Below are 57,294 nucleotides of genomic sequence, written 5' to 3'. Positions count from 1 at the left end.
GGGCTGATTGACCCCGCCGCCTTGGATGAGATCATCGACACCTATGAAAACCGCATCGGCCCGCGCAACGGGGCCGAGGTTGTCGCCCGCGCTTGGAGCGATCCTGATTTTCGCGCGGCGCTGCTTGAGGATGCGACCGCCGTAGTGGCCGAGATGGGGTTCTTCGGGCGGCAGGGCGAACATATGGTCGCGGTGGAGAATACGGAGGAGGTGCATAACATCGTCGTTTGCACCCTATGTTCCTGCTATCCTTGGCCGCTTTTGGGCATCCCGCCGGGCTGGTATAAATCCGATGCCTACCGCGCCCGCGTGGTGCGCGAGCCGCGCAAAGTGCTGGCTGAATTCGGCGTCGACCTGCCCGAAGAGACCGCCGTGCGCGTTTGGGATTCGACGGCTGAGGTGCGCTATCTGGTGATCCCGCAACGCCCGGCGGGAAGCGACGGCATGGAGGTCGCAGCACTGGCCGATCTTGTCACCCGTGACAGTATGATCGGCACCGGATTGGCCAAAGCGCCATGACCCGCGTGCATGACATGGGCGGGCGTTTCGGCCACGGCGCGGTGACGTCCGAGGGCGAAGACGTGGTCTTTCACGCCGATTGGCACCGCCGCGCGCTGGCGCTGACCTTGGCCACGGGAACACTGGGCAAATGGAACATCGACGTGTCGCGCCATGCCCGCGAATGTCTGGCCCCGACCGATTACATGCGGTTCAGCTATTACGAGAAATGGATCGCCGGGGTGGCCGATATGCTGGTCGCGCGCGGGGTGGTCAGCCGTGAGGAACTGTCGGGCAAAGCCGCGCCCACGCCCAACCCGCTGGCGGAAAAGGCGCTGAAAGCGCCCCAGGTGGCCGGGGTGCTGGCCCGCGGTGGCCCGGCGGACCGCCCCTCGGATATCGCGCCGCTCTTTGCACCCGGCGACAGGGTCGTCACCCGCAAGCAGCCGGAAAACACCATTGTTCCGGGCGGGCACACCCGGCTGCCCGCCTATGCCGCGGGCGCTTCAGGGCGGGTGCTGCGGCTGCATGGCACCCATGTTCTGCCTGACAGCAACGCCCATGATCTGGGCGAGGCGCCAGAGCCGCTTTACGCGGTGGCCTTCCCGGCCTCTGAGCTTTGGGCGCATCCCGAACATCCCCGAGATGAGGTCGTTCTCGACCTGTGGCAAAGCTATCTGGCGGCCCCATGAGCGCCCCGGAACCCGTGTTCGAGGCGCCATGGCACGCGCAGCTCTTCGCGCTGACGGTGCATCTGAACGAGAGCGGTCTTTTCGACTGGCCTTTCTGGGCCGACCGCTTTGGCGCGACTTTGGCGCGCCACGGGCTGGCGCGGGCGCTGAACGGCGGGGAGGACTATTTCAACGCTTGGCTCGAAACCCTCGAAACCCTGTTGATCGACGCGGGCCATGCCCGCCCCGGTGATCTGCGCACCCTGCGCGATGGATGGGAGGCCGCCTATCTCAGCACCCCGCATGGCGACCCGGTGCATCTGAAGGCGGGGCAAAGCGTCTAAATCCGCTCCCGCGTTTTTTCGAGTTTCACACGCCTGCCACTGTCGCTATACGGGCGCGGGACATCGCAAAGGAATATATCATGGCCAATGTCGTCGTTGTCGGCGCCCAATGGGGTGACGAGGGAAAAGGCAAGATCGTTGACTGGCTCAGCGAACGCGCCGATGTGATCGCACGCTTCCAAGGCGGGCATAACGCGGGCCACACTCTGGTCATCGACGGCAAGGTCTACAAGCTGCATGCGCTGCCGTCGGGCGTGGTGCGCGGTGGCAAGCTCTCGGTCATCGGCAATGGCGTGGTGCTGGACCCATGGCACCTGCTGAAAGAGATCGAGACGATCGAGGGGCAGGGCGTCGAAATCAGCCCCGAGAGCCTGATGATCGCGGAAAACACCCCGCTGATCCTGCCTTTCCACGGTGAGCTTGACCGCGCCCGTGAAGAGGCGGCGAGCAAGGGCACCAAAATCGGCACCACCGGACGCGGCATCGGGCCGTGCTATGAAGACAAGGTTGGCCGCCGCGCCATCCGCGTGGCCGATCTGGCCGACGCCGCGACACTGGAGGCCCGCGTCGACCGCGCGTTGCAGCACCACGACCCGCTGCGCAAGGGCTTGGGCGTCGAGGCCATCGACCGCGACGCGCTGATCGGGCAACTGCAAGAAATCGCACCGAAAATCCTGCGTTTCGCCGCCCCCGTCTGGAAGGTTCTGGCCGAGAAGCGCAAGGCGGGCAAGCGCATCCTCTTCGAAGGGGCGCAGGGCGCGCTTCTCGACATCGACTTTGGCACCTATCCCTTTGTCACGTCGTCGAACGTGATCGCGGGGCAGGCGGCGACCGGCGTGGGCCTTGGCCCCACCGCCATCGACTATGTGCTGGGCATCGTGAAGGCTTACACCACCCGCGTCGGCGAAGGCCCTTTCCCGACCGAGCTTGAAGATGCGGATGGTCAACGTCTGGGCGAGCGCGGCCATGAGTTTGGCACCACCACCGGGCGCAAGCGCCGCTGTGGTTGGTTCGACGCGGCGCTGCTGCGCCAGACCTGCGCCACCTCCGGCATCACCGGCATCTGCCTGACCAAGCTCGACGTGCTTGATGGGTTCGAGACGCTGAAGGTCTGCGTCGGTTACGAGTTAGACGGCGAGCGGCTCGACTATCTGCCCACCGCCGCCGAGCAGCAGGCCCGTTGCACGCCGATCTACGAAGAATTGCCGGGCTGGTCCGAATCGACCGAAGGCGCGCGCAGCTGGGCCGATCTTCCGGCCAATGCGATCAAATACGTGCGCCGGGTCGAAGAGTTGATCCAATGCCCCGTGGCCCTCGTCTCCACCTCGCCGGAGCGGGAGGACACCATTCTGGTGACCGACCCTTTCGCGGACTGATCTGATGGCGCTGAGCTACAAAGCACGCCGCCGTTGGGCGCTGGTGATCCTGCTGATCGGGTTGCCGAGCTATATCGCCGTGGCGGTCTGGACGGTGGCCCAATTCGACCGCCCGCCGGTGCTGCTTGAGCTTGGCATCTACGTCGCCCTTGGCATCGTCTGGGCGCTGCCGTTCAGATTTGTCTTTCGGGGCATCGGACAGGCCGACCCTGATGCGGAAGATGATCGTTAAAACCCAATAAAAAAGCGCCCTGCGGGGCGCTTTTTCGTATCCAGCGGTGGGCCGTGGTTTAACCCACGGCGCGGTGATCGGGGCGGTAGCCGATTTCATCCGAGACGGTGAAACGCCCGCCTTTGATCTTTTCGATCTTGCCTGCGCGCAGCAACTGGCCGAAAGAGCGCAGCCCGTCTTCGCGGGTGAAATCCGGCAACCCGATCGAGCGGACCTTGCCCATCAACTGCGGGCGAGAGAATTGGTCACGCCCCTCGACGAACGACATGTAAGATGCCGCCGCCTCAAGCAGTTCGGGCAGTTTGGTGGCGCCCATGTCGGCGGCGAAATCGGCAAAGCTTTCGGCATCGGGGTTGGTCTTGACCGGCTCGACCACGGCGGCAACCCGGCGCGGACGCACGGGGCCGGCGCTGCGCAGCTTGTCGACATCAATGCGCTGCTCGGCCACCAGTTTCAGCGGTGCGGAGCGGGCATCGGCCTTGGGCCGTTCGGTCCGGGCCGGGCGGGTGACGGGGCGGCGCGGGCGGACCACATCGGCCAGATCTTCGCGGTAGGCGTCATCCGAGGTCGCGGTGGTGGCGCGGCCCCCCATCGCTTCGTCGGCTTTCTTGGCGGCCACGGCGGCGCGCAGGTGGGCAAAGGCATCGCGGCGCGTGGTGCTTTCGGCCTCATCCATCTTGCTGTCGGTTTCCGCCATCAGGCGCGACATGTCGCGGTCGGCGTCATCGTCGATGGTGGGCAGGCTGTGACGGGCCACTTGGGCAGGCGCGGGCTGCTCTTCGACCGGTTCCCCTGCGGCTTCGACCTCTTCGGGCTCTTCCTGAGCGGGCGCCGCTTCCGGCTCGGCCATCTCAACGGCAGGCGTCTCTTCGGCCTCTTCCGGGGCGGCGCCACCGAGTTCGGCTTCCAAAGCGGCCAATTCGCGGGCCAGTTCGTCTTCATCCTCGGGCGACAGGGAAGAGCTGCGCTTTTCCTCGGTCTTCGCGGCAGGTGCCTCTTGCGGTGCCGGGTCCGAGACCTCTTCAAGATCGCCCCGCGCTACGGCCGCTTCGAGATGCGCGCGCTTGACCTTGATCACGCGCCCTTTGCGCGGCAGGTCGGCGGCGTCGATCTCCGGTGCGGCTTCGGCTTCGGCCTCGGGCGCCTCATCGGCTTCGGCGTCGAACAGGCTCTCATCCGTCTCGGCGCTTTCCGCCTCATCCTCCTCTTCGGCCTCAAGCCGGTTGAGAATATCGGCAAGATCGTCGTCCTCGTCTTCCGCGGCCTCCTGTGCCATTTCGGTCGCTTCATCGGCCTCCAACGCGTCTTCGATGTCACGGCGGGCGGCGGCGATGGCGGCTTGGCTCTCTTCCGGCGCGGCTTGCGTTTCAGCGGTGGCGCGGGCCACGGGCGCAGCTTCTTCTTCGTCATAGCCAGCCGCTTCGTCTTCGTCCTGCTGGGCGACGACGGCACGGATGCGCTGCAGTTTTGCGGCGATGCTGTCGGCGGGCGCGGCACTTGTGGCGGGCATATCTTCGACGCTGGCCTCCTGCGCTTCGTCCTCGAAATGGGACTGCGGCTGCGGGCTGGCGGCAAAGAAGGCTTCGGCTTCGCTGGTCTCTTCTGTTTCGGCAACCGGCGCTGGCTCTGCGGCAGGCGTGGGCTCTTCAACGGCTTCTGCGATCTGCGCTTCCGGCGTGGCGGGCGCTTCCACCGCGGCGGTGTCGGCGATCTCGGCCTTGACGGGGGCAGGCGCCTCTTCCTCAACCCGCGCAGGCTGTGCCGCGGCGGGGGCTCGCGGCGCTGCGGCCTCGGCCTGAACCGGCGCGGCTGCGGGGGGCGCTTGGGCCGGGGCTTCGGCGCCTTGGTTCTCCAGAGCGCTCAGCACGATCTTGCCTTCCTGCTCACGGGCTTGCACCCGGCGGGAGACTTCGCGCTGTGCGATCCGGGCGAGCATCTCGGCATCGGGTTGCGGCGGTTCGGCACCGAAGTAACGGTCATCCGAGGCCAGATCGCGGAAATACTCGGCAATGGCCTTCATCGTGCCGAAGGAATCGTCGAAGCCTTCCAGCGTGCACGAAAAAGTGCCATAGGAGACCGTCAAGATTTTGTTGCTGTTCATCATCGGATGCTCGTCCTCTGCGGTGTTGCAGGTATCGTTTACCACGACGTCCAAGACCAAAGCGGCTCGAATCTGTGCCATTCAACGTATGATTTCAAGGCAAGATTAAGGCAGATTTCAAAAAGGGGCATTAATTGACCAGTTCAGACTACATAGTTCGGGATAGGGGCGCCGTCACGTTGTTCGGCGGCGGGGAGGTCTTTGCAGGGGACATTGAAGCGGCGCTGGCGCTGGCCCCGACCTGCGTGGCGGCGGACAGCGGTGCTGCGGCGGCCGTGGCGGCTGGGGTGGAACTGGCGGCGGTCATTGGCGATCTGGATTCAGCCCCGGCAGAGGTCTTGGCTCAAATCCCGGCCGCGCGGTGCCACCGCATCGCCGAGCAAGAGAGCACCGATTTCGACAAGGCGCTGACGCGGATCGACGCGCCGTTTGTGCTCGGGGTTGGCTTTACCGGGGCGCGTTTGGATCATCAGCTTGCGGCTTTCAACACGCTCGCCACCCATCCGCATCGCTCTTGCATCCTGTTGGGCGCGCATGAGATCGTGCTGCTCGCCCCGCCGCGGATCACGCTGCCGACGGCGGCGGGGGATGTCGTCTCCCTCATGCCTCTGGCTCCGGTGACAGGGCACAGCCAAGGGTTGGAATGGCCAATCGAGGGGCTGAATTTCGCGCCCGGTGGCCGGATCGGCACGTCGAACCGCGCCTTGGGGCCGGTCACGCTTGAGATCGACGGCCCCGATATGCTGCTGATCTTGCCGCGCCGTCTTATGGCGCCACTGGCGGCGCGACTGCTGCGGCCAGAGCACGCGCCGTGGCCCGCTCGCGCATGACGATGTAGAGCCCCGCACCGACGGTGATCAGAATGCCCAGCCCCGCCAGTGGGTTGGGCAGGTCGGAAAAGATCAGCAGCCCAAGCAGCGTGGCAAAGGGAATTTCGAGATATTGCATCGGCGCCAATGTGGCCGAGGGGGCAAAGCGCAGCGACCATGTCATCAAAAGATGCGCCACCGTGCCCAGCACCCCTATGCCGAGCAACAGGGTCCAGTCAAGCGCATCGGGCTGGATAAGCCGAAGCGGCGCGATCTGCGTCATGGTGCCAAGCGCGAGGAGCGGCAGGATCATCACCACCGCCATGACCCCGCTGACGGCCTGCAGGCTGATCGGATCGATCTCTTTCGCGATTTGGCGCGTCACCAGCATGAAGAAGGAAAAGACGACCGCCACGACGACCGGCAGCAACGCGGGCCAGCCGACATTGGCAAAGCTCGGCTGTACGATCAAAAGCGTGCCGAGAAATCCCACGATGCTCGCGCCCAAACGTCTGGGGCCGACCTCTTCGTTCAGGATGAACTTGCCGAGCAGCAGCATGAAAAAAGGCATGACGAATGCGATGGCGACCGCATCTGCGAGGGGCAGGTATTTCAACGCGGTGAACATCGCCGCAATGCCCGCAATATGCAAAAGGGTGCGCAAAAAGGTCAGCCGCAACACCCGGCCCCGCATGTGCCAGATGCGCCCGGAGTACCAGACGAGGGGGATCAGAATCAGCGCCTGAATGGCAAAGCGCAGCAGCACCACTTGCCCCAGGGGAACCGAAGCGCCCAGCAATTTGGCCACCGCATCGCCCACGGGCGCTACGATGCAGAAGCCCATCATAAGGGTTATTCCGACAAGGGGCCGATCCTGTTGCATTGCGTTACGCTAAGGAAGCTTTGTCACAAATGCAATTCTTGGTTGAAGTTCGACCGCTGTTGTCTCGTGTTTTTTCTTAGAGGCAGAGGCAGAGGCAGAGGCAGAGGCAGAGGCAGAGGCAGAGGCAGAGGCAGAGGCAGAGCCCGTCGCAAACGTAGTGAGGGTTTCCCGCCGCCCAGCAGCAGCCGATTTTGTCAGTCCAAAGCTCAGGCGGCGGGGCGGCTCAGATTCACCCGGTTCCGGCCATGGGTTTTCGCCGTAAAGAGCGCCCGATCCGCCCGTGCCATCAAGGCTTCTGCCGACAGCGGGTGGCCGTCCTCTTCCATAGGGCCGACGGAAAGGCCGATGCTGATGGTCACATGGATCGGCTGGGGTGTGCCGGGAACGACAAAGCCGCGATTGCCGATATCGGCACAGATGGCCGCCGCCGTTTTCTCGGCATCCTTAAGGCCGGTGCCGGGCATGACGATCAAGAACTCCTCCCCCCCAATCCGCGCGACAAGATCCATGCCGCGCAGGTTGTTGCGCAGCCGTTCCGCCGTTTGTACCAGCACGGAATCCCCCGCAGCATGGCCATAGCGGTCGTTGATCCCTTTGAAGTGGTCCAGATCGGCGACCATTACCGAAAAGGGGCGGGCGGTTTCGACGGCATGTTCCGCGATATGGTCCAGATGGGGCAGGGCATAGCGGCGGTTATGCAGCCCTGTCAGCGGGTCGAAAACGGCGGCTTTCAGCCCCGTGCGCACCGTATCGCGCAGTTGGTCCGTCATCCGCTTGCGGCGCAAGATCGCATGCAGGCGCAGCGCCATTTCAGCCGGGTTGAAACCTTCGGTCATCAAATCATCCGCGCCCAGATCAAGGGCGGTGGCGGCAAGCGCCGCATCGGGGGCCAGTTGCACCACCAGCAGCCCGGTGTGGCGGGTCTGGGCGTTGGCCCGCAGGGTCGAAATCAAGCGCAAGGCCGCCGTGGCGGGCACGGGGTCATTGGGCAGGACCAAAACGTAAGCGTCAGGCGGCCCATTGGCGGCGGCGCGAATGGCCTCCTCCGGAGTGGCGAGGGTAAGGCGCGCGCGCAACTGGGGGCGGAGGCGGTTCGCCCAATTCACGCTCACCGCGCTGTCGGAATGGATGATCACACAGTGGCTGCGGGCGGTGAATTCCGCCACAGGCTCCGCCAGCCCGAGCGCGCGGGTCGTATCCTCGCGCATTTCCCATTCGTCCGCCGCATTGCGGGCGCGGATGAGGCTGCGGGCCCGGCCCAACAGCAGCGTGCAATCGAGCGGTTTCAGCAGCACATCGCTCGCCCCCGCTTCGAGCGCGGTAAAGCGGTCCACGGCCTGATCGCTATTACCGATGGCCAAGACCGGCAGCTGCGCGGTATCGGGAGAGGCTTTGAGCGCGCGGCACAGGTCCGCCGCGCCGCCACCCGGCAGCGTCAGGGCGCAAATCACCAGATCCGGCGGGTTTTCCCGCAGGCAGGCCAAAGCCTCTTCCATGTCTTCGGCCTGAACGACGTGATAGTATGCCGCACAAAGCTTGACCTTGAGGGCGATGCGATTGGTCGCGATCGCATCTGCAATAAGGATGGTCCCTTGCACGACAGCTCCTTCACCGTACAAATCAGTTTGATGCGAGAGTCTTTGCCCCCTAATGGTTAACAAAGGGTTTCCAACCTCCAGCAAAAGACGGTTTTCCAATGTCCTATACCCAAGACACCGCTGAGACTTTGGCGCTTCAGGCGCTGGGTTGGCTGGCGGCGAATGATGATCTGTTGCCGGTGTTTCTGGGCAGCACCGGCGCCTCCGAGGCGGACCTCAAAACACAGGCCAGCGACCCTATTTTTCTGGGCGCCGTGCTGGATTTCCTGATGATGGACGATGCTTGGGTGATCGGGTTTTGCGATCATCTCGCGATCCCCTATGAGCAAATAATGCAAGCCCGCGCGGCGCTGCCCGGGGGGGAGCAGGTGCATTGGACTTAAGAAATGTTAAAGCGCTGCTGTTCGACAAGGATGGCACGCTTTTCGACTTCGCCGCGACTTGGGAGCCTTGGGCCGAAGCCTTCTTGCTGCGGGTTTGCGAGGGCGATCGCGGGCTGGCCGCACGGGTGGGCGCAGACATTGGCTTCGACCTTGCCACGCGCCGTTTCGCCCCGGACAGTATCGCCATCGCGGGCACGCCGCAGCAGGTGGTCGATGCCTTGGCCCCGCATTTTCCAGAGCGGTTGCCTTCGGAACTGTTGGACATCATCAATGCCGAAGCCAGCGCCGCGCCACAGCGCGAGGCGGTGCCGCTGAGGCCGTTTCTGCAAGGGCTTCGCGACCGGGGCCTGCGCCTTGGCGTGGCGACGAACGATGCCGAACACCCTGCGCGCGCCCATCTGCTGGCGGCGGGGGTGGTCGATATGTTCGACTTTATCGCAGGTTTTGATAGCGGGCATGGGGGCAAGCCGTCGCCGGGGCAGTTGCACGCCTTTGCCACGCATGTGGGGCTGCCCGCCGCCTCTGTCGCGATGATCGGGGACAGCGTTCACGATCTGGAGGCCGCGCGGCGGGCGGGGATGCTGCGGGTCGCGGTGCTGACCGGCCCTGCCACGGCGGAAGACCTCGCCCCATATGCCGATCTGGTTTTGCCAGATATCGGCCATTTGGCGCAGCGCTTAGCCTAAAAGCGCTTTATTCTTTGACCATGCGCGCGCCTTCGAGCAGCCCCTCTTCGAAGGTATCGCCATGCAGGACAGAGATATCGCCCGTGGTCTCCAACACCACGGCGCGCACATCCGAAAAGCGCAGGGCGTTGGCCTCACGCAACTTGGCGATCAGATCGGCGCGCGCGACGCGGGTCTCGCGGAGGGCGGCATCGAAAATCTCACCCTCCCGCATCAGGATCACGGGTTCGTTCTGCACGGCTTGCTCGAAGCTGTCCGAAGCCTGCCGTATCTTCGCGATGACGAATTGCGCGCCGAGGAGTGCAGAGATGGCCAAGGTCGGCTGCGCGAACTCCGGCCATGTGGTGGCCTGACAGGCCCCCGCAAGCAGTGAGCCGGTGGCGACCGTGGCGACAAAATCGAAAGCGGTCATTTTTGAGAAGGTGCGCAGGCCGATGACCCGGACCACGATGATCACCCAAGTCAGCGCGATGGCCGAAAGCATGAGTGCCCGGGCAAGGATATCCAGAGGGAGGTGATCAAAGAACATCAGCCATGCCCCCCGTTGAGGGCCCTGCCACGTTGGATAAAGAACCGCCCCAGCAGCACCACCATCGCCATGGCGATCAGACCTAGATAGCGTTCATAAATGCCATCGATTCCGGTCGGCAGAAAGAAGAAGGGCGGGGCGGAGACGAGCCACAAAATCGAAATGACCTTGAGCGATCTGGCAAGGAAAGTTGATATATCGGCGAACCCACGCGACAGCAGCCAAGGCACGGCGAGCATCATCAGGCCGAGCGCGTAGACCAAGTAGATATGGATCACCACGCCGTCCGAATCGCGGTCTCCGTATTCGTTGCGCGCGCCGATGAGAAAGACAATGAGCCCCAGCATCGCGAGCTCGATGGTGGCGATGCTCCACCACCGGTCGCCAAAATGGACATGGGCGCAAAGCAAGGCGCAGGCGATGAGCGCGGCGGAGAAAGCATAGATGCCGATGTCGACGATGAACTCATAACGGCCCGCGCCCAGATCGCTGATCGTGTCGGCGATCCAGTCGTGATCCGGCACCACGAAATCCGCGATCAGGATCGATACGGCGAAGATCACACAGCCAAGGATGGCCACCCAGCCCAGACAAACCATAAACCCCGGCGCGCTGTGCTGCCGGGGTGCTGTGACGTCATTGTGCATGGTGCGTAACCCTTCTTGGCCGCCTTGGTCGAACCCAATGCATCAATCCGAAAGCCGCGAGCGTTCTTCGGCGTTGGGGCTGCCTGCGGGGGCTTCGTCCAATGTGGCCTCGGGCCGATGCAGGTCTTCCTGAGGTTTCTGGGGCGGTGTCTTATTCTCGTCCTTGGGGTGTTTGGGATCATCGCTCATGGTACATCTCCTCGGGCTGGGGAGAGGCGGGGCATCGCCTCACCTTCCTCTGTCAAACGCGCGGCATATGGCGGCGGTTCCGCCTGCAGCAGGGGGCGCGCCCAAGACAATTTCCCGACAACTGTATTCATCAGGCCAATCTTAACCACTGCCCCCGCAATCTGGGGTTGGGAAAATGGGAATGAGGCAATCATGCACGGGCTTATCAACCGCAGCATCCAAAACTACTTTTGTGCCAATTACGGGCAGAGGCTCTGGGCCGATGTGGCCGCGCGGGCCGGGCTGGATTTCACCGAATTCGAGGCGATGCTGACCTATCCTGATCACGTCACCCCGGCAGTGCTCGAAGCGGTCTGTGCCGTGCTGGACCGGCCCCGGGCCGAGGTGATGGAGGATGTCGGCACCTTCCTCGTGGCGCAGCCGGGCTATGATGCCGTGCGGCGCCTGCTGCGGTTCGGCGGGGTCAGCTTCAGCGATTTCCTGCAATCGCTTGATGATCTGCCGGATCGGACCCGCCTTGCCCTGTCGGAACTGCACCTGCCGCCGGTCGAACTGCGCGAAGACCCCGATGGCCAGTATTCCCTGATTTGTGAGGCACCGCTCGTGGGCTACGGCTATCTGATGATGGGGGTTCTGCGCGCCATGGCCGATGACTATGGCGCGCTGGTGCTGTTGGAACATTGCGGGCGATCAGAGGGCGTCGAGGCGGTGAAGATCGTTTTGGTCGAGGCCGAATTCGCAGAAGGACGCCGGTTCGAGCTTGGGGCGCGGGCATGAGCGGCGCAGGCCACGATCCGGCGGTTCTCGATAAGCTCTGCCCGATGCATCTGCTGCTCTCGGCCAACGGCAGGATCCGCCACGCCGGGCCCACGATCCAGAAACTGCGCCCACAGGCGCCGCTGGCAGGGCGGCGGTTTCTCGATACGGTCACCGTCAAACGGCCCCGTGGCATAGCGGGGATGGAAGACCTGCGCCGGGCTGCTGGGGTCAAGCTGCACCTCGCCTTTCGCGATGCCCCGCGGACCGAGTTGAAGGGCCTGCTGGTGCCGCTGGGGGATCGGCGTTTGATCGTAAACCTCTCTTTCGGGATTTCGATCTTCGACGGGGTGCAGGACTATGCGCTGACCAATGCCGATTTCGCCGCCACCGATCTGGCGATCGAAATGCTCTACCTGATGGAGGCGAAATCTGCCGCGGTGGAAGCCTCGCGCCGCTTGAACCTGCGCTTACAAGAAGCACGGATCGCGGCGGAGGAACAGGCCTTTACCGATACGCTCACAGGGCTGAAAAACCGGCGCGCATTGAACGCGGTGCTGGCGCGGTTGATCTCTGCTGGTGAGGGGTTTGCCGTGATGCAGGTCGATCTCGACCACTTCAAAGCGGTGAACGACCGCTTGGGTCATGCGGCGGGCGATCATGTGCTGCAAGTCGTCGCCCGGATCATGCAGCAAGAGACGCGCCGCTCTGACATGGTGGTGCGTTTGGGCGGGGATGAGTTCACCGTGGTTCTGCCCGATGTGCGCAGCGAGGGCATCCTGCGCGGGATCGGACAGCGGATCATCGACCGGCTGGAAGAGCCCATCTCTTTCAAGGGGGAGGTCTGCAAGGTCTCGGCCAGCATCGGCACGGTTTGGATAAAGCGGGGGGACCGGCGATCTCGCGACGTGGTCTTGGCCAATGCCGATGCGGCGCTCTATGCCTCGAAACACGCAGGCCGGGCGCGGCATACCTTCTTTGACCCCGCCCTGCGCCCGGGGGGCGGGAGGGGTGCCTTGCCGGTCGAAAAGGGCGGCGGCTAATCGCTCGGGGGCGCTGCGGGGCGGGACGGAAGGGCACGGTGGCAGTGGACCGCGCAGATCGGCTGGCGTATCACAAGGGCATGAAATCGCCTCTACATCTGCTCCGCCGCCTGCGCCAACGCCTGCACAACGCCCGCCGCCGCGCGCGCTTTGCCGCCTCCTTGCAGCATCTGCATGGGCCGAGCAAACTCAACACCGCTCCGGACGAGGTGGTGCTGATCGCCTTGGTGCGCGACGGCAGCTATTACCTCGATGCTTTCTTTCGCCATTACCGCGCGATGGGCGTGCAGCATTTCGTCTTTATCGACAACGGCTCGCGCGATGACACCATTGCCCGGATCAAGGCGCAGAAGGGCACCGTGATCGACCGTTGCACCCTGCCGTTGTCCGACTACGAAGACCTGATCCGCCAATACCCCGCGCAGACCTATGGCAAGGACCGCTGGTGTCTCTATGTCGATATGGACGAGATTTTCGATTTCGAAGGGCGCAGCCAAATCGGCATCAAGGGGCTGACCGCCTATCTCGACCGGCAGGGCTATACCGCCTTGGCCGCGCAGATGCTTGAGATGTTTCCCAAAACCAGCCTCGCGGCGGCGGCGGGGATGCCTTACAAACAGGCGCTGCAATCCTTCCTCTACTACGACATCAGCGCGGTGCGCAAAATTGATTACCACAGTCCGGAGATTCCGTTTTCTGCCCTGCTGGCCGACAATGCGCTATCCAACGAGGCGGTGAAATTCGCCTTCGGCGGCGTGCGCGGCAAGGTGTTTGGTGAGAACTGCTGCCTGACGAAACATCCGCTGATCTTCAACGGGCCAGAGGTCACCCCCGCGCCGCATCCGCATTTCTCTTCGGGGGTGCGGGTGGCGGATATGACGGCGGTGATCAAACACTATAAATTCGCCAATGACGCCGCCGCGCGGGATGCCGAGACGCTGGGCGCGGGCAACCTGTCCCATGGCGAAGACGCGCGGCGCATGGCGGTGATCGGGCAGAACCCTGATGTGTCGCTCTTCTCACTGGATGCCCGGCGCTGGAACCGGGTCGAACTTCTCTATCGCGCGGGCTTTCTGGTGCCGTCGGAGGCCTATAGCGCCCATGTCGCCGCTTGGCGTGAAGAGCATGCCGCATGAGCATTGGCGCCGTCGTCATCGGCCGGAATGAAGGCGCGCGGCTAGAGCGGTCCTTGCAAGGACTGGCGGGGCAGGTGGCGCAGATCGTCTATGTCGACAGCGGCTCGACCGATGGCTCCGTCGCCATGGCGCGGGGGCTGGGGGCCGAGGTGGTCGAGCTTGACATGCAGCAGCCCTTCACCGCCGCGCGGGCGCGCAATGCGGGCATGGCGGCATTGGGTGAGGGGATCACGCTGGTGCAGTTTCTCGACGGGGATTGCATCCTGCGCGACGGTTGGCTGGCGGTGGCAGAGGCCCATCTGAGCGCTCATCCGCAGGTCGCCGTGGTCTGCGGCAGACGGCGCGAGGAAAACCCCGAGGCCTCTGTCTACAACAGGCTGATCGACCGCGAGTGGGATACGCCCGTGGGCGAGGCGCGGGCCTGTGGCGGTGACGCGTTGATGCGGTTGGACGCGCTGCGCGCCGTGGGCGGCTACCGGGCCGAGATGATCGCCGGGGAAGAGCCGGAGCTTTGCCAAAGGCTGCGCCGCGCGGGCTGGCAAATATGGCGGCTCGACGCCGAGATGACATGGCATGACGCGCAGATCACGAAGGTGGGCCAGTGGTGGCGGCGCAGCCTGCGCGCGGGCCATGCCTTTGCCGAAGGGGCCGCGCTGCATGGCCACGGGCCAGACCGGCATTGGGTGGCCGAGACGCGCCGCGCGCTGCTTTGGGGGGCGCTTCTGCCCGCCGTGATCCTGCTCGTGGCGCTGGTGCTCCCTCGGGCCGGGCTTGGGCTGGCGTTGCTCTATCCAGTGCAACTGTTGCGGTTGATGCGGCGGGGCGGGGCGGCTTGGGGTTTTTTCACCCTTCTGGGCAAATTCCCCGAAGCCTTGGGCGTGCTCAAATACCACATGCGCCGCGACGGGCGGATCATCGAATACCGGTGAGCCTAGCGCGCCCGCCATGCCGCGAGTGTCAGCCGTGGCAGGATCGCGAAACAACGGGCATAGCGTGGCACCATCCGCTGCGGGTTCTGCAAGGCCCGCCACAGCCATTCCAAAGCCAGCATCCGCATCCACTGCGGCGCGCGGCGCTGCCGCCCGGCGAGGAAGTCCAGCCCCGCTCCGATCGAGGCGAAACCCACCCCCGGCGCAATGTCGCGCCCGCGCGCGGCAAGGATCTCTTGCTTGGGCGCGCCAAGGGCCAGAAAACACAGGCGCGCGCCGCTGTGGGCGATCTCCCGCAGGGCGGTATCCGCCTCGGCACTTTCAGGGTTAAAGCCCATGGGCGGGGCGGCGATATGGCAAATCTCCAGCCCCGGCAGGCGGGTCCGCAGGGCCACTGCGGCCCCTTGCAGCGCGTCTTCGTCGCTGCCGAAAAAGGCCACAGGCAGCGACTGCGCGGCAGCCAATTCGCAAAGCGGCAGGATCAGATCGGAGCCGGGCATCAGTTCGACCGGCCGGTTGGCGAGTTGCGAGAGCCAGACCACGGGGCGGCCATCGGCCACGATGAAATCCTGCGCACGATAGGCGCCGGCGAAGCCCGCATCGCGGGGCAATTTGGTCAGATGGTCAAGGTTGAGCGTGGCAAGGGCGAATCCCTGACCCGTGGCAAAGCGCGCGCACAGCGCCTGAAACAATGCGGCCCGCGTCGCCACATTGACCTCCACAGCGGCGGGGCCCGTGCCATACTTCATGCCGCGCCCTCCGCCGTCACGCCGGGGATGGCAGGCGAGGGAACATAAGCTTCGTGCGCTATACCATTGATATCCTGTGCCATCTACCAATCACGCCCGCGCCAGAGTGAACCTGCGGCAAAACTAGCGGGATGACAGGGCTGGGGCCAGATGGTATTTTCGTCCGGCCCCATCCTGCCGCGCCCCGAGGCGGCTTTCGCGAAGGACGTCATGCCAAATCCCATCGCCTATCTGATGTTGCTGATCTGGCCCTTCGTCTGCCTGGCCCTGTTTCGCAACCTGCCGCTTCAGCGGGCGCTGATCTGGTCGATCCTTGGCGGCTATCTGTTCCTGCCCCCGCTGGCGGAGTTCAACCTGCCGCTGGTGCCGGGTCTCGACAAAGTGTCGATCCCGAACCTGAGCGTCTTGCTGATCATCTGGCTGGGCACGCAGGAGAAATTACAGCTTTGGCCCGCCTCCCGTCTGGCCGGGCTTTTGGTGCTGGGGCTGGTCTTTTCGGCGGTGCCCACGGTGCTGACCAATGGCGATCCGATCCTGTTTCAGTCGATCCGCGGCTTTGAGCCGATCCTTTTCCCCGTCGACACGCTGCCGGGGCTTTCGATCCGGGACATCGGGTCGGTGCTGATCGGGCAGGTGCTGATGCTGGTGCCCTTCCTGCTGGCGCGGCAGTTCCTTGCGGATGAAAAGGGGCTTCGGGAATTGCTCTTGGCCTTCATGCTGGGCGGGCTGATCTACTCTGTGCCATCGCTGTTCGAGATCCGTTTTTCACCGCAGCTCAACACATGGATTTACGGGTTCTTCCAACACTCCTTCGAGCAGATGATGCGCGATGGCGGCTTTCGCCCCATCGTGTTTTTGCCCCATGCGCTGTGGCTGGCGCTGTTCATCTGTATCGCGCTGCTGTCGGCGGTGGCGCTGGCGCGGCAGACCCCGGTGATCGACCGTTGGAAGATGCTCTTGCTGGCGGGCTATCTCGCCGTGGTTCTGCTGCTGTGCAAGAGCCTTGCCTCGCAGGCCTATGCGCTGCTTTTGGTGCCGATGGTTCTGCTGGCCCCGGCGCGGTGGCAAATTCGTCTGGCGGTGGTCTTTGCCGTCGTGGCGGTGATCTATCCGATGCTGCGCAACGCCGGTCTGGTGCCGCTCGACGCGATCCTCGCGCAGGCCGAGGCGATCAGCGCGGACCGGGCGCAATCGCTTGGCTACCGCTTCATGAACGAAGAGCAACTGCTGGCGCGGGCCGCCGAGAAACCGTGGTTCGGCTGGGGCGGATGGGGGCGCAACCTGATCCGCGATGCGACGAACGGCAATATCCTGTCGATCCCCGATGGGCGCTGGATTATCGTTTTCGGCACGTTCGGCTGGCTGGGTTACCTATGCGAGATGGGACTTCTGGCGCTGCCGATCATCCTTGTGGGGCTGCATCTCTACCGGATGGGCGATGCGAGCCTATCCCCATGGCTTCCACCACTCCTTTTGATCCTTGGGATTACCATGATGGACATGTTGCTCAATGCCACGCTGACGCCGCTTACTTGGCTCACGGCTGGGGCGATCCTTGGCCATGCCGAAGGGTTGGCGGCGGCGCGCAAGGGGCGGAACAGGATGGACGCCCCCGCGTTGAACGCAAAGCGGACGGTTTTCTAAACCGCGTCCCATTCACGGCGCTGTGAAGCGATTTAGCGGGAAAGTATCCTCGGGGCACTTTCTCGGCTCATTTTCGCCAGATTTGCCTGTTGTATGCTTCACCCGAAGCTTAAATTGAACCTCGAAGGCGCCGCACAATGGCCAAGCGGGCGGTGGGACATGTGTCGCAATGAATAGCACGGAAAACACTCTTTCGCACGGTGACATCGCCATCGTCGGCATGTCGGTGACGGTGCCCGGCGCCGAAGGGATCGACGCCTATTGGGCGAACCTGCGCGAGGGGGTGAGCGCGCTCAAGCGCCGCGACGCGGCAGAGCTGCGCGCCGCCGGAGAGAGCGCCGAGCGGATGGCCCGGCCAAACTATGTGCCCGTCACCGCCGATATGCCCGGCTTTGACATGTTCGATGCGGAGTTCTTTGGCTTTTCGCCAAAAGACGCCGCCATCCTTGACCCGCAGCACCGCAAGTTTCTGGAGGTGGCATGGGAGGCGATGGAGCAGGCGGGGCATATGCCCGATAGCCTCTCCGGCCCGGTGGGCGTCTATGCTGGCTGCGGCATGGGGAGCTATTTCTATTTCAACATCTGCTCGAACCCGGACCTCGTCGACGATGTGGGGATGTTCCTGCTGCGCCATACCGGGAACGACAAGGATTTCCTGTCGACTCGGGTGAGCCATGTGCTTGACCTCAAAGGCCCGTCGATCAACCTGCAAACCGCCTGTTCGACCTCGCTGGTGGCGATCCACTACGCGGCCCAAGCGCTGCGCGCGGGGGAGATCGACATGGCGCTGGCGGGCGGGGTGACGATCGAACTGCCGCAGGGGCGCGGCTATGAGTTCAAGGAAAACGAGATCCTCTCGCCCGATGGCGAATGCCATGCCTTCGACCACCGCGCGCAGGGCACCGTCTTTGGCTCCGGCGCAGGCGCCGTTGCGCTGCGGCGGTTAGAGGATGCTGTCGCGGACGGCGACCACATCTGGGCGGTGATCAAAGGTTCTGCGGTGAACAACGACGGTGCGGCAAAGGCGGGCTATCTGGCACCTTCGGTGGACGGGCAGACCGCCGCCATCGCCCGCGCGCTGGATGATGCGGGCGTGGCGGCGCAGAGCATCGGCATGGTCGAATGCCACGGCACCGGCACCTATCTGGGCGACCCGATCGAGGTGGCGGCGCTGATCCAGGCCTACCGCGCCGAGACGCAGGCACAGGACTTCTGCCGCATCGGGTCGGTCAAGACAAACATCGGCCATCTCGACACCGCGGCGGGGGTCGCGGGGCTGGCCAAGGCGGCGCTGTCGCTGCACCACCAGCAGATCCCGCCCTCGCTGGGCTATGAGGCACCGAACCCCGCGATCCCTTTTGAGGGCTCGCCCTTCCGCGTCAATGACCGGCTCTACGACTGGCCCGGCCAAAGCACCCCCCGCCGCGCTGCCGTCAATGCGCTTGGCGTGGGCGGCACCAATGCGCATATGATCTTGGAGGAGGCCCCCGCCCGCGCGGCCTCGGAAGACAGCGATTTCCCTTTCCATGTGCTCTGCCTCTCGGGGCGCAGCAAAGCGGCCTTGGACGCCAATAGCGCCGCGCTTGCGGCACATCTGCGCGCCCATCCCGAACAGCCCTTGGCCGACGTGGCATTCACCCTGAAAGAGGGCCGTCGCGGCTTCGACAAACGCCGTGTCTTGGTGGGCGAAAGCCATGCGGAGGCCGCGGCCCTGCTGGAGGCGGGCGACAGCCGCCGTGTCTTTACCCATGACCACCTCGGCCCCGACCCCGAGGTTGTCTTCATGTTCCCCGGCGGCGGCGCGCAATATGCCGATATGGCCCGCGATCTTTACGAGACCGAGCCGGTCTTTGCCGAATGGATGGACCGGGGGCTGGCCCATCTGGCCCCGCAGCTCGACTACGACATTCGCGCGGTCTGGCTGCCGGAGCCTGAGGACCGCGCGGCAGCCGAAGCCAAGCTGAAGCGCCCTTCGGTCCAATTGCCGCTGATCATGATCGTCGAATATGCGCTGGCGCAGCTTTGGCTGTCTTGGTGCGTGAAACCCGCCGCGATGGTCGGGCATTCCATGGGCGAGAATGTCGCCGCCTGTCTTGCCGGGGTGATGCGTTTTGAAGAGTGTATCGACCTCGTTCTGCTGCGCGGGCGGTTGTTTGACGAGGTGCCATCGGGCGGGATGATCAGCATCGCCGCGCCGCTGGACCGGATCACGCCGCTTTTGGGCGAGGGGCTTGATATCGCCAGTGTGAACGGGCCGGAACTGATCGCCGTCTCCGGCTCCGAAGACGCGCTAGAGGCGCTGCAAAAGCGGCTCGGCGCCGCGGGTCTCGACCATCAGCGCATCGCCATCGACATCGCCGCGCACAGCCGGATGTTGGATCCGATCCTCGACCGTTACCGCGCCTTTCTTGGCAAGCTCGATCTGCGCGCGCCGCAGATGCCTTTCTTGTCGAACCGCAGTGGCGAGGTGATCACGGCGCAGATGGCGGCGGACCCCGACTATTGGGTCGACCAGCTGCGCCACACGGTGAATTTCGCCGATTGCATCAACACTCTGAGCCGCGATGCGCCGCGGGTTTTCCTTGAGGTCGGGCCGGGCAAGGCGCTTTCCGCCTTGGCGCAGATGCACGCGGATGTGGCCCCGGGGCAGGTGATGTCTTCGCTGCGCCACCCCGAGCAAGAGATCGCTGATGATGCCTATTTCCTCGGGGTGATCGGGCGGCTCTGGGCCTGCGGGGTCGAGGCCGATTGGGCGCAGATTTGGGGCGAGGCACGGCGCAACCGCGTGGTGCTGCCGACCTATCAATTCCAACGCGCGCGCTATTTCATCGAGCCGGGTGAGGCGGCGGCGCGCCCTGCCGAACAACCGCTCCAGCGGCTGGAGGATATCGGCGACTGGGGCGCGCTGCCGCATTGGCAACCGCGCTATGCCGAACGGGATTTGGACCTCTCCGGCCCGCTGAACTGGCTTGTCTTTGCCGATATGGCGGGGCTGGGGGCCGAGGCCGCGGCACGGTTGCGGGCCGAAGGGCACCGGGTGGTCGAGGTTACGGCGGGGGATGCCTTTGACCGCGTCAGCGCCGATCATTTCACGCTGGCCGCCGAACAGGGGCGGTCGGGCTATGATCAGTTGATCGCTGCGCTTGAGGCCGATGGGCGGAGGCCAGACCGGATCGCGCATTTCTGGCTCGCCGATGATCAGGCCGCCCCGCGCCCCGGCTCCAGCCGGTTTGACCGCAATGTCGAACAGGGGTTTTGGAGCCTGACATGGCTCGCCCAATCCTTGGCCGAGGCCGAGAACCCCGCGCCTCTGCACCTCAGCGTCTTCACCACCGGCGCGGCGCAGCTGGCAGAGGAGGGGCTGGCCTATCCAGAAAAAGCGCTGATTGCCGGCCCCGTCGGGGTCATGGCGCGCGAAGTGCCGGGGCTGACGGCGGCTCAGATCGACCTGCCAGAGGCTGCGCCTGCGGCCCCTTCGGGATGGTTCGCGAAACCGGCGGCGCCCGCGCCGGTGATCGACCCTGCGGACCTCATCGAAGAGCTTTTGGCGGCCCCTGCCAACCTCCAAGTCGCCCACCGTGCTGGCCGCCGCTATGAGCTGGGCTACCGCGCCGCCGCGCTGCCCGAGACCGACCTGCCGGGCTGGAAACCGCAGGGAAGCTACCTGATCACCGGCGGTTTCGGCGGCATCGGCCTGACCCTTGCGGCGGATATTCTGGAGACGCCCGGCACCCGCGTGATCCTGCTAAGCCGCGCGGCCCTCCCGATGCGCCATGAATGGGACAGCTACCTTGCCAGCCATGGCCCGGCGGATGCCACGGCGCGCCGCCTGCGGGCTGTCCTGCGGCTTGAGGCCAAGGCGGCGCAATCGGGCGGGGCGGTCGAAGTGGCCCGCGCGGATGTCGCCAACCTTGCGCAGATGCGCCGGGTGGTCGACGGCCTGAGCGCCCGCCACGGCGGGCTGACGGGGGTGATCCATGCCGCGGGGGTGCTGGACGACGCGCCGCTTTTGGCCAAGACGGATGCGGATATCGACGCCGTGCTTGCGCCCAAGGTGCAGGGGCTGCGGGTTTTAGATCAATTGCTGCCCGATGGCGCGCTCGATCTCATGGTGCTCTTTTCCTCAACCTCTACCGCGACCCGCGCGGCGGGGCAGGTGGATTATGTGGCGGCCAATGCCTGGCTCAACGCCTTTGCGCAATCGCGACGCGGCGGGAAGACCCGCGTGGTGGCGGTGAACTGGGGCGTTTGGGCCGATGTCGGCATGGCAGCAGAGAGCCTTGGCGGCGGTGGCGGTGCCGTGGCGCTGCCCGCCCGCCCGATCAAGGCGGCGCTCTTGGAAAGCGCCGGTTCAGGCCATAGCGGTGCGCCCGAATTCACGACCGAGATTGCAGCCTCACATTGGCTGCTCGACCAACACCGCACCTTGGATGGCCGCGCGATCATGCCCGGCACGGGCTATATTGAGCTTTTGGCCGAAGCGGCGGCGGCGCAGGGGCTGGACGGCTTCACCCTGCAAGACCTCTACTTCCTGCGCCCCCTGCCGCTGGCCGATGGGGCGCGGCGCAGGATCAAGATTACCCTGACCCCGGAGGGCAAAGGTTTCGCCGCCGAGTTGCGCAGCGCCTGTGTGGTGGACGGCAAGCCCGCGTGGCAGTTGCATGTCCAAGCGCGGCTGTCTCCGGCGGGCGGCAGGGCCGAACCGCTTGACCTCGCGGCCATCGCCGCCCGTTGCGAGGAGGTGGCCGAGGCCGCTGCCGGGAGCCATCTGCCTGCCGTTCAAGAGGCGCATTTGAAATTCGGCCCGCGCTGGCATGTGCTGCAACGCACCGCCTTCGGGCCGGGTGAGGGCATCGCCACATTGCACCTGCCCGAGGCGGCGCAGGGTGATCTGACCCACGGCTACCTGATGCACCCCGGTCTGATGGACATCGCCACCGGCTGGGCCATGGCGCTGATCCCCGGCTATGCCGCGCGCCACCTCTGGGTGCCGCTGTCTTATGGGGAGATCACGCTGCACGACCCGCTGCCAGCCGAGGTCCGCTCGCATGTCCGGCTGGCCGAGGGCACGGGGGCCGAGGGTTTGGCCCGTTTCGACATCACGATCACCGATCCGCAGGGCATTGTTCTGGTCGAGGTCCGCGATTTCGCGATGAAGCGGCTCGAAGGGGCCTTTGCCGAGGTGCCTCCGCCCGACGCCCGCGAAGTGACCTTTGAGGATGCCGACAGCAGCGAAAGCCTCAGCCCCGCCGAGGAGCGTCTGGCCCGTCTGGTGCGCCAAGGTATCCGCGCGCAGGAGGGGCCAGAGGCCCTGCGCCGTGCGCTGGCGCTGGAGGCACCGCAGATCATGGTTTCCTCGCTGCCTCTGCAAGGGCTGATTGCGCAGGCCGATGCGCCGCTGACCGATGGCGCCGCCCAAGGGCAGAGCTTTGAGCGGCCCGATCTCGACGGCTCCTTCGTGGCGCCGCGCAATGGGATCGAAGAGCGGTTGGCCGAGATTTGGTCGAACCTTTTGGGCGTCAGCCCCGTGGGGGTCGAGGACAGTTTCTTTGACCTCGGCGGCCATTCCCTGATCGCGGTGCGCCTCTTCGCGGCGGTCAAGCGTGAGTTCAAGGTGGAGTTCCCGATCTCGGTCCTCTTTGAGGCGCCGACCATCGCCAAATGCGCGGCGCTGATCGCGGCGGAGCGGGGGGATCTGGCGCAGCCGGAGGCGGTCGAGACAGACGCGGCGGGCTCGCAACAGCGCTTTGACTACCTCGTGCCGCTCAATCAATCCTCGCAAGACGCGACGCCGCTCTTCGTGGTCGCGGGGATGTTTGGCAATGTGTTGAACCTGCGCCACCTTGCCTTGCCGTTCAGCAATGAGCGCCCGGTCTATGGGGTACAGGCCCGTGGGCTGATCGGGGACGCGGCCCCCCATGAAGTGGTGCAGACCGCCGCGGCGGATTACATCGCCGAAATTCGCGCCTTGCAGCCCCAAGGGCCCTATCTGCTGGCCGGATACTCCGGCGGTGGGATCACGGCCTATGAGATGGCGCGGCAGTTGAAGGCGGCGGGGCAGGAGGTGGCCGTTCTGGCGATGCTCGACACGCCGTTGCCCGTGCGCCCGTCGCTCAGCAAGATCGACAAGGCGCATATCAAACTGGCTGAACTGCGCCGCAAAGGCCCGGCCTATCTGCTGGAATGGGCGCGCAACCGCTGGGCGTGGGAGCGTGCGCGGCGCCGGGCGCCGCAAGACACCGGCGGCGAGGGCGAGGGGGTGTCCTTCAACAGTCTGCGCATTCAGGCGGGGTTCCTCCGCGCGGTGGGGCAGTATGAAACGCCGCAATGGGACGGGCCGATGACCCTCTTCCGCCCGCCGCTGGATCGGCATTGGGCGGTGTCTGACGGGCAGTATGTCACGGCGGAAAAGGAATATGTCTATGAGGACAACCAGTGGCGGCAATACGCGCCGCGCCTGCAGGTGATCGAAGTGCCGGGCGATCATGTCAGCATGGTGCTGGCCCCGAATGTGACCGTGCTGGCCCAAGAACTGGCAGAGGTGATCGCGGCGGCCCTGCCCGCAGGCGCAGGCCACGACAGCACCCAAGCCACGGCGGCGGAATGATGCAGCGACCGCCCCGCCTTCTCATCGTCATCCTCAATTACCGCACCGCAGAGATGACCCTGCGCGCGGCCGAGGCCGCTTTGGCCGATATGCCCGATGCGGGGGCCGAATTGGTGATCGTCGACAACGATAGCGGCGACGGCTCTGCCGCGCTTCTGGCGCAGGAGATCGCCGCGCGGGGCTGGGATGCGGGCAACCGGGTGCGGCTGATCGCATCGCCCCGCAACGGCGGCTTTGGCGCGGGCAACAACCTCGCCATGCGTGCGGGGATGTCCGACGGGGCCGCGCCGGATTTCGTGCATGTGGTGAACTCGGATGCCTTTCTCGACCGCGGATGTATCGGGGCGCTGCTGGATCATCTGCAAAACCACCCCCACGCCGGATTGGCCGGAAGCCATGTGCGCGGGGAGGATGACATGCCCCATGCCACGGCCTTTCGTTTCCCCTCTGCCGCCGGAGAGTTGGAGGCCGCCGCGCGCTTTGGCCCGCTGACGCGGCTGCTCTCTGCCTCGGTCGTGGCGCCACCCTTGCCCGCACAGGCGGCGCAGGTCGATTGGGTGGCCGGGGCCAGTGTCATGATGCGGTGGGACATGCTGGCTGAGATCGGCCTCTTCGACGAAGCCTATTTCCTCTATTACGAAGAAACTGACCTTTGCCTGCGGGCCGCGCGGGCGGGCTGGGATTGCTGGTATGTGCCGCAGGCGCGCTGCGTGCATGTCGGCTCGGTCTCGACCGGGATGAAGGAATGGCGGCGGATGCCGCGCTATTGGTTCGACAGCCGCCACCGCTATTTCGCCAAGAACCATGGCCGCGCCTATGCCGCACTGGCCACCCTCGCACGGCTTGCCGGGGGCGGCTTGCACCATCTGCGCTGCCTGCTCACCGGGCGCCGCCCGGAAGACGCGCCGGGTTTCTATCGCGACCTTGCGGCCCATGCGCTCACCGCGCGGCGCGCGGCCCCCGCCGTTCAAGACCCAAGCCGCAGCCCCGCCACGGAGGACCGTTGATGACCGTCAGCTTCAAGACAGACCCGTTCACCGCCCTCTTGATGGGCGACGAATCCCTCACCATCGCCTGCGGTGACATGCTGCTGGCGGGCGGGCACCGGATCGCTGCCGTGATCACCCGCGACGCCGCGGTGCGCGCTTGGGCCGAGGGGCAGGGGCTGGCGCTTTGCCGCGATGCCGAGGAACTCTTGCCCATGGGGTTGGCCGCCGACTGGCTGTTGAGCATCGCCAACCTGCGGCTGATCCCCGAGGCGGTTCTGGCGCTGCCCAAACGCGGGGCGGTCAACTTTCACGACGGGCCGCTGCCGCGCTATGCCGGGCTCAACACACCCGCTTGGGCGATCGTCAATGGCGAATCGCGGCATGGGGTCAGTTGGCATCTGATCGAGCCCGGCGTCGATACCGGCGACCTGCTGATGCAGCGAGAGGTCGAAATCGCCGCCGATGAGACGGCCTTCAGCCTCAACTCCAAATGCTACGCCGCCGGGATGGAGAGCTTTGGCGAGGTTCTGGCCCAGCTGGAAAGCGGCAGCCCGCAAGGCACCGCCCAAGACCTGAGCCAGCGCAGCTATTTCGCGAAAGACAAACGGCCCGAGAACGGCGGGCTTATTGATTTTAGCAAGACGGCGGAGGAGATCGGCGCGCTGGTCCGTGGCCTTGATTTCGGCAGCTATTGGAACCCGCTGACCACGGCGAAAATTCAAGGCGCGGATGGCGCGGTGCTGTCCGTGTCCCGCGTGGAACGCGCGGAAGGGCAGTGCGGCACGCCCGGCGCGGTTGTTGAGGTCGATGAGGCGCGGGTGATCGTGGCGGCGCAGGATGCGCATATCGCGCTTCACGACCTGCGCGACATGGCGGGCGAAAGCGTTGCTCCCGCGCAGTTTTTTGCCCCCGGGGATCTGTTGACCCAAACGGCTGGCCCGCTCCCGGCACCGGCTGAAGAGGCATATTGGCGGCGCGCTCTGACCGGCTTTGACGCGCTGCCGGTCCCCTTGGCCACCGCAACCGAAACGCCGGGCACATGGGTGGCGCGGGAGATCACCTTGCCGCTGGGGAGCGACCCGCTGCACGAGGTCGCCGCCGCCGCCCTCGTCGCGCTGCGCAGCGCCGGGGCCACTGAAGGCGGCATCGCCTTGCGGCGTGAGGACGCACCCGCGCCGCTTATCGCCGATTGGCTGCCGGTCACCATCACGGCAGAGGCGGAAACACCGGTGGCGGCGTTGCTGGCTCAGCTGGACCCCCAACTCAGCCGCGCAAAGGGGGCCGTCGGTTTCGCCCGCGACCTGCCGCTGCGCGATCCGGCGATTGATGTGGCTGCCACTCCGGAGTTCGCGATCTCCTTTGACGATGAACCGCTTGCGGGGGCGGCACTGACCCTCTGCCTCACCCCAGAGGGCGCGCGGCTTCGTTCCGATAGCGCCCGGCTGTCCGACGCCGCGGTCGACCTCCTCGCCGCGCGCTTCGAGGCGGCCCTTGCCAAGATCACCGCGGCCACGGATTGCGGCGCGGTCTGGACGCTTCCCGAGACCGAGGCGGGGATCTTGGCCCGCGTCAACGCGACGACACGCGACCACGCCCCCCAGACCATCCACGCCGCTTTCGAGGCGCAGGTTGAGCGCACCCCCGACGCGCCCGCGCTGGTTTTCGAGGGTAAGACGCTGAGCTACGCCGCATTGAACGCCCGCGCCAACCGATTGGCACATCTGCTGCGCGACATGGGGGCGGGGCCGGGGATGCCGGTGGCGCTTTGCGTCGCACGGGGGGTGGACCTGCTGGTCGGCACGCTTGGCATTTTGAAAGCCGGGGCCGCCTATGTGCCGCTTGATCCGGCCTATCCCGCGGACCGTCTGGCACATTACCTCTCGGACAGCGGCGCGTCGGTCGTGGTCACGCAATCGGCCCTCACCGCCAGCCTGCCCGCGCATGACGCGCAGGTGGTTGAGCTTGACCGCGACCCGCGCCTTGCCACGGCACCGGCGGCGAACCCCGCCGCCAGCGCCGGGCCAGATGACCTCGCCTATCTGATCTACACCTCCGGCTCGACCGGGACGCCCAAGGGGGTGATGGTCAGCCATGGCAATGTGGCGAATTTCTTTGCCGGGATGGACGACCGGATCGACCATGAGGCGGGGGCGGTATGGCTTGCCGTGACAAGCCTCAGCTTTGATATTTCGGTGTTGGAACTGTTTTGGACCCTCGCGCGGGGGTTCAAACTGGTGCTGGCGGGGGATGACAGCCGGGCGCTCATGTCAAACGGGCCGATTGCCACGAGCGACCGCAGGATCGACTTTAACCTGTTCTATTGGGGCAATGACGATGGCGTCGGCCACAAGAAATACGAACTGCTGCTTGAAGGGGCGGAATTCGCCGATGCCCACGGGTTCAACGCGGTCTGGACGCCCGAACGGCACTTTCATGCCTTCGGCGGCCCTTACCCGAACCCCTCCGTCACCGGTGCGGCGGTGGCGGCGGTGACGCAGAACCTCGACGTACGGGCGGGCTCCTGCGTGGCGCCGCTGCACCATCCCGCGCGGATCGCTGAGGAATGGGCGGTGATCGACAATTTGACCAATGGGCGCGTCGGTCTCGCCATTGCCAGCGGTTGGCAGCCCGACGATTTCGTGCTGCGCCCCGAGAACACGCCGCCCGAAAACAAGCCCGCGATGTATGACGCCATCGACCAGTTGCGCAGGCTCTGGGCCGGGGAGCCGGTAGAGTTCCCCCGCGCCGACGGCACGCCCCACGCGGTGGTGACCCAGCCGCGCCCCGTCTCGGGCAGGCTGCCGATCTGGGTGACCACGGCGGGCAATCCGCAGACGTGGAAGGAAGCGGGGGAGATCGGGGCCAATGTGCTGACCCACCTGCTGGGCCAGTCCGTGGAAGAGGTTGCCGATAAGATCAAGATTTACCACGACGCCCTGCGCGCGGCAGGCCATGATCCGGCGGACCACAAGATCACCGTCATGCTGCACAGCTATCTCGCCGAGACCCGCGCCGAGGCCGAAGAGACGGCGCGCGGGCCGATGAAGGACTACCTGCGCTCGGCGGCGGGGTTGATCAAACAATACGCTTGGGCCTTCCCAGCCTTCAAGAAACCGGCGGGCACGACGAATCCGTTTGAGATCGACCTCGAAGGTCTCTCGCCCGAGGAAATGGATGCGATCCTTGAGTTTGCCTTTCAGCGCTATTTCAACGACAGCGGCATGTTTGGCACCGTGGCCGATGGTCTGGCGCGGGCCGAGCAACTCAAGCGGATCGGCGTGGATGAAATCGCCTGTCTGATCGACTATGGCATTCCGACTGATAAGGTGATGGCGGGGCTTGCCCCCTTGGCCGAGGTGTTGCACCGCGCCAATGCGGGCGGGCAACCGGCGGCAGATGACCACTCCATCGCCGCGCAGATCATCCGCCACGGGGTGACCCATCTGCAATGCACGCCTTCGATGGCGCAGATGATGGTGATGAACGACGAGGCGCGCGGCGCTTTGGCGCGGATCAAATCGCTGATGATCGGGGGGGAGGCGCTGCCCGGCACCCTGCTGCGCGCCCTGCGCACGGCGACCTCGGCGCAGATCCAGAACATGTATGGCCCGACCGAGACGACGATCTGGTCCACGACCCATATGCTCGGCAGTGCAGGGGCCACCACCGCGCCTATCGGCAGGCCGATCGCCAATACGCAGGTCCATATCCTCGACCCCGCGCGGCAGCCGCTGCCCATCGGCGCACCGGGGGAGCTTTGGATCGGGGGCGATGGCGTCACGCAGGGCTATTGGCAAAGGGCCGAGATGACAGCGGCGCGTTTCATCGACGATCCGTTCACCAGCAGGGGCCACCTTTACGGCACGGGCGATCTGGTGCGGATGGACCCCGAGGGCGTGTTGCATTTCGTGGGCCGCGCCGATGCACAGGTCAAGATCCGCGGTCACCGGATTGAGCTGGGCGAGGTCGAGGCGCATCTCGCCGAACTGCCGGGCGTGCGCCATGCCGTGGCCTTGCTGCGTGAGGATGCCGGGCAGGGCGGCGCGCAGTTGATCGGCTATGTGGTCGCGGAAAAGACGTTGGACAGCGAGGCCGCGCGGCGGCAATTGGCTGCGCATCTGCCTGATATCATGGTGCCGCAGGCCATCGTCACCCTCTCTGCGATGCCCTTGACGCCGAACAAGAAAATCGACCGCAAGGCGCTGCCCGCCCCGACCCGACAAAGCGCGCCGATGAATGCCGCCCCGCAGGCCGAGGCGCCCGCGGGCGGCAGCCAAGCGGCGATCGCGCAGGTCTGGAATGCGCTTCTCGGGGTAGGGGAGATTCGCGGCGCGGATAACTTCTTTGCCCTCGGCGGCCATTCGCTGCTGGCGGTACAGGCGCATCGCGACATCAAGGCGGCTTTGGGCGTCAGCGCCCTGTCGATCACCGATATCTTCCGTTTCCCCAGCCTTGCCGGACTGGCGGCACATATCGATGGGCTGGGGGGCAAGCCCGCCGCACCGGCCGAGACGCCCTCTGCTGCCGAGACGCCCGCGCGGTCGGAAACCATGTCGAAACGCCGCCTCATGCGGGCCGCGCGTGGCCGCGGGCGGGGTTGAGGTGACGGCGGAGGGCGAGATCAGGGCGGCTGTTCAGGCTCTTTTCGATCTGCCGGTCGCCGTCGCCGTGACCCGCCCCGGCAGGGCATATCCGCCCTTGCTGGCAGGCGAAGCCGCCCTCATCGCGCGGGCACGGCCCAAACGGGTCGCCGAATTCACCGCCGGACGCCATGCTGCGCGGGCGGCGATGCAGGCGCTTGGCCACTCGCCCGCACCGGTGCTGGCCAGCCCCGACCGCGCGCCGATTTGGCCGCCGGGTCTGACCGGCTCCATCAGCCACCGTGCCGATTGGTGCATCGCGGTTCTGGCGCGTAGGGCAGAGGTGGAGATCCTCGGCGTCGATATCGAAGACGACAGCCCGCTGCCCGCAGACCTGCTCACCGACATCTGCCTTCCGGCGGAAATCACCCGCCTCGGCGGTGCGGACCTTGCCGCTGCAAAACGCATCTTCTGCGCCAAGGAGGCGGCCTATAAGGCGCAGTACCCGGCGACCAAGGCGCTCTTTGGCTTTGATCGGCTCGAGGTCACGCTATCTGCCCAAAACACCACCTTCGACGCGCGATTTACCCAAGATACTGAGTGCTTTAGCCGCGGCGATAAGCTGCCGGGGCGGATTGCGTCGGTGGCGGGCCACCTTGTCAGCGGGGTGGCAATTGGGCAGATTGATCGCAAAGGAGCTTGATCTCATGGTCGCACTCTCACGCCGTCTTTTTCTGGGGGGCGCCGCGCTTGCCAGCCTCGGCGGCGGGTCTTGGGTCTTTCGCCGGGCGCAGTTGCAGGACCGGGCGGAGGAACTCTATGCCACGCCACTGAGCGCGCCTTCGGGTCCGATGCAGGTCTATCATCTGGGGCATTCGCTGGTGGGTCGGGACATGCCCGCGATGCTGGCGCAGTTGGCGGGGGCGGGGCATGGCTATCACAGCCAGACCGGCTGGGGCAGTTCACTGCGCGACCATTGGGCGCCGGATGTGCCTGTGAACGGGTTCGAGCGGTCCAACGATCACGCGCAGCACCGGCCCGCCCGGGCGGCCATCGGCTCGGGCGATTACGAGGCGGTGGTGCTGACCGAAATGGTCGAGATTGCCGATGCCATCCGCTATCACGACAGCCCGGATTTCCTTGCCCATTGGGCGCGGCTGGCCCATGCAGCCCGGCCCGACACCCGCGTCTACCTCTATGAGACTTGGCACCATACGGATGACGGTCACGGCTGGCTGAACCGCATCGACCGGGACTTGGAAAAATACTGGCGGCGGCAGGTGATCTACCCCGCCTTGCAGCAAACGGAGGTGCCCATTCATCTGATCCCCGCGGGGCAGGTCATGGCGGCCTTTGTCCGTGCGGTCGACGCCGCTGGCGGGGTGGGCGGTATCATCAGCCTGCATGACCTCTTTTCGCGCGATGAGAATGGCCGCCCCGATACGATCCACTTCAACGATCAGGGGGCTTACCTCGTGGCGCTGACCCATTACGCGACCCTCTATCACCGCGACCCGGCAGGGCTACCGCACGAATTGCTGCGCGCCGACGGCACCCCGGCGCAGGCCCCAAGCGCGGAGGCCGCGCGGCTGATGCAGCGGATGGTCTGGGACGTGGTTCGCGCCCATCCCGACAGCGGGGTCGCGGCATGAGCGGTCTGGGCGGGCTGTTCTCGGTCCTGATGGTGGGGCACAGTCTTTTCGGGGCCGATGGGCCGGATATGCTGCAAGAGGCGCTGCGCGCCGGGGTGGGCCAAGGCGAGGTGCGCGCGCAGATCATCAACGGCGCGCCTCTGCGCTACAATTGGGATGAATCGGACCGGGCCGAGGGTGTCGATGCCCGCGCGCTGCTGCCCGAGGGGGACGTCACCCATCTCATCCTGACCGAGGCGATCCCGCTGGCCAATCATACCCGCTGGTCGGACACCGAAGTCTATGCGCAGGCCTTCTTTGGACTTGCTGCAGCGGCCAATCCGGAAGTGAAAGTCTATCTGCAAGAGACTTGGCATTCGCTGAAAAGCGGCAGCGGGGAGGCGGTGGCCTATGACGATCACGCCCATATCCCGTGGCGCGAAAGGTTGGACAGCGATCTGCCCGCCTGGGAGGGGATCGTATCGGCGGTGCGCGCCGGGCGCAGTTCGGAGAAAGCCTCGATCGAGGTGATCCCAGCCGGGCAGGCGATGGCCCGGCTCTATGATGAAATCGCCTCTGATAACCTCCCCGGGCTGACCGGGATCGACGCGCTCTTTGCCGATGACATTCACCTGAACGACCTCGGCCATTACTTCGTGGCCATGGTGCAATATGCCACGCTCACGGGCACAGACCCGCTGGGTCTGCCGACGGATTTCAATGACCGCTGGGGCAAGGCGTTCGACACGCCGGAGCCCGATCTTGCCCGCGCCCTGCAGCGGGTGGCCTGGGAGGCGGTGCGCGACTATCAGGGCGGTGCCGTGATGCCGGTGCCCCCCGCGACGCGGCCCGTGGCCAAGGACAACGCCCAGACCGCGCCGATTGCCCCGACCGGCCCGCCCGCGCCCAGCCCGGCCAGCGATGCGCCCGAGGCGGCAAAACCTCTCGATCCGTCAGCCCCTTTTGAAATTACGACCCCGGAAGAGGCCGTCGCCGGCACCCGTGACATGGGCATCGGCCTCGCCGCAATTGCGGATTGGAGCGTGCAGGCTCCATTCCTCGACCTGATGAAAACCGCCCGCCCGTGGCTTGGGCATGTGGCCGGGCGCTTTGGCGGTATGGAATATGCGCAGCTGGTCGAAGGCGGCTATCTCGACGCCGAGGGCTGGCCGGTGAAGATGCCGCGTGAACTTGGCAGCATCGGCACGCTGATCCTGACCGACATGCCGGCGCGGGCAACGACGCTCAAGGGCCGCTATCTGCTACGTTTCAAAGGGCAGGGCGTGATCGAGGTCACGGGCTGCGCCGAGAATGTGCGCTATGGCAGCAACGAGGTGCGGTTCGACTATGCGCCGGGGCCGGGCAGTGTCGACATTCGCATCCAGCGTATGCACCGGAACAACCCGCCGCGCGAGATCACCGTGGTCCGCGAAGACCGCGTTGGCGATTACGATGCCGGGGCGCGGTTCAACCCCGATTGGACGCGGCATTTGACGGGGATGAAGGTGCTGCGCTTCATGGATTGGATGGCCACCAACGACAGCCCCATCGCCACCTGGGAGGACCGCCCGCGGCCCGAGGACGTGACCTATGCCCTGCGCGGTGTCCCGGTGGAGGTGATGGTCGCGTTGGCCAATGAACTGGGGATCGACCCGTGGTTCAACATGCCGCATCTGGCGGATGATGGCTATGTGACCGCCTTTGCAACCTATGTCGAGGAGGCATTGGCGGGCGAGCGCAAAGCCTATGTGGAATTCTCGAACGAGGTGTGGAACTGGCAATTCGCCCAGACCCAATGGGCCGATGAGATGGCGCAGGCCCGCTGGGATGAGGCCGAGAAGGGAATGCAGTTCTACGGTATGCGGGCCGCCGACGTGGCGCGCATCTGGACGGATGTCTTTGGCGGAGAGGCCAAGGCGCGGCTGCGCAATGTGATCGCGAGCCAAACCGGGTGGCTGGGGCTTGAGCGCGAAGCCTTGGAAGCGCCGCTCTACGTGGCTGAGCAGGCAGGCAACAGCGCCCCCGCCACCGCCTTCGATGCCTATGCGATCACCGGGTATTTCGGCGGCGTGCTGGGGTTGGAGAAGAATGCCGGATTGGTCAGCGGCTGGCTGGCCGATAGCCTTGCCAAGGCCCGCGCCGAAGGGGAGGCACAGGGGCTGAGCGGCGCGGCTTTGGCTGATTATATCGCGGCTCACCGCTTTGACGCGGCCACGGCCCGCGCGGCGGAGGCGCTCCGCAGTGGGCTGAAAACTGACACGCTGGCCGATCTCATTGGCCGCGTTTGGCCCCATCACGCTGCCGTGGCCCGGGCGCACGACCTCGATCTGGTGATGTACGAAGGCGGCAGCCATGTGGTTGGCCTCGGCGCGCAGGTGAATGACGAAGCGCTGACCGCCTTCTTCCACCATCTGAACTACACCCCCGAGATGGGCGCGCTCTATGCCGATCTGATGGCGGGCTGGCTGGCCGTGGGTGGGCAGCTTTTCACCCATTACGCCGATGTCTATGCGCCGACGAAATGGGGCTCTTGGGGGGCGCTGCGCTATCTGGCGGATGACAATCCGCGGTGGGACGCTTTGGCCGCATGGAAATGACCAGCGGCGCGTTCCACGGGGTGAGCGTGTTAATCCCCGCCCATGATGAGGCCGACTGGCTGCCCGCCTGCCTCGATGCGCTCTGCGCCTCCGCACCGCTGGCGGGGCCGGTGGAGGTGATTGTCGTGGCCAATGGCTGCTCGGACGATACCGCCGAATGCGCCCGCGCGGCGATCCCGTCGTTCGAGGCGCGGGGCTGGGGGTTGCGGGTGTTGGAACTGGCTCAAGGCGGCAAGCTTGGTGCATGGAACGCGGGCGAGGCGGCGGCGCGGGGGGCGGTGCTGGTCTATCTCGACGCCGATGTGCTGGTTTCACCGCCCTTGCTGAGCCAACTGGAAAAGGCGCTGGCGGGGGAGGCGCCGCGCTATGGCAGCGGGGTGCCACGGGTGACGACCTCGGGCGATTGGGTGACGCGCCATTACACGCGGTTTTGGCGGACGACCGGTTTCATGACCCATGGCGTGCCGGGCTTTGGCGTCTTTGCGGTGAACCGCGCCGGGCGGGCGCGGTGGGGGGCGTGGCCCGATATCATCTCGGACGACACTTTCGCGCGGCTGAACTTTCGCCCCGAAGAGCGCATCGCCGTGCCCGCCCGCTATGACTGGCCGATGATCGAAGGTTTCGCGCCACTGGTGCGGGTGCGACGGCGACAGGATGCAGGCGTGGCCGAAGTGGCGCGGCTGTTCCCTGAATTGATGCGCAACGACGATCCCCATGACCGACTGCGCCCCTTTTGGCAGCGCGCGCTGGCCGATCCCTTGGGCGCGCTGGTCTTTGTGGCCGTGCGGCTGACGATCCATGCGCCGGTCCTGCGCAGTGCGAACCGTTGGGTGCGGGGGCGCTAGCGGGCGGCCTCTTGCATGTGCTGGGCGAGTTTCGCGGCCTCTCGGGCGACATCATGGCGTGCAAAGACCCGGCTGCGGGCCTTCGTGCCCATTTCCTCTAGCGCGGGGAGGGGGGCGTCATGCAGGGCGGCCATCGCTTTGGCCAAGGCCGCCACGTCGCCTGCGGGCACCAGCCATCCGGTCTCGCCCGGCTGCACCAATTCCGGCGTGCCTGCGATATAGGTGGCGATCACGGGGCGGGCGGCGGCCATCGCCTCCATCACCACCATGGGCAGACCTTCGGCGAAACTGGGCATCACAAGCGCATGGGCGGTGCCAAGTTCCGCCGTCACGCGGGCCTCATCGACCCAGCCGGTCAGGGTGACGCGTTCTTGCAGGCCGTGGCGGGCGATCTTGGCCTCGATCGGGCCGCGCAGGGGGCCGTCGCCGATCAGGGTCAGATGCAGATCGGGGTGGCTCTCGCGGAGCCGGGCCATGGCGTCGATCAGGGCAAGCTGGCCTTTTTGCTCTACAAACCGTCCGATAGAGACGAGGCGGCGCGGGCCATCGGACAGGGGGGCGGGGGCCGGGAATTTGGCGGGCTCGATGCCGCAGTGCACGACCTTGATGCGCGGCCAATCCGCCGGGTCCGCCCAACGGCACAGCTGGCTGCGCCCGAACTGGCTGATCGCCACGGCGAAGGCCGCGTGGTGGGTTTTCGCACCGAGCGAAAGGGCGCGCGGGCTGTCAAATTCCTCGGGCCCGTGAGTGGTGAAACTATAGCGCGGGCCGCCCAGCCTATGGCAAAGCATCGCCACCATCGCGGCGTTGGTGCCGAAATGGGCGTGCAGATGCTGGGTGTCACTGCCCTCAAGCCGGGTGCGCAGATAACAGGCTTCGGCGAGATAGATCAGATGGCGGGCCAGCCCCGTCTCGGCCCGTCGGGCGGCTTGCCAGACATCGCGCAGCGCTTGGCCGAACCGCCGGGGCGCGCGCAGCATCATGCGCAGGCTGGCACGGGCGAGGGCGCTGCCACCGGCGGCCAGCACATAGTGGGTCGCTGCCGCCTCGGCCCTGTCCTGCGGATCGACCAAGGGCACATCGGGGCCGCGCATGGCGAAACGGTCCACCTCATGGCCCGCCGCCTCTAGCGCCGCGATCTCGCGCCGGATGAAGGAATGCGAGGGCTGCGGATAGGTGTTGAGGATATAGGCGATCTTCACGGGCGGTGCGGCCTTGGCTTGGGGCTGATAAACCTTGTTACCCGCCCGCTTGCCACTGGCACAAGGGCGGGCAAGGCTTTAGGCTTTCGCAAAGAACTGGCAGAGGCGCAGCAACGGGTGTTTTCCAAGCTTTCCCAAGCGGTAACGGGCAATCGCCTGATGGCACGGGCGCTGCGCTCGACCTCTTGGATCGTCTTGGGCTATGGCGGGTCGCAGGCGATCCGGTTGGCGTCGAACCTGATCCTGACGCGGCTGCTCTTTCCCGAAGCCTTTGGCCTGATGGCGCTGATACAGGTGGTAATCGTCGGGCTGACGCTGTTCTCGGACGTGGGCATCGCGCCTTCCATCGCGCAGAGCAAACGCGGCGATGATCGGGATTTTCTCGATACCGCTTGGACAATCCAAGCAATCCGGGGGGGCGGTCTGTGGCTTGCCGCCACGGCGCTGGCATGGCCGGTGGCGGCATTTTACGATGAGCCTTTGCTGCTGACCTATCTCCCCATCGCGGCGCTGAGCCTGATTGTCGCCGGGTTCAACCCAACGCGGATCGAAACGGCGCATCGGCATCTGCAAATGGGGCGGCTCACGCTGCTGGACCTGACATCGCAGGTGATCGGCATTGTGGTGATGATCCTGGGCGCGGCGCTCTATCAATCGGTGGCGGCGCTGGTGGTCGGCGGCGTGGTAAGCGCCTTGGCGAAGCTGGCGCTGACCCATGCCTTCCTGCCGGGGCCGGGCAACCGCTTTCGCTGGGAGCGTCCGGCGGTGCGCGAATTGGTGCATTTCGGCAAATGGATCTTCCTGTCGACCATGTTCTGGTTCTTTGCCAGTCAGGGAGACAAGGCGATCTTGGGCAAGTTCCTCTCGCTCGAAGGGTTGGGCATCTACAATATCGGTTATTTTCTGGCCAGCTTTCCGTTGCTGCTGGGGCAGAATGTCACCGGGCGGGTGATGATCCCGATCTACCGAGAGGCGGGGGGCGGCGACCATCCCAAGCTCAAGCGGATGCGCTATGGGCTGAGCGGCGGGCTGCTGGCGCTCTTGGTGGTGATGGCGCTGGCGGGGCCGTGGCTGGTCTCGGTCCTCTATGACCCGCGCTACCTGCAAAGCGGCGCGATTCTGGTGATGCTGGCGCTGGCGCTGATGCCGCAGGTGATCGGGATGACCTATGATCAGGCGGCCCTTGCCGCGGGGGATTCGCGGCGGTTCTTCATCTCTTCGGCCTCAAGGGCCAGCCTGCAGGTGGGGCTGCTGCTGCTGGGGGTGATCACTGCCGGTTTGCCGGGGGCGCTCATAGGCTTGGGGGCCGCGATGGTGCTGTCGCATCTGGTCTTGATCTGGCTCGCACGGGCGCATGGCGTCTGGGACGCGCGGCATGATCTGTTCTTTACCCTCTCGGGGCTGGCGCTCGGCGCGCTGGCGCTTTGGTTGCATTGGGACCGGGTGTTGGGGCTGAGCGCCACGGTCTAAGGGGTTCAGCTCTTTTGCTTGCGGGCCATCCGCGCGGCGCGGCCTTCTTTGCCAGCCTTCAAACGCTCCTGCCAGACTTTGCCCAAGGTGCGGCGCTTTTCGCGCGGGCTAAGATCGGGGATCGAGACGACAGGGATCAACCCCGTCTCGCGTGTCATCTGCCGGGCCGAGCGGATCACCGGGCGGCGCAGTTCCAGCAGGAAGGCCACGATCAGCGCCAGCGCCACGCTGGCCATCCCGCCCACCGCCGCGCGTTTCTTGCGGCTGAGCGATACGGGGTAATCGGGCAATTCGGCCTGCTCCAACGTGATCAGCTTCTCGCCCCTTTGATCGGATTCGAGCGAAAAGCCCACCTCCGCCTCGTTCCGGCGGGCGGTGATCACCTCCAACTGATCTTGCAACTGGGTCAGGCGGCGGTCGAACCGGGCCAGCTCCCGCTCAACCTCGGGCGAGGTTTGCAGGCTGGCGGTCAGGGTTTCGCGCTGCTCTTGCAGCAGGTCGCGCTGCGTGGTCAGGCTTTCGAGCGTGGCATCCAGCTCGGCCTGTTCGCGGGCGATGGTGGCGGCGCGGGCATCGGGGTTGACCCGGTCGCGCGCCAGCCGCGTGGCGATGATTTCACGGTCGAGTTCAAGAATGGCGTCGTTGAGGCTGCTGATCTCGCCGCGGCGAAACTCAAGACTGCCTTCAAGCGACAGATCGTTTTCGGTGCGATAACCCGCCAGTTCGGCCTCAAGCTCCGATATGTCGCGGATCAGGTTCTGCTCTTGGCGCTGGAAAAACTCCAAGGTTTCTTGCGTCTGGCTTTGACGTCGGGCGGCGGACATCTGGCGCGTGCGGTCGGCGAATTCGCGGGCCACGGCCTGCGCATCGGCGGGGTTGTCCATCTCGGCGGTGAAGGTCATGACCGAGATGGTGCCGTCATCGGCAAAGCCCTCGCGCGGGGCGGCCACGCCGGTAATGGTGACCGAACGGCGCAGCAGATCGACCTTTTCCGATATGCGCAATGCGGTCAGATCGCCATAAAGATCAAAACGTTGAATGATATCGACCAAGGTGCCGCGCGCCATCAACTGCTGTTCGATCAATTGCAAACGGCGCGCCGAAGAGCCTTCGACCGTGGAGGGGGCCAGATCATTGGCGATTTTTGGCTGCTCGATCTGGATAACTTCGGAAGATTGGTAGACATGCGGCGTCGAAAGCGCCCAATAGACCGAGGCGATGCAGCCCATAAGCGTGATCAAAATGATCACACCCGCGCGGCGGCGGATCATGTCGATGATGTCATCGAATGTATAGATCGGTCCCATGTGCCTCTTTCCAACCTGCTCAAAGCCCCCGACCGTTGCCCGGCGGAGTTTCCCTGCCTAGATCAGATGACTTGGGCGATAATAGGGCGCAAGCAAGGACGGCGACAGGGGGTGTCAGGCATATTTCGGCAGGCTGGAGGCCCGCGCCCGGTTCAACACGATGCCCAGAAGCGGCACCCGACCTTCGAGCATCCGTTCGCATTCGCGCAGGTGACGCGCCATGGTTTGGCTGCCGTCTGAGATCAGCAAAACACCGTCCAATTGCGGCAAGAAGGCCGAGAGATCGTCATGCTCCAGCATCGGCGGCATGTCGTAGAGGACGATTTCAGGCTGGAGCGAGGCGCGCAGACGCAGCAGGGTTTCCGCCGTGGCGCTGTCTTGCAAGATTTCGGCGGCGTTCACTTCGGCCCGGTCGTTCAGGCCGAGGGCGAGCGTATCGCTCACCCGCAACATCCCCTTGCCGAGGTCGGCACGGCCACTGAGCAGATCGCTCATCGCGCCGGGGGCCTGCATGTCAAAGGCGCGGGCGAGACCGGGGCTGCGCATGTTCATATCCATCAACACGGTGCGCGAACCCGGCACCCGCGAAAGGCTCAGCGCCAGATTGGTCGCCGAAAAGCTATTGCCGCAGCCCGAGGTGGGGGCGGTGACGGCGATATTGACCCCGCGATGCTCTAACGTGGTTTGACGCAGGCGCGTGCGCAGCAGGTCAAAGGCCCGCGCGGCGGCGCTGTTGCGGTGATCATCGACCAGCGGCATGTCGCCGCCGGGGCCGGGGGTGGCGATGGGCAGGTCTTGCCAGCGCGGTGCGCGCGCGTCCCCGATGTAGCGGGACACGGCAGGGGCGGCGGGCAGGCTGTCTTCGAAAGTCAAATCGCCTTCGGTGAAATCGCCGTCGAACTCATCCTCATGGTCGATCACGGTGCGGCGCGGGCGGATGCTGTGGCGCATCCCCGGGCCGCCGAATTGCGCCGTCACATCGCTGTTGTCCGCGCCGAGGGCATCGGATGCGTAGAGGTCTCTCATCGTCTTCCCTTTCGATTTCTTGAACATAAGGCGCTGAATTTCTCACTATTGCCGGGCGCGGCGAGCATCGCTCAGCACCCGGTCCGGCGCAAGACGACGCCAACGGTTTTCAGCAGAATGGTCAGATCCATCGGCAGCGACAGGTTGCGGCGATAGGCGGCGTCGACCTCATTGCGGTAGGTGAAACGGCTGTTGTTGCGCGCCGAGACCTGCCACAAACCGGTGATGCCGGGGCGCAGCGCGAAATAGGCTTTCGCATCGCCGTACATTTCAAGCTGGTCGGGCATCATGGGGCGCGGGCCGATCAGGCTCATGTCGCCTTTCAGCACGTTCCAAAGTTGCGGCAGCTCATCCAGCGAGGTTGCCCGCAGGAAAGCGCCCACCCGCGTGATGCGCGGATCGTCTTTCAGCTTTTGCATCTCATCCCATTCGGCGCGCATCGCCGGGTTCGCGGCGAGGTAGCCTTCCAGGACCGCGTCGGCATCGCGCACCATGGTGCGCAGCTTCAGGATGGAGAAGCCTTTGCCCCCCCGGCCAAGGCGCTTTTGCGTATAAAAGGGCTGACCGCTTTCGATCCACAACGCCAGCGCGCAAAGCGCGATGATCGGCAGAGCGATGGGCAGGGACGCGAGGATCAGCAGCCGGTCGAGCAGCGGTTTCGCGTAGCGGCCATAAAGGCCGGTCGGACGCAGACGAAGGGCCGCCAGCGCGCGCGGCGTGGGCAAAACGGCAGCCCCCGCCATGGCAGGCTGCGCGCGGCCCAGCACCGGACCGGCGATCACTTCCATCGAGCCATAGGCATGGCTGTGTGCGTCAAAGTACTTCATTCCAAACCCCCCGGGGTTCCATCGCATTCATTCGGACCGATCCGGTCCACGGCGCTTTCACACCGTTCCAACTCAACAGCCTATCCGGCCTATACGTTCAGGTAGGATATGTATGATTTGTTACCACCTTTTCGCCTTATTCGATCCTTTTTCTGGGAAACAGATTGTTTCGCGAGGTGGCGGGTTGGTGGGGAATTTCCAGCGATTTGGGGGCGTTGTGGGAGGTTCATGGGGCGGGGAGGAGCATGCGGCCTGCGATGCTGTAGAACGCATTTGCGGCGGAACTAGGTTGTTAAGTAATTGATATTGATAATATTTATGGATTCCCGGACTTCAGGGAGCGGGTGCATCATATCCTTCAGCAGCAAGATTTCCGCCAGCCTATGCGCGTTTGGACGAGGCGAAAACCGAGGCGCAAACCGCCGCCCAACGCGCAATTCTCACAATAATGTCAGCGCGATAAATGGGCGACAGTTGGGCGCGGACAGCGGATTGGCGTACCTAAAAAGCCCCAGACCGACGCCGCGATTCCGAGGGGATTCTTCGAAGCCTCTGGGGTTAATCTCTGCTTTTGGAGGGGGATAAAGTGGCAGCCCGTAGGGGAATCGAACCCCTCTTTCCAGGTTGAAAACCTGGCGTCCTAACCGATAGACGAACGGGCCACTCTTTGTCAGGTCAGTGCAGCGTTTGGTGTGTGCTGCTCTGTCTGTGAGCGGACGTTTAAGTAATACTGCGGGGGGCTGCAAGCGGAAAAATGAAGTTTCTTCAGAAAAAGTTTTCAGGCCCGTGCGGCGTCTTCCAAACGCAGTTGAACGGTCCGCCGACCGCGGAAATTGTTAATGTCGAGACGGCCTGCGAGGTGGAAACGCGCGCCGCCGTGGTTTTCCAGCGCGGGCCCGAGAGGGCCATCATAGGCGCCAAAGGAAATCGCTTCGAGGTTCGCGCCCAGCCCGTCGCCAAAGCTCACTTTCAGGTGGTTCTCGCCCACCCGTTTGGCAAAGCGGATTTGCATGTCCGCAAAGGCATAGCGCGGGGCAGGGGCGCCGGCGCCGAAGGGGCCGGCTTGGTCGACCATTTCGGCCAGTTCCACGGTGGCCGCGCCGGGCATCATCATACCGCAGAGGTTGAGGTCAGCAGGTCCGGCCAAATGCGCGCCCTGTTTGGTGAGCAATTCGCCCAAGCGCGCCATCGCCGCTTCGATTTTGTCTTCCGCCACGGTCAGCCCTGCTGCCATCTTGTGCCCGCCGCCCTTGATCAGCAGCCCTTCGGCGGCAAGGCGTTGGATCGGCGCGCCGAGGTCGATGCCGCTGATCGAGCGGCCCGAGCCCTTGCCGATGCCGTCTTCGATGCCGATGACGATAGAGGGGCGGTTGGCGGCTTCTTTCAGGCGTGAGGCGACGATGCCCACCACGCCGGGGTGCCAGCCGGGGCCAGCGGCCCATGCCAGCGGTCCGTCAAAGCCGCGTTCTTCGGCCTGTGCCATGGCGCTGGCGCGCACGGCGGCCTCAACCTCGCGGCGGTCGGTGTTGAGCTGGTCGAGCCGTTCGGCGAGGGCCGCGGCCTCATGCGGATCGGCAGTGGCCAAAAGCCGCGCGCCAAGGTCGGCCTGCCCGATGCGCCCGCCCGCGTTGATGCGGGGGCCGAGCAGAAAGCCAAGGTGATAGGCCGTGGGGGCGGTGTCCATCCGCGCCACATCCGACAGGGCGGCAAGACCGGGCCGGGCGCGCCGGGCCATGACCTTGAGCCCCTGACGCACGAAGGCGCGGTTGACGCCGGTGAGCGGGGCCACATCGGCGACGGTGGCCAGCGCCACCAGATCGAGCATCGCCATCAGGTCCGGCCCCTTGCGCCCCGCTTCGCGCAGTTGCCGCCCCACTTCGACGAGCATCAAGAATACGACCGCAGCGGCGCAGAGATGCGCCAGCGTGCCGTCTTCGTCCTGTCTGTTGGGGTTCACCACGGCCAGTGCATCGGGCAGCTTTTCGCCGCCCAAGTGGTGGTCAAGCACGATGACATCCGCGCCCTTGGCGGCGGCGATGGGGCCATGGGACAGCGTGCCGCAGTCGACGCAGACGATCAGGTCATGCTCGGCGGCGAGGGCGGACATCGCCTCGTCATTCGGGCCATAGCCCTCGTCGATACGGTCGGGGATATAGAGGGTTGCACGGTGGCCCATGTCGCGTAGCCAGACCAGCAGCAGCGCGGCGGAAGAGCCGCCGTCCACGTCATAGTCCGCGAAAATCGCAATGCGCTCGCGGTTTTGCAGGGCCGAGAGAAACCGCGTTGCTGCCGCCTCCATATCGCGCATGGCGCGGGGATCGGGCAGCAGGTCGCGCAGGGCGGGGGCCAGAAAGCCCGCCGCTTGGGTATCGACCACGCCGCGGCGCGCCAGCACTTGGCACACCGGGTCGGGCAGGCCCGCGCGCTGCACCAGCAGTTCCGCCGCGCGGGTCAGTTCCACGTCAGGACCGATCCAGCGCCGCCCGGTCAAAGATGTTTCGACACCGAGAAAGCTCATGCGGACCTCATTTGGCCGTTATGGAAGAGGGTGGGGAGGGCCAGTCTGGCCCTCACTCCGCCGGGGTGCGGTAGTTGATGCGACGGACCGAGCCGGTGCGCGAGCGCATGATCAGCGTCTCGGTGGTCAGCCAGCCCGGCTCGCGTTTCACGCCCGGCAGGATGTTGCCGCCGGTGACGCCTGTCGCGGCAAAGATCACGTCTTGGGTGACCATTTCGTCGCGCGAATAGATGCGGTCGAACTCGGTGATCCCGGCCTTGGCGGCGCGGCCCTTTTCGTCTTCGTTGCGGAACAGCAGGCGGCCATACATCTGCCCGCCCATGCATTTCAGCGCCGCGGCGGCCAAGACGCCCTCGGGCGCGCCGCCTTGGCCCATATACATGTCGATGCCGGTTTCGGGGTCGGCGCAATGCATCACGCCCGCCACGTCCCCATCGGTGATCAGACGGATGGCCGCACCGGTGGCGCGGACCTCGGCGATCATATCGGCGTGGCGGGGGCGTTCGAGGATGCAAACGGTGATGTCGGACGCCGCGCAGCCCTTGGCGCGGGCCAGCGCTTCGACACGTTCACCGGGGCTCATGTCGAGGGTGACGACATCGGTCTCGAAGCCCGGGCCGATCGCCAGCTTGTCCATATAGGTGTCCGGCGCGTGCAGCATGGAGCCGCGCGGGCCCATGGCGATCACGGTCAGCGCGTTGGGCATGTCCTTGGCGGTCAGTGTGGTGCCTTCCAGCGGGTCGAGCGCGATGTCCACGCCGGGGCCGTTGCCGGTGCCGACCTCTTCGCCGATATAGAGCATCGGGGCCTCGTCCCGCTCACCTTCGCCGATGACCACGACGCCCGCGATATCGAGCATGTTGAGCTGCTCGCGCATGGCGTTCACGGCGGCTTGGTCGGCGGCTTTCTCGTCACCCTTGCCGATAAGCTTGGCCGAGGCCAGCGCGGCGGCTTCGGATACGCGGGCGAGGCCCAGAGAGAGCATACGGTCTTGGAATTCGGCGGAAGCGGTCATGGAGTGTCCTTGGGTGCAATGTGTTTTCTGTCCTGTACCCTCGCGCGGGCCTCGGGGCAAGTTTTGGGTTGGGGGAGCGGCTGCCACTTCGGCCGAAACTGCCACCCCGGCCCGGGATCAAGCCGCAGCCGCCGGGCCATCGCCAGCCCGCCCGGTCACGCCGAAGGCGTGCCGTCATTCACGGCGCACCTTTGGCGCGACCGGATAGGCGATTTTGTGGAGCTGGGTGCGATCCCTCGGGCGCACACCATGGCTGAGCCATAAAGTGGCAGGTACCGCAGTTGGATCGCCCACCCGGGGGCGGGCGATGGCCCTCTGCCTCAGACCTCTTCGATGCGCAGCGCCACCGGTTCACCGGCCAGCACGCCGGTTTTGTCCATATTCGCCAGCGCTTCCAGCAGCGCGTCGCGGCTGGTCTTGTGGGTCACGATCAGCACGGGGGCCGAGACATCGGCATGTTCATACTGGCGCATCCGGTAGATGCTCACACCCGCTTCGCCTAGCACTGTGGCGATCTTCGCCAATGCACCGGGTTTGTCGACCAGCGCCATGCGCAGGTAGTAGGGGGCAGGGCGCTGGCTGCTGGCGGGGGTGGTTTGCTCAAGCGTTTCGGCAGGCTGGCCAAAGACCGGCCCGCGCAACCCGCGCGCGATGTCGCAGACATCGGCCATCACGGCGCTGGCCGTCGGCCCTTCGCCCGCGCCTGCACCGCGCAGCACGATCTGGCCCACGGCATCGCCTTCGATCACCACCATATTGGTGCCGCCATCAAGCTGCCCCAAGGGCGAGGTTTGCGGCACAAGGCAGGGCATCATCCGCTGTTCCAGCCCGCGCCCGGTTTTCTGGGTCACGCCCAGCAATTTGATCTTATAGCCCATATCGGCGGCGGCGCGGATGTCTTCGATGGCGACCCGCTCGATCCCCTCAAGTTGGATGCCGTCAAAGTCGATCTTGGTGCCGAAGGCGATAGAGGACAGGATCGCCAGCTTATGCGCCGCGTCGATGCCGCCCACATCCAATTGCGGGTCGGCTTCGAGATAGCCCAGCCCATCGGCCTCGGCGAAAATCTCTTGATAGGTTTTGCCCGAATCCTCCATCCGCGTGAGGATGTAATTGCACGAGCCGTTCATCACCCCCATGATCCGGGTGATCTCATTCCCGGCCAGCCCCTCCATCAGCGTCTTGATGACCGGGATGCCGCCCGCCACGGCGGCCTCATAGCGCAGCGCCACGCCCGCGCCCTCGGCCTGTTCGGCCAGCGCTTGGCCGTGCATTGCCAGCATCGCCTTGTTTGCGGTGACCACATGTTTGCCCGCCGCCAGCGCGGCTTCGGTCGCGGCCTTGGCGGGGCCATCCGCGCCGCCCATGAGTTCCACGAAAACGTCCACGTCGTCGCGGGTCGCCAATTTGACGGGGTCATCCTCCCAATCATAGGAAGACAGCGACAGCCCGCGATCCTTGTTCCGGGTGCGGGCAGAAACCGCCGAAACCGTCATCGCGCAGCCGGTGCGGGCCTCTAACAGGGCGGCCTGCTGGCGCAGAATGCGCAGCACACCCACGCCCACGGTTCCCAATCCGGCAATCCCGAGGCGAAGCGGCTTAGACATGGCGGTGGTCCTTCTGGTCTGATCCGAAAGGCCCGGCAGGCGGGGCCGGGCATAGCCGCGATGTAGCGGGTTCGGCGCCTGCGTGCAACGCGCATACGCATCACGGGGATGCCCGTTTATTCAGCGCTTTCGCTGTCCTCAGCGGCTTGGCGTGCGCGCCGTAGCTTGTCGGCACGCGCTCTGAGCCGCGCCACCCGTGCGGCAGTGGCGGATTGGGTGCTCGTGCGGCTCAGCCGCGCCGCGCGGGCTTCGAGATTGGCCGCGCGCCCCGTGAGCGCCGCCTCGGTCCGCGCCGGGTCAATCCGCCCGGCGGTGGCCTTGGCCAAAAGCGGGTCGATCGGGACCAGATCGGGGTAGGGGGCGGCCTCCAGTTCAGGCGTGATGGTGCGGTCGAGCGCGGGAAACTGCGTGCAGCCCGCCAGCAGCGAGACGCCCAGAAACAGGGCGATGGTTGAAAGGGGGCGGGGGAGGCGCGCTTGGGTCATGCCTCGTTCTGCCCCAGCCGTGATCTTCGCGCAAGCGGGGTTTGCTTTTGAACGCTCGTTCATTAAATTGCCGCCATGGCAAGAACCACAGGCTCCCACTCCGATATCACCGGCCCGCGTGTCCGCGCAGCCGCGCTGCGGCTTTTCGCACGGGGCGGCTATGCCGCCGTGTCCATGCGCGCCATCGCCGCCGAAGTCGGTGTGCAGGCCGGGGCGCTTTATAACTACACGCCCGACAAGCAGAGTCTGTTGTTCGACCTGATGCAGGCGCATATGACCGACCTGCTGGCCGAAACACCCCATGACCCCAGCCGCTCCGCCATGCAGCAGTTGCAGGATTTCGTGGCCTTCCACATCCGGTTTCACGCGGATCGGCCCGATGAGGTTTTCATCGCCTATATGGAGCTGCGCAACCTCACGGAGGAGAATTTCGCCGTGATCGAGCGCCTGCGGCGCGACTACGAAGATCGCCTTGAAGCGATCCTGCGCGCCGGGGTGGCCAGTGGCGATTTCGCCGTCGCCGATACCAAGATCGTGACGCTGGCGATCATCGCGATGCTGACGGGGGTGAATACTTGGTATCGCGCGGGCGGACGGCTGTCGCTGGACGAGGTCGTAGCACAATATTGGGATATGGTGCGCAAAGCCGTGACCGCCTGAGCGGCCACGGCCCTTTGGGTCAATGCGCGGGGCGGATGAAAGTCCCGTTGTTCAGATCCCGCATCGCCTGTTGTATCTCGGCGCGGGTGTTCATCACGATCGGCCCGTGCCACGCCACCGGCTCTTCAATCGGCGCGCCCGAGATCAGCAGGAAACGCACGCCTTCCTCACCGGCCTGCACCGTCACCTCATCGCCGGTGCCAAAGCGGATCAGCGTCCGGTCGCCCGACATGTCGCGGATGTTGACCTCTTCGCCGGCGACCTCTTTCTCAAGCAGCACGCCCGAAGGGGCGGAGGCATCTGCGAAAGCGCCCGCGCCTTGGAAGACATAGGCAAAGGCCCGGCGGTAGGTGTCGATGCGAAAGGTCTTTTTCACGCCCGCAGGCACGAAGACATCCAGATACTGCGGATCGGCGGCGATGCCGTCGACGGGGCCGCGTTTGCCCCAGAACTCGCCGGTGATGATCTTGACCCTCGTGCCGTCGTCATCGGTCACCACCGGGATATCGGCGGATTTCATATCCTGATAACGCGGTGCGGTCATCTTCTGGGCCGAGGGCAGGTTGCCCCAAAGCTGGAAGCCGTGCATCTGCCCCTTGTCGTTCCCGCGCGGCATTTCTTGGTGCAGGATGCCCGACCCGGCGGTCATCCATTGCACGTCGCCCGCGTTGAGATCGCCGGTATTGCCGAGCGAATCCGCATGGGCCACGGTGCCTTCGAGCACATAGGTGATCGTCTCGATCCCGCGGTGCGGGTGCCAAGGGAAGCCCTTTTCGAAGTCGCGCGGATGCTCGTTGCGAAAGTCGTCGAACAGCAGAAAGGGGTCAAGCTCCGACGGGTCGTGGAAGCCGAAAGCGCGGTGCAGTTTCACCCCGGCGCCTTCCATCGTGGGCGTGGCGCGGCGGGTTTCCAATGTGGGTCTGAGGGACATGATGCTCTCCTTTGCGGTTGCTTAGAAGATAGGCGGTGGCGGTCACCTCAACAATTGGCCCCGGCGAACGGAGGCTGTGCAAATTTGCGCAGCTTCAGCAATTCGGCACATTCACCGCCAATCCGCCGAGGGAGGTTTCCTTGTACTTCTCGCTCATGTCCGCGCCCGTTTGGCGCATGGTTTCAATACAGGCATCGAGCGGAACCAGATGCGTGCCGTCGCCGCGTAGCGCTAGAGAGGCCGCCGAAACCGCCTTGATCGCGCCCAAGCCGTTGCGCTCGATACAAGGCACCTGCACCAGCCCTTTGAGCGGGTCGCAGGTCATGCCGAGGTGATGCTCCAGCGCGATTTCGGCGGCGTTTTCGATCTGCTGCGGGGTGCCGCCCATCACGGCGCAGAGCCCGGCGGCGGACATGGCGGCGGCGCTGCCGACTTCGGCCTGACAGCCCGCCTCGGCGCCTGAGATCGAGGCGTTGTATTTCACCAGCCCGCCAATCGCGGCGGCGGTCAGCAGGAAGTCTTCGATATGCGCCTCTGACGCGCCGGGGACGTGGTCGAGGTAATAGCGTAGGGTGGCGGGCATCACGCCTGCGGCCCCGTTGGTCGGCGCGGTCACGACCTGCCCGCCAGCGGCGTTCTCTTCGTTGACGGCCATGGCATAGACGCTCATCCAATCGTTGATCGTATGCGGCGCGGATTGGTTCTGTCCGCGCTCCGCCATCAGCGCGTCGTAAATGCCCTTGGCGCGGCGTTTCACCTTGAGCCCGCCGGGCAGGGTGCCCTCGGAGGTCAGCCCCCGGTCGATGCAGTCACGCATGACCTGCCACAGCCGTTTGCTGCCGGTGCGCAGGTTCTCGGCCCCGCCGCGGGCCTCTTCATTGGCGCGTTTCATGTCTGCGATGGTTTTGCCGGATTTGGCCGACATCTCAAGCATTTCCGCGGCGGACTTGAAGGGGAAGGGCACCGGCGCGCCCTCATCCGTGTCCTTGCCCGCGGCCAGTTCCTTTTCGGTCATCACGAAGCCGCCGCCGATGGAATAATAGGTCTCGCGCAGGGCAACGTCGCCTTGGGCGTCGGTGGCCATCAGCATCATGCCGTTGGCATGGCCTGTAAGCTTGGTGTCATAGTCAAAGATCATGTCGCGCTCAGGGTCAAAGCGCAGTTCTGGCAGGCCGTCGACGCTGATGCGGCGGGTCTGTTTGATCTCTTCCAACACCCTCTCGGCGGCTTCGGCGTCATAGTCCTCGGGCGTGAACCCGGCAAGGCCGAGGATCGTGGCGCGGTCGGTGGCATGGCCCACGCCCGTGAAGGCGAGACTGCCATGCAGCGAGGCGCGCAGCCCGGCGAATTGAAAGGGCGATGCGCGCATTTGGTCAAGGAAGCGCCCGGCCGCCACCATCGGCCCCATGGTATGCGAAGACGAGGGGCCGATGCCCACTTTGAACATGTCGAAGACCGAAAGAAACATCAGGTGGCGGACCCTTTTATGGTTGCGGGTGGCGGGCGCGGTGAGACGGGTATCGCCCAGACCTTTGGCGCATTGCAAGCGGCCTGGGCCCGATCCAACCATTTCCCGCCGTCCTGCGGCGCGCCGAAAGCGACAGGCCGTGCGCTCTGCCCGTCCTGTCGGTCTGCGGCACCGGCAAAAACCGCCGACTTGCCCCTCGCACCCTATGCCAATTCGCCCTATAACGCGGCAAACGCCTGCAAGGGAGCACCCGATGTCCGGAGACCTATCACCGATCGACAAGGCCAAATTCGTGGCCGCGAAACGGGCGTGCGACTTCGTGGAAGACGGGATGCGCGTGGGGCTTGGCACCGGGTCGACGGCGGCGTGGCTGGTGCGCTGTCTGGGCGAGATGGTACGCGACGATGGGCTGCGGATCAAAGGGGTGCCGACCTCCTCGCGCACGGCGCAACTGGCGCGGGATGTGGGGATCGAGGTGATCTCGCTCGATGAGGCGAAATGGCTCGACCTGACGATTGACGGGGCGGATGAATTCGACGGTGACCTGAACCTGATCAAGGGCGGCGGTGGGGCCCTGCTGCAAGAAAAGATCGTGGCGACGGCCAGCGACCAGATGGTGGTGATCGCCGATATCGGCAAGGAGGTGCATCATCTGGGCGCATTCCCCCTGCCGATCGAAGTGATTCCCTTTGGCTGGCAGACCACGCAGGCGCTGGTCGAAGAGACATTGATCTCGATGGATGTGCTGGGCCAAAGCTCGACCCTGCGGATGAACGGCGAGGTGCCTTTCATCACGGACGAGGGGAACTACATTCTGGACCTGCGGCTGGGGCGCATCGGCAACGCACGGCAATTGGCGCTGGTGCTGAACCAGATGCCCGGCGTGGTGGAAAACGGTCTGTTCATAGATATCTGTGACGCGGTTGTGATCGGCTACGGGGATGGCAGGGTCGAGGTGCGCGACATAAATGAAGGCACCGTGGCGACCGACCGCTTGGAATTCGTCGAGACCGACAACCTGTTTTCCGACCTGAGCGATTAACGCACCCAGAGTGAGACACGCGCGATCCCGCGCGAGACCCAAAACGACTGAGAGAGGCGCCCAATGGCCAAGAATGAATTCGACTACGACCTGTTTGTCATCGGTGGCGGCTCGGGCGGTGTGCGCGCGGCGCGTGTCGCGGCGGGTGAACATGACGCCAAGGTCGGACTGGCCGAGGAAGACCGCTATGGCGGCACCTGCGTGATCCGGGGCTGCGTGCCGAAAAAACTGATGGTCTTCGCCTCGGGCTATGCCGATGTGGTGGATGAGGCGAAATGCTTTGGCTGGGATCTCAAGGCCGGGCCGTTCGACTGGCATGACTTCAAGGGCCGTCTCAACACCGAGTTGGACCGCCTCGAAGGTGTCTATCGCAAGCTTTTGAAGAACTCCGGCGTCGACACATTCGACACCCGCGCGCGGATCAAAGACCCCCATACCGTGGCCCTGTCCGACGGCACCGAGAAGACCGCGAAACACATCCTCATCGCCAGCGGTGGCCGCCCCGTGCGCCCCGAGATCGAGAATGCGGAATTGGGGCTGGTCTCTGACGATCTGTTCCATCTGGAAAAACTGCCCAAGTCGATCCTCATCATCGGCGGCGGCTATATCGCCTGTGAATTCGCCTGTATCCTCAATGGTTTGGGTGTCGAGGTGACGCAATACTACCGCGGCGCGCAGATCCTGCGCGGCTTTGACGACGAAGCCCGCGGCATGGTGGCCGAGATGATGCAGGAAAAGGGGATCGACCTGCATCTGGGCACCAATATTCTGGAAATGTCGCCCAGCCACGAAGACGGCAGCGGCCCGATGAAAGTCAAGCCGACCAACGGCACCGAAAAGATGTTCGACCAAGTGCTCTTTGCCACGGGCCGTCGCCCCAACAGCGATGACATGGGGCTGGAAGAACTGGGGGTGAAGCTGGGCCGCAGCGGTGCGATCGAAGTAGATGAATACAGCCAGACGGCGGTGCCTTCCGTCTATGCCATCGGCGACGTGACCAACCGCATCAATCTCACCCCCGTGGCGATCCGCGAAGGCATGGCCTTTGTCGAAACCGTCTTTGGCGGCAACCCGACGCCGGTGGATCACGATCTGGTGCCCTCGGCCATCTTCACGCAGCCCGAGATGGGCACCGTGGGGCTGAGCGAAGAGGCCGCGCGGGAGGCGGGGCCGATCGAGGTCTATGCGACCTCCTTCAAACCGATGCAGGGCGCCTTTGCGGGCAAGGCGGACCGGGTGCTGATGAAGCTCATCGTCTGCGCCGAGACGCGGGTTGTGCTGGGCTGTCATATCGTCGCACCCAATGCGGGCGAGTTGATCCAGATGGTCGGCATCGCGGTCAAGATGGGCGCCACGAAAGAGCAGTTCGACGCCACCTGCGCGGTGCACCCGACCATGTCCGAAGAACTGGTGACGATGCGTAATCCGACCCGCACGGCTTGAATATCACGCGAAAGCGTACAATTTTTGGAACGATAGGCCGCATGGGCGGCCCAGAGGGGAACATATCAATGGCAGGAAATTCGCAAGGCCCCTGGGGGGGCGGCGGAGGCGGCAACCGGGGCAACGGCGGAGACCGGGGCAACGGGGGGCGCAACGACGGGCCGCAGGGTCCACGCGGGCAGGGCGGTGACCGCCCCCAGATGCCCGAGATCGACGATCTGGTGCGCAAGGGGCAAGAGCAGCTGCGCGTCTTGATGGGCGGCCGTGGCGGCGACCGGGGCAATGGCACCGGCGGCGGCGGTCGTGGCTCTGGTGGGCCGGGCGTGACACGCTCGACCCTTGGCATCGCGCTTCTGGCCGGTGTGGCGCTTTGGGGCTTTGCCAGCTTCTACACCGTGCGGCCCGAACAGCAGTCGATCGAACTGTTCTTGGGTGAATTTTCCGGCATCGGCACCGAGGGTCTGAACTTTGCCCCATGGCCGCTCGTCACGGCAGAGGTTTTCGACGTCACCACCAACCGCACCGAGGAGTTGGGCGTGCGGCGCGGCACGGGGGGCAACGAGGGCTTGATGCTGACCACCGATGAAAACATCGTCGATATCGACTTTCAGGTGGTCTGGAACATCAAGAACGCGCGTGATTTCAAATTCTCGCTGCGCGACCCCGAAGCCTCGGTCCGGGCGATCTCGGAATCCGCCATGCGCGAAGTCATCGCACAGTCCGAACTGGCGCCGATCCTCAACCGGGACCGTGGCGCGGTGGCGGATCGGGTGAAGGAACTGATCCAGACCACGCTCGACAACCGCAAGACCGGCATCAACGTGCTGCGTGTCAACGTGAACAAGGTCGACCCGCCCAGCCAGAGCGTTCAGGTCACCGATGCCAATGGCAACACCACCACGCAGTCGGTCGTCGATGCCTTCCGCGACGTGCAAGCCGCCGAGCAGGAGCGTGACCGGGTCGAGCGTCAGGCCGACGCCTATGCCAACCGCCGCACCGCCGAGGCACGCGGTGAATCCGCGCAGCTTCTGGAAGCCGCCGAAGGCTACCGTGCCCGCGTCGTGAACGACGCGGTGGGTGAGGCCAGCCGCTTTGAAGCGGTGTTGGAAGAATACCGCAACGCGCCTGATGTGACGCGCAAACGTCTGTATCTTGAGACCATGGAAAAGGTGCTGGGCGACGTGGATAAGGTCATCCTCGAAAACGGCAGCGGCCAAGGTGGGCAGGGCGTCGTTCCCTATCTGCCACTCAATGAATTGCGGCGCGGCGGAGGGTCGAACTGATGCGGAAAACAAGTCTTATCATCCCCATCGTGGTGATCGCCATCGTGGGTATCCTGTCGGCTGTCTTTGTGGTGGATGAGCGTGAGAAGGCGCTGGTGCTACGCTTTGGCCAGATCAAACAGGTCCGCAACGAGCCGGGCATCGGGTTCAAAGTCCCGCTTTTGGATGAGGTCGTGCGCTACGAAGACCGCATCCTGTCGCTGGAAACCCCGGTGATCGAAGTCACCCCCGCCGACGACCGGCGCCTTGAGATCGACGCCTTCGTGCTCTACCGCATCGACGATATGGTGCAGTACCGTCAGGCTTTGGGTGCAGGCGGCGAACGTCAGGCCGAAAGCGAAATGGGCGGCATCATGGAAAGCCAAATCCGTGCCGTGCTCGGCTCGCAGGGGGTGACCTCAAACACCATCCTGTCGCCCGAACGGGCCGACCTGATGGAGCAGATCCGTGTTCGCGCCGATGCCCGCGCAGAGGCGCTTGGCCTCAAGGTGGTGGACGTGCGCCTGCGCCAGACAAACCTGCCCGAGCAGAACTTTGACGCGACCCTGCAACGGATGATCGCCGAGCGGGAGCGTGAAGCGACCGATGAGCGCGCCCGTGGCCGCGAAGCCGCGCAGCGCGTCATCGCCCTTGCCGACCGGACCTACGAAGAGATCCTCTCGGAAGCCCGTCGTGACGCGCGGATCATCGAAGGTGAGGCGGACGCTCAGCGGAACAACATCTTCGCGCAGGCCTATGGCAAGGATCAGGAATTCTTTGAATTCTACCGCTCGCTCAGCGCCTATGAGCAGGCTTTGCAGGGGCAGAACTCGACCATGGTGATGTCGCCGGATAGCGAGTTCTTTAACTACCTGCGTTCGGATCGCAGCGCCACGACCTCGGTCGATGCGTCTGCACCGCCGCAGCCCTCCGCTGCCGATGCGCCCGCGGCGGAGCCTGCGCCCGAGGCGGATCGCGCTGATGCGGCAGAGGATACGCAGGAAGAAGCCGCCCCCGCGGCCCCCGTCACGACAGCGCCCGCCGCACCGGAGGCTGAGACGGATCAGCCAGCGGCAGCGCAAGAATGACGCTGGTTTTACTGGCTCTCGGGTCGGTTCTGATATTCGAGGGGCTGGTGTACGCACTGGCCCCTTCGTTTTTGGAACAGATGCTCGAAATGCTCCGCCGCATCCCAGAGGCGGCACTGCGCCAGCTTGGCGCGCTGGCGGTGGTGGCCGGGTTGATCTTGGTCTGGCTGGCCTTTCAACTGGGGCTTTGACGCCGCACAGGCGGGGTGGATGAGCGTCCGTTTTGCCCTTGCCCTCTCGGGCCGAGGGCGCAAATCCTCACGCGCCTACCCGTTGAAATGCCCGTGATCGGCCCCATCTTTGCTGTTGCAGCGCGTCCTTTCGGAATGCACTCTGCCCACGTTGGCAACAACAGGAACAATCAGGAGACGATGAATGCAGGCCAAGGCGGTTTCCCTGTCCACAACAGCACAACACACCCAATGGATGCGAGCGATGGCAATGGGGGTGATGGCGCTGACCCTCCTGATCCTGCAAGCCAGCATGGCGCTGGCCAAACCCGAAAGCCTTGCCCCGCTGGCCGAGAAAATCAGCCCTTCGGTGGTCAATATCACCACCTCCACCACGGTTGAGGGCCGCACCGGGCCGCAGGGCATCGTCCCCGAGGGCTCTCCCTTTGAAGACTTCTTTCGCGAGTTTCAGGACCGCAACAATGGCGAAGGCAACCGGCCCCGCCGTTCTTCGGCGCTTGGCTCGGGTTTTGTGATTTCCGAAGACGGCTATGTGGTGACCAACAACCACGTCATCGAAAGCGCAGATGAGATCACCATCGAATTCTTCTCGGGCGAAGAGCTGGTCGCCAAGGTCATCGGCACCGACCCCAAGACCGACATCGCGCTTTTGAAGGTCGAAGCCAAACAGCCGCTGCCCTTCGTCTCTTTCGGCGACAGCAACGCCGCGCGTGTGGGCGATTGGGTCATCGCGATGGGCAATCCGCTGGGGCAGGGCTTCTCGGTCTCGGCGGGCATCGTTTCGGCGCGCAACCGGGCGCTGTCGGGCACCTATGACGACTACATCCAGACCGACGCCGCGATCAACCGGGGCAACTCGGGCGGGCCGCTGTTCAACATGGATGGCGAGGTGATCGGCGTGAACACCGCGATCCTGTCGCCCAACGGCGGCTCCATCGGCATCGGTTTTTCGATGGCGTCGAATGTCGTCACCCGCGTGATTGACCAGTTGCAGGAATATGGCGAGACCCGCCGTGGCTGGCTGGGCGTGCGCATTCAGGACGTGACCGACGATGTGGCCGATGCCATGGGCCTCAAGAAAGCCGTCGGCGCCTTGATCACCGATGTGCCCGAAGGGCCTGCGCGTGAGGCGGGGCTCAAGACCGGCGACGTGATCAAATCCTTCGACGGTGTCGAAGTGGTCGATACCCGTGGTCTGGTCCGTCAGGTGGGCAATAGCCCCGTGGGCGCGACGGTGCGCGTGACCGTGCTGCGTGATGGCAAGACCCAGACCATCAAGGTCGTGCTGGGGCGCCGCGAAGAGGCCGATGGCGCTGTGCCTGCCGCTATGGACGAAAACGCCGATGACGGCACCGAGGCAGAGCCGCAGTCGACCATGCTGATGGGCCTGACCCTGATGCCGCTTACGGATGATCTGCGCGCGGAACTCGGGGCCGATGACGATATGACCGGCCTTGCCGTGACGGATGTGGATCAAACATCTGAGGCCTTCGAGAAGGGCCTGCGCATGGGCGATATCATCACCGAGGCGGGGCAGGAGCAGGTGTCGAGCATCGCCGATCTTGAAGCCCGGATCGCTGCGGCGAAAGAGGCGGGCCGCCGCTCTCTCCTGTTGCTGGTACGCCGGGGTGGCGACCCACGTTTCGTGGCGCTGTCTTTGGCGGAGTGATCTGCCGGAACGGTTGGGAAAGGGCGCCTGCGGGCGCCCTTTTTCGTTACAGGGTCAGCCGTCTTGTCGAGGCACCGCCACCAGTCCAAGAGCCCGTGCCGTGCTCAGCGACAGAACCTCGCTGTTCGGCCCCTGCCGAGCCTGATAGCGTCGAACCGCCGCCCGTGTTGCTTTGTCCATCTCGCCAGTGATTGGCCCGGCGTAAAACCCCCGCGCCTCGAGTGCCCGTTGCAGGCTGCTGTTGAACTCGGGCGTCAGCACGTCGGGGCAGGGGGTTTCGAACCAGTTGTCGACCCGTGCGCGCACGATCTCTTGCCGGGTCTCGGTCTTGTAGACTGGCGGATTGGCGATGCTGCCATCGGGGTTCATCTTGGCCGGAGTCACTTCGACCTGTTCGGTCACCGTCTCGATCACCGCGGGGCTGACCGTGCGGCCCCAGCAGCTTCCCTCCGGCGCGCCCGCGGGGCCGTTGCGGGTGGCCTCCAGCACCCCCGGCTCAGGGCGGGGCGTGGCCGGTGCCGTTGTCTCGCAACCCGCCAAGGCCGCGACGGTCAGCAGCAAAGCGGCGCGGCGCCGCGCGGTTCTGGGGGGGAGGGGCTGTGTCATGCCGGTCTCTCGGGCTCGCCTGTTGTTCGCGGGCAGACTAGCCGGATGCGTGGGCCTTGCCCACCGCAATGTCGGGCGCGCCGTGACCTTGCGAAAAGGGGGCTGGAACCGGCTGCCATAGCCCGTTAAACAAGGCCGAACTTTTAGGACGAAAGGGCATCATCATGGCCAAAATCACCTATGTCGAACACTCCGGCACCGAACATGTGGTCGAGGTGGCCAATGGTCTCACCGTCATGGAAGGCGCGCGGGACAATAACATTCCCGGCATCGAAGCCGACTGCGGCGGCGCCTGCGCCTGCTCCACCTGCCATGTCTATGTCGATCCGGCTTGGGCCGAGAAACTGCCGCCGATGGACGACATGGAAGAAGACATGCTCGACTTCGCTTTTGAGCCTGATCCCGCGCGCTCGCGTCTGACCTGCCAGATCAAGGTCACCGACGCGCTGGACGGTCTGCGCGTCCAGATGCCGGAAAAGCAAATCTGATGCGGGCGATCGGCGCGGCACTGCTGGCGCTGATCGCAACCGGCGCGGCGGCGGAGACGATCACCGCCGCGCATTACATCGCGCCCACCGGGCGCTACGTCCACGGCATTCTTGGCGACGCGCTGGAATGGGGCGGCTTGCAGGTCTCTCTGGCGGATGGCGGCGCGCGGCGTTTCCCTCTGCCGCGCGACCATGTTTTCGAAGATATCGCCCCCCGGCTCGTGGATGTGACCGGCGATGGCGCGCCCGAGGTTCTGGTGGTCGAGACGGACGTGAGCCGCGGCGCGGCGCTGGCGATCTACGGCCCCGAGGGCAAGATCACCGAGACCCCGCATATCGGTCAGAGCAACCGGTGGCTCGCCCCCATAGGCGCCGCCGATCTGGATGGCGATGGCGCGGTCGAGATCGCCTATATCGACCGGCCCCATCTGGCGCGGGTGCTGCGGGTCTGGCGCTTTGCCGAAGGGAGGCTCAGCGAAGTCGCGCAAATGACGGGACTGACCAATCATCGCATCGGAGAGCGGCATATCTCGGGCG

General features: G+C 65.2%; 48 protein-coding genes and 1 tRNA gene (2 of these 49 cut by a window edge). 30 read left to right on the top strand and 19 right to left on the bottom strand.

Features of this window, described 5'->3' with window-relative positions; genetic code table 11:
- The 5 genes from nthA to ACGYK7_RS06400 form a co-directional block, all read left to right on the top strand.
- A protein-coding gene (nthA, locus tag ACGYK7_RS06420) for a nitrile hydratase subunit alpha (protein ID WP_394400406.1) crosses the window boundary here: on the top strand, positions 1-519 show its 3' portion. Its footprint begins 99 nt before the window's first position; 519 of the gene's 618 nt are visible here — the last part of the coding sequence; the start codon falls outside the window, past its left edge; it ends in the stop codon at positions 517-519.
- Entirely contained in the window at positions 516-1,190 is a 675-nt protein-coding gene (gene nthB, locus ACGYK7_RS06415; RefSeq protein WP_394400116.1) for a nitrile hydratase subunit beta, read from the top strand. The genes nthA and nthB overlap by 4 nt, the downstream gene beginning before the upstream one ends.
- On the top strand, positions 1,187-1,513 hold the full coding sequence (locus ACGYK7_RS06410) for a nitrile hydratase accessory protein (protein ID WP_394400114.1): 327 nt from the start codon (positions 1,187-1,189) through the stop codon (positions 1,511-1,513). Before nthB ends, ACGYK7_RS06410 begins: the two co-directional genes overlap by 4 nt.
- Before the next feature lie 80 nt (positions 1,514-1,593).
- Positions 1,594-2,889 carry an adenylosuccinate synthase gene (locus tag ACGYK7_RS06405; protein ID WP_394400112.1) on the top strand — a complete coding sequence of 432 codons (1,296 nt, stop codon included), beginning with the start codon at positions 1,594-1,596 and terminating at the stop codon, positions 2,887-2,889.
- 4 nt (positions 2,890-2,893) lie between these two features.
- Positions 2,894-3,121 (top strand): DUF2842 domain-containing protein, encoded by a 228-nt coding sequence (locus tag ACGYK7_RS06400; protein WP_394400110.1) that lies wholly within the window; start codon positions 2,894-2,896, stop codon positions 3,119-3,121.
- A 58-nt stretch (positions 3,122-3,179) separates the two neighbouring features.
- On the opposite strand, the gene ACGYK7_RS06395 is transcribed toward ACGYK7_RS06400, so the two are convergent.
- Positions 3,180-5,303: a hypothetical protein gene (locus ACGYK7_RS06395; protein WP_394400108.1), complete on the bottom strand. Its 2,124-nt coding sequence runs from the start codon at positions 5,301-5,303 to the stop codon at positions 3,180-3,182.
- A gap of 53 nt (positions 5,304-5,356) precedes the next feature.
- Between ACGYK7_RS06395 and ACGYK7_RS06390 the strand changes: the two genes are divergently transcribed.
- Positions 5,357-6,052 carry a thiamine diphosphokinase gene (locus tag ACGYK7_RS06390; RefSeq protein WP_394400106.1) on the top strand — a complete coding sequence of 232 codons (696 nt, stop codon included), beginning with the start codon at positions 5,357-5,359 and terminating at the stop codon, positions 6,050-6,052.
- Here ACGYK7_RS06390 and ACGYK7_RS06385 read toward each other — a convergent pair.
- Both ACGYK7_RS06385 and ACGYK7_RS06380 read right to left on the bottom strand, forming a co-directional pair.
- Positions 5,988-6,914 carry a DMT family transporter gene (locus tag ACGYK7_RS06385; protein ID WP_394400104.1) on the bottom strand — a complete coding sequence of 309 codons (927 nt, stop codon included), beginning with the start codon at positions 6,912-6,914 and terminating at the stop codon, positions 5,988-5,990. The two genes, ACGYK7_RS06390 and ACGYK7_RS06385, sit on opposite strands and share 65 nt — an antisense overlap.
- 206 nt (positions 6,915-7,120) lie before the next feature.
- Complete coding sequence (locus ACGYK7_RS06380; RefSeq protein WP_394400102.1) at positions 7,121-8,512, bottom strand: diguanylate cyclase; 1,392 nt, start codon at positions 8,510-8,512, stop codon at positions 7,121-7,123.
- A 98-nt stretch (positions 8,513-8,610) separates the two neighbouring features.
- Here ACGYK7_RS06380 and ACGYK7_RS06375 point away from each other — a divergent pair, with 98 nt between their 5' ends.
- Positions 8,611-8,895: a DUF3572 domain-containing protein gene (locus ACGYK7_RS06375; protein WP_394400100.1), complete on the top strand. Its 285-nt coding sequence runs from the start codon at positions 8,611-8,613 to the stop codon at positions 8,893-8,895.
- Complete coding sequence (locus tag ACGYK7_RS06370; protein WP_394400098.1) at positions 8,886-9,581, top strand: HAD family hydrolase; 696 nt, start codon at positions 8,886-8,888, stop codon at positions 9,579-9,581. The genes ACGYK7_RS06375 and ACGYK7_RS06370 overlap by 10 nt, the downstream gene beginning before the upstream one ends.
- Before the next feature lie 7 nt (positions 9,582-9,588).
- Here the strand turns inward: ACGYK7_RS06370 and ACGYK7_RS06365 are convergent, their stop codons facing one another.
- The 3 genes from ACGYK7_RS06365 to ACGYK7_RS06355 are packed head-to-tail and all read right to left on the bottom strand — an operon-like array spanning position 9,589 to position 10,946.
- Positions 9,589-10,110: a DUF421 domain-containing protein gene (locus ACGYK7_RS06365; RefSeq protein WP_394400096.1), complete on the bottom strand. Its 522-nt coding sequence runs from the start codon at positions 10,108-10,110 to the stop codon at positions 9,589-9,591.
- A complete protein-coding gene (locus tag ACGYK7_RS06360; protein ID WP_394400094.1) occupies positions 10,110-10,757 on the bottom strand; it encodes a DUF998 domain-containing protein in 648 nt (215 codons plus the stop codon). Before ACGYK7_RS06360 ends, ACGYK7_RS06365 begins: the two co-directional genes overlap by 1 nt.
- A 42-nt stretch (positions 10,758-10,799) precedes the next feature.
- On the bottom strand, positions 10,800-10,946 hold the full coding sequence (locus ACGYK7_RS06355) for a hypothetical protein (RefSeq protein WP_394400092.1): 147 nt from the start codon (positions 10,944-10,946) through the stop codon (positions 10,800-10,802).
- Positions 10,947-11,138: 192 nt separating this feature from the next.
- Between ACGYK7_RS06355 and ACGYK7_RS06350 the strand changes: the two genes are divergently transcribed.
- The 4 genes from ACGYK7_RS06350 to ACGYK7_RS06335 all read left to right on the top strand — a co-directional run bounded on the left by ACGYK7_RS06350 (position 11,139) and on the right by ACGYK7_RS06335 (position 14,810).
- Positions 11,139-11,723 carry a heme NO-binding domain-containing protein gene (locus ACGYK7_RS06350; protein WP_394400090.1) on the top strand — a complete coding sequence of 195 codons (585 nt, stop codon included), beginning with the start codon at positions 11,139-11,141 and terminating at the stop codon, positions 11,721-11,723.
- Positions 11,720-12,745, top strand: a complete 1,026-nt coding sequence (locus ACGYK7_RS06345; protein WP_394400088.1) for a diguanylate cyclase domain-containing protein — start codon at positions 11,720-11,722, stop codon at positions 12,743-12,745. Before ACGYK7_RS06350 ends, ACGYK7_RS06345 begins: the two co-directional genes overlap by 4 nt.
- Before the next feature lie 80 nt (positions 12,746-12,825).
- The gene (locus ACGYK7_RS06340) at positions 12,826-13,881 is read left to right on the top strand and encodes a glycosyltransferase family 2 protein (RefSeq protein ID WP_394400086.1); all 1,056 of its coding nucleotides are present in this window, start codon (positions 12,826-12,828) and stop codon (positions 13,879-13,881) included.
- Positions 13,878-14,810, top strand: a complete 933-nt coding sequence (locus ACGYK7_RS06335; RefSeq protein ID WP_394400084.1) for a glycosyltransferase — start codon at positions 13,878-13,880, stop codon at positions 14,808-14,810. The genes ACGYK7_RS06340 and ACGYK7_RS06335 overlap by 4 nt, the downstream gene beginning before the upstream one ends.
- A gap of 2 nt (positions 14,811-14,812) precedes the next feature.
- Here ACGYK7_RS06335 and ACGYK7_RS06330 read toward each other — a convergent pair whose 3' ends face one another.
- Positions 14,813-15,559: a WecB/TagA/CpsF family glycosyltransferase gene (locus tag ACGYK7_RS06330; protein WP_394400082.1), complete on the bottom strand. Its 747-nt coding sequence runs from the start codon at positions 15,557-15,559 to the stop codon at positions 14,813-14,815.
- A gap of 150 nt (positions 15,560-15,709) precedes the next feature.
- Between ACGYK7_RS06330 and ACGYK7_RS06325 the strand changes: the two genes are divergently transcribed.
- The 8 genes from ACGYK7_RS06325 (at position 15,710) to ACGYK7_RS06290 (ending at position 34,452) form a co-directional block, all read left to right on the top strand.
- Positions 15,710-17,203 carry a hypothetical protein gene (locus ACGYK7_RS06325; RefSeq protein WP_394400080.1) on the top strand — a complete coding sequence of 498 codons (1,494 nt, stop codon included), beginning with the start codon at positions 15,710-15,712 and terminating at the stop codon, positions 17,201-17,203.
- 169 nt (positions 17,204-17,372) lie between these two features.
- The gene (locus ACGYK7_RS06320; RefSeq protein WP_394400078.1) at positions 17,373-23,810 is read left to right on the top strand and encodes a type I polyketide synthase; all 6,438 of its coding nucleotides are present in this window, start codon (positions 17,373-17,375) and stop codon (positions 23,808-23,810) included.
- Positions 23,810-24,817, top strand: a complete 1,008-nt coding sequence (locus ACGYK7_RS06315) for a glycosyltransferase family 2 protein (protein ID WP_394400076.1) — start codon at positions 23,810-23,812, stop codon at positions 24,815-24,817. The genes ACGYK7_RS06320 and ACGYK7_RS06315 overlap by 1 nt, the downstream gene beginning before the upstream one ends.
- The gene (locus ACGYK7_RS06310; RefSeq protein ID WP_394400074.1) at positions 24,817-29,400 is read left to right on the top strand and encodes a MupA/Atu3671 family FMN-dependent luciferase-like monooxygenase; all 4,584 of its coding nucleotides are present in this window, start codon (positions 24,817-24,819) and stop codon (positions 29,398-29,400) included. The genes ACGYK7_RS06315 and ACGYK7_RS06310 overlap by 1 nt, the downstream gene beginning before the upstream one ends.
- The gene (locus ACGYK7_RS06305) at positions 29,381-30,082 is read left to right on the top strand and encodes a 4'-phosphopantetheinyl transferase (RefSeq protein ID WP_394400072.1); all 702 of its coding nucleotides are present in this window, start codon (positions 29,381-29,383) and stop codon (positions 30,080-30,082) included. Before ACGYK7_RS06310 ends, ACGYK7_RS06305 begins: the two co-directional genes overlap by 20 nt.
- Before the next feature lie 4 nt (positions 30,083-30,086).
- Positions 30,087-31,031, top strand: coding sequence for a hypothetical protein (locus ACGYK7_RS06300; RefSeq protein ID WP_394400070.1), 945 nt, complete (start codon positions 30,087-30,089; stop codon positions 31,029-31,031).
- Positions 31,028-33,607 (top strand): hypothetical protein, encoded by a 2,580-nt coding sequence (locus tag ACGYK7_RS06295; protein WP_394400068.1) that lies wholly within the window; start codon positions 31,028-31,030, stop codon positions 33,605-33,607. Before ACGYK7_RS06300 ends, ACGYK7_RS06295 begins: the two co-directional genes overlap by 4 nt.
- Complete coding sequence (locus tag ACGYK7_RS06290; RefSeq protein WP_394400066.1) at positions 33,604-34,452, top strand: glycosyltransferase family 2 protein; 849 nt, start codon at positions 33,604-33,606, stop codon at positions 34,450-34,452. The genes ACGYK7_RS06295 and ACGYK7_RS06290 overlap by 4 nt, the downstream gene beginning before the upstream one ends.
- Here the strand turns inward: ACGYK7_RS06290 and ACGYK7_RS06285 are convergent.
- Positions 34,449-35,654, bottom strand: a complete 1,206-nt coding sequence (locus tag ACGYK7_RS06285) for a glycosyltransferase (protein ID WP_394400064.1) — start codon at positions 35,652-35,654, stop codon at positions 34,449-34,451. The two genes, ACGYK7_RS06290 and ACGYK7_RS06285, sit on opposite strands and share 4 nt — an antisense overlap.
- Before the next feature lie 159 nt (positions 35,655-35,813).
- On the opposite strand from ACGYK7_RS06285, the gene ACGYK7_RS06280 reads away from it, so the two are divergent.
- On the top strand, positions 35,814-37,124 hold the full coding sequence (locus ACGYK7_RS06280) for an oligosaccharide flippase family protein (RefSeq protein WP_394400404.1): 1,311 nt from the start codon (positions 35,814-35,816) through the stop codon (positions 37,122-37,124).
- 5 nt (positions 37,125-37,129) lie between these two features.
- On the opposite strand, the gene ACGYK7_RS06275 is transcribed toward ACGYK7_RS06280, so the two are convergent.
- The 8 genes from ACGYK7_RS06275 to ACGYK7_RS06240 form a co-directional block, all read right to left on the bottom strand.
- Positions 37,130-38,431 carry a GumC family protein gene (locus tag ACGYK7_RS06275; protein WP_394400062.1) on the bottom strand — a complete coding sequence of 434 codons (1,302 nt, stop codon included), beginning with the start codon at positions 38,429-38,431 and terminating at the stop codon, positions 37,130-37,132.
- 114 nt (positions 38,432-38,545) lie between these two features.
- The gene (locus ACGYK7_RS06270) at positions 38,546-39,457 is read right to left on the bottom strand and encodes a CpsD/CapB family tyrosine-protein kinase (RefSeq protein WP_394400060.1); all 912 of its coding nucleotides are present in this window, start codon (positions 39,455-39,457) and stop codon (positions 38,546-38,548) included.
- Positions 39,458-39,528: 71 nt separating this feature from the next.
- On the bottom strand, positions 39,529-40,245 hold the full coding sequence (locus tag ACGYK7_RS06265; RefSeq protein ID WP_394400402.1) for a sugar transferase: 717 nt from the start codon (positions 40,243-40,245) through the stop codon (positions 39,529-39,531).
- A gap of 626 nt (positions 40,246-40,871) precedes the next feature.
- A tRNA-Glu gene (locus ACGYK7_RS06260) sits at positions 40,872-40,946 on the bottom strand.
- A 116-nt stretch (positions 40,947-41,062) separates the two neighbouring features.
- Positions 41,063-42,802, bottom strand: coding sequence for a single-stranded-DNA-specific exonuclease RecJ (recJ, locus tag ACGYK7_RS06255; protein WP_394400058.1), 1,740 nt, complete (start codon positions 42,800-42,802; stop codon positions 41,063-41,065).
- Between the two features lie 52 nt (positions 42,803-42,854).
- Complete coding sequence (glpX, locus tag ACGYK7_RS06250; protein ID WP_394400056.1) at positions 42,855-43,817, bottom strand: class II fructose-bisphosphatase; 963 nt, start codon at positions 43,815-43,817, stop codon at positions 42,855-42,857.
- Positions 43,818-44,137: 320 nt separating this feature from the next.
- Positions 44,138-45,424, bottom strand: a complete 1,287-nt coding sequence (locus ACGYK7_RS06245) for a homoserine dehydrogenase (RefSeq protein ID WP_394400054.1) — start codon at positions 45,422-45,424, stop codon at positions 44,138-44,140.
- A gap of 116 nt (positions 45,425-45,540) precedes the next feature.
- On the bottom strand, positions 45,541-45,909 hold the full coding sequence (locus ACGYK7_RS06240; protein WP_394400052.1) for a hypothetical protein: 369 nt from the start codon (positions 45,907-45,909) through the stop codon (positions 45,541-45,543).
- Between the two features lie 75 nt (positions 45,910-45,984).
- Between ACGYK7_RS06240 and ACGYK7_RS06235 the strand changes: the two genes are divergently transcribed.
- Positions 45,985-46,569: a TetR/AcrR family transcriptional regulator gene (locus ACGYK7_RS06235; protein WP_394400050.1), complete on the top strand. Its 585-nt coding sequence runs from the start codon at positions 45,985-45,987 to the stop codon at positions 46,567-46,569.
- Between the two features lie 19 nt (positions 46,570-46,588).
- Here the strand turns inward: ACGYK7_RS06235 and ACGYK7_RS06230 are convergent, their stop codons facing one another.
- Both ACGYK7_RS06230 and ACGYK7_RS06225 read right to left on the bottom strand, forming a co-directional pair.
- Entirely contained in the window at positions 46,589-47,500 is a 912-nt protein-coding gene (locus tag ACGYK7_RS06230) for a pirin family protein (RefSeq protein WP_394400048.1), read from the bottom strand.
- 94 nt (positions 47,501-47,594) lie between these two features.
- Positions 47,595-48,968: an L-serine ammonia-lyase gene (locus ACGYK7_RS06225; RefSeq protein WP_394400046.1), complete on the bottom strand. Its 1,374-nt coding sequence runs from the start codon at positions 48,966-48,968 to the stop codon at positions 47,595-47,597.
- Between the two features lie 253 nt (positions 48,969-49,221).
- Between ACGYK7_RS06225 and rpiA the strand changes: the two genes are divergently transcribed.
- The 6 genes from rpiA (at position 49,222) to ACGYK7_RS06195 (ending at position 55,663) form a co-directional block, all read left to right on the top strand.
- Entirely contained in the window at positions 49,222-50,010 is a 789-nt protein-coding gene (rpiA, locus tag ACGYK7_RS06220) for a ribose-5-phosphate isomerase RpiA (RefSeq protein WP_394400044.1), read from the top strand.
- Between the two features lie 63 nt (positions 50,011-50,073).
- Positions 50,074-51,453: a glutathione-disulfide reductase gene (gene gorA, locus ACGYK7_RS06215; RefSeq protein WP_394400042.1), complete on the top strand. Its 1,380-nt coding sequence runs from the start codon at positions 50,074-50,076 to the stop codon at positions 51,451-51,453.
- Positions 51,454-51,521: 68 nt separating this feature from the next.
- Positions 51,522-52,736, top strand: a complete 1,215-nt coding sequence (gene hflK / locus ACGYK7_RS06210) for an FtsH protease activity modulator HflK (RefSeq protein ID WP_394400040.1) — start codon at positions 51,522-51,524, stop codon at positions 52,734-52,736.
- Positions 52,736-53,803 (top strand): protease modulator HflC, encoded by a 1,068-nt coding sequence (gene hflC / locus ACGYK7_RS06205; RefSeq protein ID WP_394400038.1) that lies wholly within the window; start codon positions 52,736-52,738, stop codon positions 53,801-53,803. Before hflK ends, hflC begins: the two co-directional genes overlap by 1 nt.
- Complete coding sequence (locus ACGYK7_RS06200) at positions 53,800-53,994, top strand: DUF2065 domain-containing protein (RefSeq protein WP_067266191.1); 195 nt, start codon at positions 53,800-53,802, stop codon at positions 53,992-53,994. The genes hflC and ACGYK7_RS06200 overlap by 4 nt, the downstream gene beginning before the upstream one ends.
- A 235-nt stretch (positions 53,995-54,229) precedes the next feature.
- Positions 54,230-55,663: a Do family serine endopeptidase gene (locus tag ACGYK7_RS06195; protein WP_394400036.1), complete on the top strand. Its 1,434-nt coding sequence runs from the start codon at positions 54,230-54,232 to the stop codon at positions 55,661-55,663.
- A 54-nt stretch (positions 55,664-55,717) separates the two neighbouring features.
- On the opposite strand, the gene ACGYK7_RS06190 is transcribed toward ACGYK7_RS06195, so the two are convergent.
- Positions 55,718-56,269 carry a peptidoglycan-binding domain-containing protein gene (locus ACGYK7_RS06190; protein ID WP_394400034.1) on the bottom strand — a complete coding sequence of 184 codons (552 nt, stop codon included), beginning with the start codon at positions 56,267-56,269 and terminating at the stop codon, positions 55,718-55,720.
- Positions 56,270-56,433: 164 nt separating this feature from the next.
- On the opposite strand from ACGYK7_RS06190, the gene ACGYK7_RS06185 reads away from it, so the two are divergent.
- Entirely contained in the window at positions 56,434-56,757 is a 324-nt protein-coding gene (locus tag ACGYK7_RS06185; RefSeq protein ID WP_067266186.1) for a 2Fe-2S iron-sulfur cluster-binding protein, read from the top strand.
- Positions 56,757-57,294, top strand: the 5' portion of a protein-coding gene (locus ACGYK7_RS06180; RefSeq protein ID WP_394400032.1) for an FG-GAP repeat domain-containing protein. 158 nt of this gene lie beyond the right edge of the window; the window shows 538 of its 696 coding nt (coding positions 1-538); the start codon lies at positions 56,757-56,759; the stop codon falls past the right edge of the window. Before ACGYK7_RS06185 ends, ACGYK7_RS06180 begins: the two co-directional genes overlap by 1 nt.

The organism is Sulfitobacter sp. 1A15299 (genome assembly GCF_043556915.1).
Classification (GTDB): domain Bacteria; phylum Pseudomonadota; class Alphaproteobacteria; order Rhodobacterales; family Rhodobacteraceae; genus Sulfitobacter.
Note: the sequence above shows the minus strand (reverse complement) of the source record. Positions and strands in the feature narration are given on the sequence as shown.

Coding starts and splice junctions, on each gene's coding strand:
- nthB (WP_394400116.1), top strand. CDS start 516: ATGACCCGCGTGCATGACATGGGCGGGCGTTTCGGCCACGGCGCGGTG.
- ACGYK7_RS06410 (WP_394400114.1), top strand. CDS start 1,187: ATGAGCGCCCCGGAACCCGTGTTCGAGGCGCCATGGCACGCGCAGCTC.
- ACGYK7_RS06405 (WP_394400112.1), top strand. CDS start 1,594: ATGGCCAATGTCGTCGTTGTCGGCGCCCAATGGGGTGACGAGGGAAAA.
- ACGYK7_RS06400 (WP_394400110.1), top strand. CDS start 2,894: ATGGCGCTGAGCTACAAAGCACGCCGCCGTTGGGCGCTGGTGATCCTG.
- ACGYK7_RS06395 (WP_394400108.1), bottom strand. CDS start 5,303: ATGGCACAGATTCGAGCCGCTTTGGTCTTGGACGTCGTGGTAAACGAT.
- ACGYK7_RS06385 (WP_394400104.1), bottom strand. CDS start 6,914: ATGCAACAGGATCGGCCCCTTGTCGGAATAACCCTTATGATGGGCTTC.
- ACGYK7_RS06375 (WP_394400100.1), top strand. CDS start 8,611: ATGTCCTATACCCAAGACACCGCTGAGACTTTGGCGCTTCAGGCGCTG.
- ACGYK7_RS06365 (WP_394400096.1), bottom strand. CDS start 10,110: ATGTTCTTTGATCACCTCCCTCTGGATATCCTTGCCCGGGCACTCATG.
- ACGYK7_RS06360 (WP_394400094.1), bottom strand. CDS start 10,757: ATGCACAATGACGTCACAGCACCCCGGCAGCACAGCGCGCCGGGGTTT.
- ACGYK7_RS06355 (WP_394400092.1), bottom strand. CDS start 10,946: ATGAGCGATGATCCCAAACACCCCAAGGACGAGAATAAGACACCGCCC.
- ACGYK7_RS06350 (WP_394400090.1), top strand. CDS start 11,139: ATGCACGGGCTTATCAACCGCAGCATCCAAAACTACTTTTGTGCCAAT.
- ACGYK7_RS06345 (WP_394400088.1), top strand. CDS start 11,720: ATGAGCGGCGCAGGCCACGATCCGGCGGTTCTCGATAAGCTCTGCCCG.
- ACGYK7_RS06340 (WP_394400086.1), top strand. CDS start 12,826: ATGAAATCGCCTCTACATCTGCTCCGCCGCCTGCGCCAACGCCTGCAC.
- ACGYK7_RS06335 (WP_394400084.1), top strand. CDS start 13,878: ATGAGCATTGGCGCCGTCGTCATCGGCCGGAATGAAGGCGCGCGGCTA.
- ACGYK7_RS06330 (WP_394400082.1), bottom strand. CDS start 15,559: ATGAAGTATGGCACGGGCCCCGCCGCTGTGGAGGTCAATGTGGCGACG.
- ACGYK7_RS06325 (WP_394400080.1), top strand. CDS start 15,710: ATGGTATTTTCGTCCGGCCCCATCCTGCCGCGCCCCGAGGCGGCTTTC.
- ACGYK7_RS06320 (WP_394400078.1), top strand. CDS start 17,373: ATGAATAGCACGGAAAACACTCTTTCGCACGGTGACATCGCCATCGTC.
- ACGYK7_RS06315 (WP_394400076.1), top strand. CDS start 23,810: ATGCAGCGACCGCCCCGCCTTCTCATCGTCATCCTCAATTACCGCACC.
- ACGYK7_RS06310 (WP_394400074.1), top strand. CDS start 24,817: ATGACCGTCAGCTTCAAGACAGACCCGTTCACCGCCCTCTTGATGGGC.
- ACGYK7_RS06300 (WP_394400070.1), top strand. CDS start 30,087: ATGGTCGCACTCTCACGCCGTCTTTTTCTGGGGGGCGCCGCGCTTGCC.
- ACGYK7_RS06295 (WP_394400068.1), top strand. CDS start 31,028: ATGAGCGGTCTGGGCGGGCTGTTCTCGGTCCTGATGGTGGGGCACAGT.
- ACGYK7_RS06290 (WP_394400066.1), top strand. CDS start 33,604: ATGACCAGCGGCGCGTTCCACGGGGTGAGCGTGTTAATCCCCGCCCAT.
- ACGYK7_RS06280 (WP_394400404.1), top strand. CDS start 35,814: ATGGCACGGGCGCTGCGCTCGACCTCTTGGATCGTCTTGGGCTATGGC.
- ACGYK7_RS06275 (WP_394400062.1), bottom strand. CDS start 38,431: ATGGGACCGATCTATACATTCGATGACATCATCGACATGATCCGCCGC.
- ACGYK7_RS06270 (WP_394400060.1), bottom strand. CDS start 39,457: ATGAGAGACCTCTACGCATCCGATGCCCTCGGCGCGGACAACAGCGAT.
- ACGYK7_RS06265 (WP_394400402.1), bottom strand. CDS start 40,245: ATGGAAGTGATCGCCGGTCCGGTGCTGGGCCGCGCGCAGCCTGCCATG.
- recJ (WP_394400058.1), bottom strand. CDS start 42,802: ATGAGCTTTCTCGGTGTCGAAACATCTTTGACCGGGCGGCGCTGGATC.
- glpX (WP_394400056.1), bottom strand. CDS start 43,817: ATGACCGCTTCCGCCGAATTCCAAGACCGTATGCTCTCTCTGGGCCTC.
- ACGYK7_RS06245 (WP_394400054.1), bottom strand. CDS start 45,424: ATGTCTAAGCCGCTTCGCCTCGGGATTGCCGGATTGGGAACCGTGGGC.
- ACGYK7_RS06240 (WP_394400052.1), bottom strand. CDS start 45,909: ATGACCCAAGCGCGCCTCCCCCGCCCCCTTTCAACCATCGCCCTGTTT.
- ACGYK7_RS06235 (WP_394400050.1), top strand. CDS start 45,985: ATGGCAAGAACCACAGGCTCCCACTCCGATATCACCGGCCCGCGTGTC.
- ACGYK7_RS06230 (WP_394400048.1), bottom strand. CDS start 47,500: ATGTCCCTCAGACCCACATTGGAAACCCGCCGCGCCACGCCCACGATG.
- ACGYK7_RS06225 (WP_394400046.1), bottom strand. CDS start 48,968: ATGTTTCTTTCGGTCTTCGACATGTTCAAAGTGGGCATCGGCCCCTCG.
- rpiA (WP_394400044.1), top strand. CDS start 49,222: ATGTCCGGAGACCTATCACCGATCGACAAGGCCAAATTCGTGGCCGCG.
- gorA (WP_394400042.1), top strand. CDS start 50,074: ATGGCCAAGAATGAATTCGACTACGACCTGTTTGTCATCGGTGGCGGC.
- hflK (WP_394400040.1), top strand. CDS start 51,522: ATGGCAGGAAATTCGCAAGGCCCCTGGGGGGGCGGCGGAGGCGGCAAC.
- hflC (WP_394400038.1), top strand. CDS start 52,736: ATGCGGAAAACAAGTCTTATCATCCCCATCGTGGTGATCGCCATCGTG.
- ACGYK7_RS06200 (WP_067266191.1), top strand. CDS start 53,800: ATGACGCTGGTTTTACTGGCTCTCGGGTCGGTTCTGATATTCGAGGGG.
- ACGYK7_RS06195 (WP_394400036.1), top strand. CDS start 54,230: ATGCGAGCGATGGCAATGGGGGTGATGGCGCTGACCCTCCTGATCCTG.
- ACGYK7_RS06190 (WP_394400034.1), bottom strand. CDS start 56,269: ATGACACAGCCCCTCCCCCCCAGAACCGCGCGGCGCCGCGCCGCTTTG.
- ACGYK7_RS06185 (WP_067266186.1), top strand. CDS start 56,434: ATGGCCAAAATCACCTATGTCGAACACTCCGGCACCGAACATGTGGTC.